The organism is Catellatospora tritici, assembly GCF_019083965.1.
GTDB classification, from domain to species: Bacteria; Actinomycetota; Actinomycetes; order Mycobacteriales; family Micromonosporaceae; genus Catellatospora; species Catellatospora tritici.
Map to the genome: position 1 here is coordinate 57,251 of NZ_JAHRCY010000024.1, position 55,052 is coordinate 112,302.

Below are 55,052 nucleotides of genomic sequence, written 5' to 3' on the forward strand. Positions count from 1 at the left end.
GAGCCGGTGCTGGCCGTGCTGGTGGTGACGGCGCACCTCGACGAGACGCTGCCCTACGGGGTGCCCGATCTGGGGATCACCCTGCTGGTCGGGCTGGTCTCCCTGCCCCTGACGCTGGTCGAGTTCAGCGGCATCCTGATCTCGTACGCCGAGGCTCGTGCGTTCGAGGACAACCGGGTGCGCACCGCACTGCTCGCCGCCGAACTCGGCTGACCGGTCCCGCCGCGCGGCGGGCGGTGAACGTGAACGGCTTTCGATGTGTCGGACGGGCGAACGCCTGTGATCATTCGACGGTTCGCTTGCACTCGGGGTGCGAGAGTGCTAAACAGGTGATTGGCACTCTCCTACGGTGAGTGCCAAAACGAAACCAAGAGTCGGACCGGCGGGGCTGCTGAATGGTGGCAGTCGGTCGTCGCGGGCCAGCCGTCCGACCTCGGATTTTGTCCAGGAGGACAACGCCGTTATGGCCAAGATTATCGCGTTCGACGAGGAGGCGCGCCGCGGCCTCGAGCGGGGCATGAACATCCTCGCTGACGCCGTGAAGGTGACGCTCGGCCCCAAGGGTCGCAATGTCGTGCTCGAGAAGAAGTGGGGCGCCCCCACCATCACCAACGATGGTGTGAGCATCGCCAAGGAGATCGAGCTCGAGGACCCGTACGAGAAGATCGGCGCTGAGCTGGTCAAGGAGGTCGCCAAGAAGACCGACGACGTGGCCGGTGACGGCACCACGACGGCGACCGTCCTGGCTCAGGCGCTGGTCCGCGAGGGTCTGCGCAACGTCGCCGCCGGTGCGAACCCGATGGCCCTGAAGCGGGGCATCGAGGCCGCCGTCGGCTCGGTGGCCGAGGAGCTGTCGAAGCTCGCCAAGGACGTCGAGACCAAGGAGCAGATCGCCTCCACCGCCTCGATCTCCGCCGCTGACACCACCGTCGGCGAGATCATCGCCGAGGCGATGGACAAGGTCGGCAAGGAAGGCGTCATCACCGTCGAGGAGAGCAACACCTTCGGCCTCGAGCTCGAGCTCACCGAGGGTATGCGCTTCGACAAGGGCTTCAACTCGGCGTACTTCATCACCGACCCCGAGCGCATGGAGGCGGTCCTGGAGGACCCCTACCTGCTGATCGTGAACGGCAAGATCTCCAACGTCAAGGACATGCTGCCGATCCTCGAGAAGGTCATGCAGAGCGGCAAGCCGCTGCTGATCATCGCCGAGGACGTCGAGGGTGAGGCGCTCGCCACCCTGATCGTCAACAAGATCCGTGGCACCTTCAAGTCCGTCGCCGTCAAGGCCCCGGGCTTCGGCGACCGCCGCAAGGCGATGCTGCAGGACATCGCGATCCTGGCCGGCGGCCAGGTCGTGTCCGAGGAGGTCGGCCTCAAGCTCGACAGCACCGGCCTCGACATGCTGGGCCGCGCCCGCAAGGTCGTGGTGACCAAGGACGAGACCACCATCGTCGACGGCGCCGGTGACGCCGAGCAGATCAACGGCCGGGTGAACCAGATCCGCGCCGAGATCGAGAAGTCGGACTCCGACTACGACCGCGAGAAGCTGCAGGAGCGCCTGGCCAAGCTGGCCGGCGGCGTCGCGGTGATCAAGGTCGGCGCGGCCACCGAGGTCGAGCTCAAGGAGCGCAAGCACCGCATCGAGGACGCCGTTCGCAACGCGAAGGCGGCCGTCGAGGAGGGCATCGTCGCCGGTGGCGGCGTGGCGCTCGTGCAGGCTGGCAAGACCGCGTTCGACAAGCTCGACCTGAGCGGCGACGAGGCCACCGGTGCCAACATCGTCCGGGTCGCGCTCGACGCCCCGCTGCGGCAGATCGCCGTCAACGCGGGCCTCGAGGGTGGCGTCGTGTCGGAGAAGGTGCGCAACATGGAGCCGGGCTGGGGCCTCAACGCCGCGACCGGTGAGTACGTCGACCTGCTCAAGGCCGGCATCATCGACCCCGCCAAGGTGACCCGCTCGGCGCTGCAGAACGCGGCCTCGATCGCGGCCCTGTTCCTCACCACCGAGGCTGTCGTGGCCGACAAGCCGGAGAAGGCCGCGGCCGCCCCGGCGGGCCCCGGCGGCGGCGAGATGGACTTCTGATCCCCTGAGGATCAGGTCCGTCACTGATGTGACGAGGGAGCCCCGGCCATCGGCCGGGGCTCCCTCCGTTTCGGCTCACATGGTCTCGAGCTCGCGGCCTCTGGTCTCGCGTACCGCTTTCCAGACGAAGATGAAGGCCAGCAGCGCGAACAGGCAGTAGAGGCCGTACGCGAAGCTCAGGCCGATGTTGGCCAGGGCCGGGAACGTGGTGCTGATGAGCCAGTTGGCGACCCACTGCGCGGCGGCGGCCACGGCCAGCGCGGTAGCGCGGATCGTGTTGTTGAACATCTCGCCGAGCAGCACCCAGACGACCGGGCCCCAGCTCATACCGAAGGCGACGACGTAGAGGTTGGCCGCCACCAGGGCGACCTTGCCGACGGCGGGGCTGAGCGTGGTCACCGACTCGCCCGCGGCGTTGAGCGTCTGCGTCGCGGTGGAGAAGCACCAGGCCATCGTGCCGAGCGTGACCACCATGCCCGCGGCGCCGACGAGCAGCAGCGGCTTGCGGCCGACCCGGTCGACCAGGGCGATCGCGATGAGGGTGGTCAGGATGTTGGTGATACTGGTGATCACTGTGATCAGCAGCGAGTTCGATTCGCTGAAGCCCACCGAGGCCCACAGCGCCGACGAGTAGTAGAAGATCACGTTGATGCCGACGAACTGCTGGAACACCGAGAGCAGGATGCCGACCCAGACGATCGGCAGCAGGCCCAGGCGCGGGCCCCTGAGATCGGACAGGTGCACCTTCTCCCCGGGCCGGCTCACGGTGCGCTGGATGTCGTCGATCCGCTGGTCGACGTCGCCGCCGATCAGCCGCTTGATGACCCTGCGTGCCTCCTCCAGGCGGCCGCGCCGTACCAGGTAGCGCGGGGACTCGGGGATCTGCAGCGCCAGCACGGCGTAGATCACCGCGGGGATGGCGGCGGAGGCGAACATCCACCGCCAGGCCGCGCCGCCCCACGGCACGGACTCCATCGCGCCGCCCGCGACGTCGGCGAGCAGGTAGTCGACGAGCAGGGCGACGAAGATGCCGCTGACGATGGCCAACTGCTGCAGCGAACCGAGCCGCCCGCGCATGTGCGCCGGGGACACCTCGGCGATGTACGCCGGTGCGATGACGCTGGCTGCGCCGACGCCGAGGCCGCCGATGATCCGCCAGAGGGTCAGGTCCCAGGCGGCGAAGGCGACCGCCGAGCCGATCGAGCTCACGATGAACAGCGCCGCGGCGATGAGCATGACCCGCACCCGGCCGAGCCGGTCGGCCAGCGGCCCGGCGAACCAGGCGCCGACCGCGCAGCCGAGCAGGGCCGCAGAGACGACCAGGCCCAGGACGACGGAGTTGAGCTGGAAGGTCTGGCGCAGCGCGTCCACGGTGCCATTGATGACCGCGGTGTCGTATCCGAAGAGGAAGCCGCCCACCGCTGCCGCTGTCGACACCAGGATCGCGGCGCCGTGCGACTGCTCGGCATTGCCTGGTACTGACGACGTGGCTGCCACGCCCTCATCGTCGCGCAGCGTTCCGCCGAACCATCACTGAACACGAAAAATAGTGCGAACCGCGCACCAGCTGGCCGTCGGGTTAAGAAGGTGCCCTTCTTCTACATAAAGCGAGCAGAGTATCCGCCCGGCTCGCCGACGCGAGCCGACGAAGGTGCCCTTCCTTTCCTCAGAGCGGCTTGGTGAGGAGGAAGAAGACTCGCTCGACCACGGCGTCTGCGGCGCTGGAGTAGAAGCTCACCGGCCCCACCCATCCGATCTGCACCCGCCGCAGCCCGCGGTCGGCCTGGTCGCGCAGGCAGCGCCGCAGCAGCATGCCGCCGATGCCCAGCCCGGCCGCGGCGGGCAGGGTGCCCATCGGGCCGAACCAGCTCGGACGGCAGCCGCCCCAGGCCGCGAAGCCGACCGGAGCTCCGTCGCGGATGGCCAGGTGGCAGCCGCCGTGCCCGGCCACCGCCCGTTCGACCTCGGCCACCCAGGCCGCGCCCCACTCGGCGGCGATCACCGGCAGCAGCTCGGGCAGGTCGGCGGGGGTCGCCTCGCGTACCACCACGTGCGACTCGGCCAGCCGCTCCTGCGCCGCCCGGGTCTCCCGCAGCGCGGGCGAGCCCTCGACCAGCTCGGCCGTCATGTTCCAGGCGGTGCGGTCGTGGACGTATCCGAGGGCGCCCAGCGCGCACAGGGCCGGGGTGTAGCGCACGTCGACACCGGGCCAGGCGTGCGTCGGGGCGTTGCCGCTGACCTGGACGGCGGTCAGTCCGCGCTCCCGCAGCAGCTCCTCCACCGCCGCGACCAGGGCGCGGGCGTGGCCGTGGCGGCGGTGGCCCGGGTCGACCGCGAGCAGGTCCAGGTGGCCGACCGTCGGATCGTGATGGCCGGGGCTGGCCAGCGCCACCCCGACGACCTCGCCGTCGGGGGCGTCGCCGTCGATCGCGACGAATCCGGTCGAGCCGGCCAGCAGGTCGACGATCTCGGCCGCCTCGGCCGCGTCCTCGGGCAGCAGCGACCGCTGCAGCAGGCCGGTGACGGCGGCGCGGTGATGCGGCTCGTACGGGCCGATCATGACGGTCAAGGCTACCCCGCTGCCGCGGTCACGGCGTCCGCCGCGTTGACGATGCCGGCACCGGCCCGGTCCGCCTCCGTTCCGCAGCCCGGCTGCGCGCCTGCCGCGGGCGGCTTGGCGGTGCTTCGCAGCAGCCGCTCCGTGGCGGCCAGGTCGCCGACCAGTTCGGGGTGCGCCGACCACAGCAGCGCGATCACGCCCGCGACGTGCGGGGTCGCCATCGACGTGCCGCTGAGCTTCGCGTACGTGTTGCCCGGCATCGCCGACAGCACCTCGTCGCCGGGTGCGGCCAGGTCGGGCTTGCCGTCGGCCGGGCCCCGGCTGGAGAACTCGGTGACCCGCCGCTGCTCGTCCGTCGCCGCGATGGTGATCGACTCCGGGTCGGTGGCGGGCGGGGTGTCCAGCGAGCCGCAGCGCGGGCCGGTGTTGCCCGCCGCGGCCACGAACGCGATCCCGGCCGCGGCCAGCGCGGACGTGGCCGGACGCAGCACCGTCTGGTCGCAGCCCTCGATCGGCGGGCAGCCCCAGGAGTTGGTCAGCACGTGCGGGGCGCGGGCCGGGCGGCCGTCCTTGAACGGGTCGCCGCCGTGCGGGAACGGCGCGAGCATGAACTGCATGCAGTCCAGGTAGAAGGACGGGCTGCTCATGTTGCGTTCCAGGTTCACGCAGCCGATCCACTGGGCGCCCGGCGCGACGCCGACGTTCTCCCGGCCGACGGCGGTCGCCATGGTGTGCGTGCCGTGGCCGTTGTGGTCGGTCGGGCTGGTGCTGCCCGACCACGGGTCGTACCAGGAGTCGTCGCCGCCGCGATACTGCGCGGCCAGCGCCGGGTGCGTGCCGTCCACCCCGGAGTCCGACCCGCCGACCACGATGCCCTCGCCGGTGACGCCGCGTTTCCACAGGTCGGGGGCGCCGATCTGGCGTAGGTTCCACTGGGCCTGGGCCGGGGGCTGGGACTGGGTGCCGTGGCTGACGCCGATCTGCTTGGGCAGCGGGCGCAGCCGCTGGTCGACCAGCACCCGGTCGACGTCGTCGCGCGTCTCCAGCCACGCCTTCAGCTCGGGTCCGCCGTTCACCCGGAGCGCGTTGACGAGGTAGTACGGCTGATAGTCGAGGTGCCAGCGGTCCAGCTCGGCCCGCAGCGGGGCCTGGGTGCGCTCGGCGTGCTCGACCAGCCGGTGGTAGACGGCGGCGACCCGGGCGTCGCGGCCCGGCCCGACGCCGGTGGTGGTGGGCAGACCCGTCAGCGGCGCCTGGTCCTTGAGCACCACGAACAGCTGGTCGCCGTAGAGACCGGGCTGCCCGCCGGCCAGGTAGAAGACGGCGGCGCCGAGGCCCAGGACGGTGGCCAGAGCGGCGGACAGCGCCCGGCCGCCGGTGCGCGGGAGCAGCGTGAGCCGGTCCACGAACGGGCGCGGCTGGGGATCCCACGGGGTGCCCGCGTCGGCACCCAGCGGGAGGCCGGCAGTCGGGTAGGCGGGCGGCGCGGTCGGCTGGTCCGGTACCCGGTCCGGCGGAGGCGGGGCGTACGGCGCCACGACGGTTCGGGTGCGGGTGGTGCGCAGCAGGCCCAGGCCGTACCCCAGGCCCAGGAGCAGGGCGATCACCCAGGCGATCGCGGCGGCGAGGAAGACGTAGTACGGGACGTCGTGGTCGTACAGGCTGAGGCTGAGCTCGTCGGGGTCGACGAAGGCGAGCGGGCTGAACGCGGCCAGCGCCACGGTGACCAGGGTGGCCCGACCGAACGGGCTGGCCGGGGCCAGCGCCGCCACCACGAAGCCCAGCGGCGGCAGCACCAGCAGGGTCAGCAATTGCACCCCGGTGGCGCCCACCCCGGCCGCGACCAGTGCCAGCACTACGCCCGCGACCAGCCCGCCGACCAGCGCCAGGGTCGGCTTGCCGCGGGTGGTGAAGTGCTGCCACAGGTCCCAGCCGAGCACCGTGGCGACGAACCAGCCCACGGCGGCCGCGGCCAGCACCGCGGCGACGGTCTCGGTGAAGCCGCCCAGCGCCCCCGCCCACAGGAACGGCACCAGCACCGCCAGGCCCGCGAACACGGCCCAGCCCAGCGCGCCCGGTGCCGCCGCGCCCGGGGCGGCCGCGCGGCGGCGGGACAGCAGCCAGGCCGCCACGGCCGCGACGACGGCCAGGGCCAGCAGGTACAGCTCGTTGGCCATGGCGGGGATCAGGCGCAGCAGGCAGCCGACGGCCAGCGCCGCGGCACCGGCGAGGAAGGCGCGGCCGGTGGCCCGTACGCCCTGGTGTCGGGGTAGGAACGCGAGCATGGCGGCGGGGGCGCCCACCAGGACCGCGGCGCAGACGGCCAGCACGAGCCAGGTCCAACCGGGGGTGTCCAGGCCGAGCTGTCCCAGCACCTGCTGGACGAAGACGACGCCGTACTGGCTGACGACGGCGAAGAAGGCCGCCCACAGACCGACCACGACCGCGCCGATCTTAGGGCCGGTGCCCGAGTCGGGGGCGGACGGTTGCGGCGGCTGCCACGTTCCCGCAGGCCAGCCGCCAGGCTGTCCCGCCTGGCCTGGTCCGGGTGCGGCCGAGTTGCGCGGAACACCCTCTCGATCACCGTATGAGGACACAGCCGCACGGTACCGTGATGGGATGCGTGACCGCAGCGTGTCCCGCTTTGCCGCCGGCGCCCTCTCGCCCGAGCGCCGCAGCGCTGATCTGCGCAGGCTTCGCGAGGAAGAATTCGATGTACTGATCGTCGGGGGTGGAGTGACCGGCGCCGGTGCGGCGCTGGACGCCGCCTCGCGTGGCCTGCGGGTCGCGCTCATCGAGGCGAGCGACCTCGCCGCCGGCACCTCGTCGCGCTCGTCCAAGCTGATCCACGGCGGGCTGCGCTACCTGGAGCAGCTGGAGTTTCCGCTGGTGCACGAGGCGCTGCGCGAGCGCGGCCTGCTGACCACCCGGCTGGCTCCGCATCTGGTGCGGCCGGTGCCGTTCCTGGTGCCGCTGCCTGCCGAGGAGCGCAGCGTGTCCGGAGTGGCCCGCCGGGCCTGGCACCGGCTCTACTACGGCGCCGGGGTGGCGCTCTACGACGCGTTCGCCGGGGTGGTCGGGCAGCGCGGCATGCCGCTGCACCGGCACCTGACCCAGGCCGGGGCGCGGCGGCTGTTCCCGTCGCTGCGCGAGCAGGGCCTGGCCGGGGCGATCCGCTACTACGACGGGCAGGTTGACGACGCCCGGTTCGTGGTGACGGTGGCCCGGACCGCGGCCAGCCTCGGCGCGGCCGTGGTGACCGGGGTGCGCGCGGTGGGCCTGCTGCGTCAGGCCCGCGAGGTCACGGGGGTACGGGTCAGTGACGGCACCGAGGAGTTCGACGTGCGCGCCCGCACCGTCGTCGCGGCGACCGGTGTCTGGAGCGGCGACGTGTCGTCGTGGCTGCCCGACGCGAAGATCGGGTTCCGGGTGCGGGCGTCCAAGGGCGTGCACCTGGTCGTGCCCCGCTCCGCGATCACGGGCGAGGTCGGGCTGATCCTGCGTACCGCGAGCAGCGTGCTGTTCGTGATCCCGTGGGGCGGGCACTGGATCATCGGCACCACCGACACCGACTGGGCCCTGGACCGGGCCCACCCGTCGGCCTCGGCCAAGGACATCGAGTACCTGCTCTCGCACGTCAACGCGGTGCTGGACCGCCCGATCGGGCAGTCCGACATCGAGGGCGTGTACGCCGGACTGCGGCCGCTGCTGTCCGGCGAGTCCGACTCCACCTCGTCGCTGTCGCGCGAGCACGCCGTGGTCGAGCCGCTGCTGGGGCTGCTGCTGGTGGCGGGCGGGAAGTTCACCACGTACCGGGTGATGGCTCAGGACGTGATCGACCGCGCGGCCCGGCGCCTGCGGCCGGTGCGCGGCAGCGGCACGGCCGACCTGCCGCTGCTCGGCGCCGACGGCTGGCAGGCGATGTGGCGGGACCGGGCCGACCTGGCCCGGCGGCACGGACTCAGCGCCGGGGCGATCGAGCACCTGCTGGAGCGCTACGGCACGCTGACCACCGAACTGCTCGCCCTGATCGACGCCGACCCGACGCTGCGGGCGCCGCTGCCCGGCGCGCCGGAGCACCTGGGCGCCGAGGTGGTGTACGCGGTCGGCCACGAGGGTGCCCGGCGCCTGGTCGACGTGCTGTCCCGGCGTACCCGGATCTCGTTCGAGACCGCCCACCGGGGCGTCGAGACCGCCCGCCGCGCCGCCGAGCTGATGGCCCCCGTCCTCGGCTGGGACGAAGCCGCCACCGAAGCCGAGATCGCGGCGTACCTGTCCCGCGTCGAAGCGGAGCGCGAGTCCCAGCGCATGCCGGACGACGCCGCCGCCGACGCCGCGCGGCTGTCCGCAAGCGTCTAGCCGAACGAAGGCGAGGGCACTCCGCCGACGCGCCAGCGCGCTCGACCGCCTAGCATCGACGCTGGCCTATCCGGGAGACGGCTCGACGGAATTCGTCCCCTGGATAGGCCAGCGTCAATGCTAAGTGGGGTGGGTCGGCCGCCGGATCAGTCGGCGAGGACCTTGCCGGGGTTGAGGAGGTTGGCGGGGTCCAGGGCGGCCTTGATGGCGCGGTGTACGTCCACGCCGACCTCGCCCAGTTCGGTCGCGAGCCAGTCGCGTTTGAGCAGGCCGACGCCGTGCTCGCCGGTGCAGGTGCCGCCCAGGGCCAGGCCGCGCTCCATGATCTCGTCGAAGACGCGGCGGCCCGCGGCGACGCTGGCCGGATCGGCCCGGTCGACCACGATGTTGGGGTGCATGTTGCCGTCCCCGGCATGCCCGACCACGCCGACCGGCACGCCGTGGCGGGCGGAGATCTCGGCGACGTCGTCGAGCAGCTCGGCCAGCCGGGTGCGCGGCACCGCCACGTCGTCGATGATCAGCCCGCCGTGCTCGTACAGCGACAGGGCCAGCCGCTCCATTGCCGGGTGCGCCAGCCGCCGCGCCAGCAGCAGCTGCGCCGCCTCCTCGGCGTCGGTGGCCTGCCACACCTCGATCGCCCCGGCCTCGTTCGCGGCGGCCGCGATCCGGTCCAGGTCGGCGGCGGCGCGTGCGCCGGTGTCCGCCGAGGCCAGCAGCAGGGCCGCCGCCTTTGTGTCCAGCCCCATCGGCCGGTACGCCTCGATCGCCGCCAGGTGCACCCGGTCCAGCAGCTCCAGCAGGCTCGGCGACAGTCCGGCCGAGAAGATCCGGTTCACCGCGTCCCCGGCGGCGGCCGTGGTCGGGAAGACGGCGACCAGGGTCAGCGACTCCTCGGCGGCCGGGCGCAGCGCGACGGTGATCTCGGTGATGATGCCGAGGGTGCCCTCGGAGCCGACGAACAGCCTGGTCAGGTCATACCCGGCGACGCCCTTGGGGGTGCGGCGGCCGGTGCGCAGGATCCGCCCGTCGGCGAGCACGACCTCCAGGCCGAGCACGTACTCGGTGGTGACGCCGTACTTCACGCAGCACATGCCGCCCGCGTTGGTGGCGACGTTGCCGCCGATGGTGCTGGACTCCCACGAGCCCGGGTCCGGCGGGTAGCGCAGGCCCTCGGCGGCGACCGCGCGGGCCAGGGCGGCGTTGACGACCCCGGGCTGGACGACGGCGATCCGGTTGGCCGGGTCGAGGTGCAGGATGCGGTCCATGCCCAGCATGGAGACCACCAGGCAGCCGTCGACGGCGTTGGCGCCGCCCGCCAGGCCGGTGCGGGCGCCCTGGACCACGACCGGCACGCCGTGGCGCGCGGCGGCGGTGACGGCGGCGGCGACCTCGGCGGTGGACTGCGGGCGTACGACCGCCAGCGGCACTCCCGCCTCGACCAGATCCGCCTCGTCCCGCCGGTACGACGTGAGCAGGTCGGGGTCGGTGATCACCCGGTCGGGCCCCAGCACGTCGCGCAGTTCATCGAGCAAGGTCACCTGAGCACGCTAGCGTGAACGGGTGATCTACGTCGACAGCCCGGTCTGGCCCGCCCACGGCCGCCTCTGGGCGCATCTGGTCAGCGACGTCTCCCGCACCGAACTGCATACCTTCGCCGAGCTGCTGGGCGCCCCCCGCCGCGGCTTCGACCGTGACCACTACGACATCCCGTCGGAACTCGTCCCGGTCGCCGTCTGGCTCGGCGCCACCAGGGTCACCGCCCGCGACATTGCCCGCCTCCTGCGCGCCGCCAACCTCCGCCTCCCCAAACACCTGGCCACCGCCAGGTCCACCCCCACCTCCAGTTGATCATGAACTTATGGTCGCCGGTGGGGAGTCGATGCTGCGCCGCCGTTCAGCGGATCAGCGACGAAACCACTGCCGCAAGGCTCGACGGGCGCGCACCTGCAGAGCCTGCTCGGCGTGGGTGTCCTGTGCACGGCTTCCTGATCAACCGGCTGGAAACGAGGGCTGGGTGAGAGCGGGTCAGTCGGGGGCGTGCAGGGCGGACAGCTCGCGGGTGAGGTTGGCGCGGGCGGGGGACTCCCAGTCCGGGTGGTGGTGGTACAGGCTGGGCAGGGCGAGCAGGTTGCGCAGGACGGTGGCGCGGCCGACCTGCCACAGCTCGTCGGGGACGTGGGCATATTCAGCCCGCACCCCGGCCACGTAGGTGCAGTAGTCGGGCCACGGGACGGCCAGGATCGCCAGGTCGGCGTCGGCAAGCCGGGTGCCGGTGTGGTCGTCGGGGGCGACGGAGTGGCCCGCGGTGAGCCGTACCAGCCGAACCGCCTCCTCGACCACCGGCGTCGGCAGGCCGCACTCGGACAGCAGGCCCGCGGTCAGCTCGGCGCTGCGCTCCTCGTTGTCGGCGGCCGTCGGGTCGTAGATCGCGTCGTGGCCCCACAGCGCCAGCTCGACCACCGGGTCGTCGACCAGGTCCAGGGTCGCGGCCAGGTGGGACAGGTCGTGGTAGTAGCGGTGCGGCTCCGACCAGCGGTTGACCAGCTCGGTGCCGACCGCGGTCAGGACGTCGTCGGGCGCGGTGGCCCCGGCGGCGCGGGCGGTGGCGACGAATCGGGCTACCTCGACCATGGCGCAATCTTGACGCATCGGCCCGGCCCGCGATGCGGTCTGCGCCACAGTTGTCTCATGGACGCCGCCGAGCTGCGCCGACGTACGCAGGTCACACTGCGCGACCGGGTGCACCGGGTGCGGACGGGCTGGCTGCTGGCGGCGCAGGCGGCGGTGGCCGCCGGTGGCGCGTGGTACGTGGCGCACGACCTGCTCGGCCACCGGCAGCCGTACTTCGCGCCCATCGCGGCCGTGGTCACCCTGGCCATCTCGATGGGGCAGCGGATGCGGCGCGCGTTCGAGATCGTCGCGGGCAACGCGGTCGGCATCCTGCTCGGCGAGCTGCTGGTCCTCTACATCGGCCGGGGCGTATGGCAACTGGCCCTGGTCGTGTTCCTGGCGATGTCGCTGGCCGTCTTCCTCGGCGGCTCGGCGGCCCTGGTCAGCCAGTCCGCGTCGTCCGGCATCCTGGTCGCCACCCTGCTCCCGACCAGCTCCGACTACTTCCTGAGCCGGTTCGTGGACGCGGTGGTGGGCGGCAGTGTGGCGCTGGTGGTGATGGGCCTGCTGCTGCCGCTCAACCCGCTGACCGTGGTGAGCCGGGCGGTGACGCCGCTGTTGGACAGCCTGTCGCGCGGGCTGCACGAGGGCGCCGACGCGCTGGAGCATCGCGACGCCGACGCGGCGCAGGCCGCGCTGGTGGACATGCGCGAGGCTGAGGGGCAGCTGCGCGCGTTCGGCGAGTCGCTGAGCGCGGGGCGGGAGCTGTCCACGATCGCGCCGGTGCACTGGCGCAAGCGGGCGGCGCTGACCGAGTACGTCGACGCCGCCGACCACCTGGCGCGGGCGCTGCGCAACAGCCGGGTGCTGGTCCGCCGGATCACGTCCATCCTGCACGACGGTGAGCGGGTGCCGCCGCCGTTGGTGGACGCGGTGCACCAGCTCGCCGACTCGGTCGACCTGCTGCGCCGGGACCTGGCCGCCGCGCGGGAGCCCGAGGACAGCCGCGACGCCGTGACGCGCGCGCTGCAGGCGTCCCGGCAGGCTCACGTTGAGGGCCTGGACTTCTCCGGACAAGTCGTGTTTGCCCAGGTCAGATCTACTGCGACCGACCTGTTGCGGGCCTGCGGCCTGCCCCGCGAGGACGCCGAACGCCTGGTCCGCCGGGCCGGAGGGCGAGCTGGAAGGTAGCTGGGAGTCAGCCGTTCGGCTGTTGATCGGCTGAGCGCGAACTCAGTAACGTCCGAACGTTTCACCTTTCACAACCCTCGGGGGAAGCACAAATGAAGATTCGCACCGCACTCGCGGCGGGCGCTTCGGCGCTGCTGTGCGCGGGTATCGCGGCGGCCGGGTCGCCGGCCTTCGCCGCGGACGGCTCCGATCTGTCTGTGAAGATCGCGTCGAGCAACATCACCGTCGACACTCCGGTCAAGTGGTTCCGGCTCGACCTGAGCAACATCGGCTCGGCCAGCGCCGACTCGGTTCAGCTCAAGCTCGACTTCTCCGGTCTGGACACCACCCGGGTCGCCGTCGACATGGACCAGTTCGTCCCCGGCTGCGACGTCACCGGCAAGGTGGCCTTCTGCGCCGACGGGCCGGAGTTCCTGCCCAACGAGTCGCTGACCCAGTTCGTGCTGCTGGAGAGCAAGGGCGCGACCGGCGCGGCGGGCTCGTTCACGGCCGAGTTCACCTCCGCCGCGGGCGGCGACGTCAACCCCGCCAACAACACCGCCACGGTCAACGTCTCGGTCACCGACCACGCCGTCGACCTGCAGTCGGTCGCGCTGGACCTCGTCGCCGACTACACCGACGCGGGCAAGGCCGTGGGCCTGACTCCCGGCGACACCGCGCCGCTGGCGTGGTGGATCAGCAACGAGGGCGACACCTTCGTGAAGGGCGTGAACTTCACCATCACGCTGCCGCCGTACGTGCGCTTCACCGACGTGTACGACATCTGCCAGGTCAACGACGACTGGATCCAGGTCCTCACCTGCTCCGACCCGGATGCGATCATCCCGCCCGGCGGCGGTGTCTACCTGCCCGGTGAGCCGCTGATCGTCGAGGCCGACCAGTACTTCTTCGACGGCCCGGCCATCCTGCCCGGTGGTCTGGTGAGCGCCCAGGCCATCCAGATGGTCGGCGACGTGCCGAACTGGGACGACATCCTGCCCGCCGACGGCTTCGAGACCGTGGACGAGCTGACCGACGAGCAGCTGCAGCAGCTCATCGAGGACATGCTGGACAAGGTGCTGGACAACGCCGACGAGGCCGTGGAGGCGATCGAGGCCGACAGCGGCGACAACGACGCCTCGTTCGCCGCGCACATCGCCGCGCCGCCGCCGGCCGACCAGGTCGTCACCGCGACGCCCGCGCAGGGCAAGGTCGGCGACGTGGTGTCGGTGACCATCAAGGTCAGCAACATCGGCAAGTCGAGCACCGGTCCGATGATCGACGTGCACGCCCCGGCGGGCACCTCGTTCGTGGTGCCGGACCCCGCGGACCGGCCCCAGGTCGGTAGCTGCATCGACCTGTCCGGTGGCGAGCCGTGGGCCTTCGACGGCTGGACCGACATCCGCTGTGGCTGGGAGAGCGAGCTGCAGGCCGGCCGGTCGCTCAGCATGAAGGTGCTGCTGCGTATCGAGGAGGACAAGGTCGGCAACGACGGCCTGGTCACCGCGTCGACCGTGGTCGGCAAGGACGTCAACCCGGCCAACGACAAGGCCAAGCTGGTCATCAAGGTGCTGGCCGGCGGCACCGGCGGTGGCCTGCCGGTCACCGGCACCAACGTCACGGTGATCGCGGCCTCCGGCCTCGCCGCCGTCGCGCTGGGCGTGGTCCTGTTCCTGGTGGCCCGTCGTCGCCGGGCGACGCTGGTCGAGGACACCCGCGCCTGATAACGGAGTGAAGCCGGTGTCCCGGAGGTGGAAGCCTCCGGGACACCGGCTTCTTCGTGTCAGGCGGCGGCCAGGGCGGCGACCAGCGCGTCCACGTCGGACTCGGTGGTGCCGAGACCGATGCTGGCGCGCAGCGCCGTGGTGGGGGTGGTGGTCCAGCAGTTGCGGTCGGCGGCCTCGCGGAGCAGGCGGCGGGCCAGCGGGTGGGCGCAGAACAGGCCATCGCGTACGCCGATGTTGTGTTCCCGGGCCAGGAGACCCGCCACCTCCGACGAGTCGCGGCCGTGCAGCGCGAACGACACCACGCCGATGCGCGGCGCGGTCGGCTCGAAGGTCCGCAACTCGGCGATGCCCGGGATGGTCGACAGCCCGGCCCGCAGCCGGGCCAGCAGCAGCTGCTCGCGCCGGTGCAGCGCGTCGCGGTCGGCCGCCTCCAGCGTGGCGCAGACGGCCGCCAGTGCCACCGCGCCGAGCAGGTTGGGCGTGCCCGCCTCGTGCCGGGCCGGGCCGGTGTTCCAGCGCACGTCGTGCGTGGCGTCGCCGACCCCGCTGGTCGCCCCGCCCCCGGCCAGGTACGGCTCGGCCGCGTCGAGCCAGTCGGCGCGGCCGACCAGCGCCCCGGCCCCGAACGGGGCGTAGAGCTTGTGCCCGGACAGGGCCAGATAGTCGACGTCCAGCGTGGCCAGATCGACCGGCACGTGCGGGGCGAGCTGCGCGGCGTCGACGGCGACGCGGGCGCCGAAGCGACGCGCGATCACGGCCAGCTCACGCACCGGCCACAGCTCGCCGGTGACGTTGCTGGCGCCGGTGACCGCCACCAGCACCGGGCCGTCCGGGTCGTCGCGGCGGACCTGGGCCAGGGCCGCGGCCAGGTAGCGCACGGCGGCACCGGCCGAGTCGGGCACGGGCAGGCGCACCGCGCGGTGCCAGGGCAGCAGGTTGGCGTGGTGTTCACCGGCGAAGGTGACCACGGTGGTGCCCTCCGGCAGCGCGGCGGCGAGCAGGTTGAGCGCGTCGGTGGTGTTGCGGGTGAAGATCACGTAATCGTCGGCGCGGGCGCCGACGAAGTCGCCGACGGTCTGCCGGGCGCGCTCGTAGGCCAGGGTGCAGCGCTGGGACAGGGCGCCCGCGCCGCGGTGCACCGAGGCGTACCAGGGCAGTAGCTCGGTGACAGCGTCGGCGGCGGCCTTGAGACAGGGCGCGGTGGCGGCGTAGTCGAGGTTGATCTGGCCCGGCACACCCAGCACGGTGAGGTCGGCTTCGGCGACACGTACGGGCTCGATCGGCCCGAGCGGCTCGGTGTCGGCGGGGGAACACGAACGGGTGGCGACAGCGGTCATGGGGGCACCTCCGAGGTCAGGGACCCCGGCTGCGATGACAGGCAGGAGGTCCGCGCTTGCCCAGCACGACCATCGGGCTGGACCTGGTCTTCACCCGGGGCACCCCACCGCGAACACAGAGGGTTGCCGGCCAGCGAGCCGGGGCTTTGCCCGCACCATGACGACGCGAGCGGCTGACACTCGTAACCTGAGCGTCAGTATAGCGATCAGAACACGCCCCGTTGCCAGCCCTTACTCCTCGATTGCGCAATCGGTGGGCGCACCGCCCCTTCACGTTCCTGGGTAGGCTGCGGGTCATGGCCGATCTCGCCCCGTCCGGCGCCAGCCCGTATGCCGCGCTGCCGTCCTACCTGGCCGACGGTGAGCCGACACCGCCGCCGCCCCGGCCCACCGGCGGCTGGCGCCGGTGGCTGCCGCTGGCCCTGGTCATCGTGGTGGTGGCCGGGTCGGCTATCGGCATGCTCGGCTACCTGGGGTGGGGGCTCGGTCCGAAGGCGTTCTTCATCGGCCTGGGCGCCGCGGTGCTGCCGGTGCCGGTGCTGGTCAGCATCTTCCTCTGGCTGGACCGGTACGAGCCGGAGCCGCCGTGGCTGCTCGCGGGCGCGTTCGCCTGGGGTGCGTTCCCGGCGACCCTGCTGGCGCTGGGAGTCAACAAGTTCTTCTTCGACGTCGTCGGCCTGCCCGAAACGGTGGTGGCCACCGTGGTCGCTCCGGTGATCGAGGAGAGCGGCAAGGCGCTCGGCCCGCTGCTGATCTTCTGGTTCATGCGCCGGGAGCTGTCCGGCGTCACCGACGGCCTGGTCTACTGCGGACTGTCCGGGGTCGGCTTCGCGATGGTGGAGAACATCCTCTACCTGGGCGGGCACGGCTTCGCCGACGCCAACGCGCAGTACGGGCCGTACTCGGGCGCGCAGTTGGTGTTCGCCATGTTCCTGATGCGCATCCTGCTGTCGGGCTTCGCGCACCCGCTGTTCACGTCGATGACCGGGGTGGGCATCGGCATCGCCGCCCGCACACCCCGGCGGGTGGTGCGCTGGTGCGCGCCGATCTGCGGGCTGCTGCTGGCGATGATCATGCACGGCTCGTGGAACCTGATGGCGATCCTCTCGGCCGAGTACAGCCCGCTGTTCTTCCTCTACGGCTACATCGCCGTGATGATGCCCGTGTTCCTGGCCATGGTCGGCGTCGCGCTCTGGGTCCGGGCCCGGGAGGGGCGGCTGGCACTGCAGGTGCTGCCCGCGTACGCGGCGGCGGGGTGGCTGACCCCGCCGGAGGTGGCGTCGCTGGGCACGCTGGGCCGCCGCCACGCGGCCCGGGTCTGGGCCAGGCGGGTCGCGGGTGACGCGGGGCGCAAGGCGATGCGCGACTTCCAGTTCGCGGCGACCCGGCTGGCGCTGGTGCGCGATGGCATGAACCGTGGCCTGGACACCACCCTCGCCCAGCGCGACCGCAGCGCGGCGGAGGAGTCGCAGCAGCTGTCACGGCTCTTCGCGGCGCGTCAGGTGTACACCGGCCGGGACCCGCAGATGCCCCCGGCGTACTGGGACGGCACCGCGTATCAGGTGGTCTTCCCGGACGGGGTGGCCCGCCCGGTGCCCGCGCCGCCGGAGCCGGTGGTGCCGCTGCCGATGCTGCTGCCGCCGCCCCCGCCGGTCTACCCGCACTACCCGCCGCAGCCCTACGTCGGTGGGTTCTCCGGCCCCGCCGCGGGTTGAACCGCGACCGCGGCGACCTCACCACTGGTCGGCACCCGGTCGCCGGCGAGCTGACGGATCGCGGTGTTGAACACCGCGATCAACGGCACCGCGATCAGCGCGCCGATGATCCCGGCCAGCGACACGCCCGCCGCGATGCCGATGATCACCGCGAGCGGGTGGATGGCCACCGCCCGGCCCATGATCAGCGGCTGGAGCAGGTGGCCCTCGATCTGCTGCACCGCGATCACCGCGGCCAGCACCAGCAGCGCCTTCACCCAGCCGTTGGCGACCAGCGCGACCAGGACGGCGACCGCGCCGGACAGCGTGGCACCGACGATCGGGATGAACGCGCCGAGGAACACCAGCGCGGCCAGCGGCAGCGCGAGCGGCACGCCGAGCACGAACAGGGCGATGCCGATGCCGACCGCGTCGATGAACGCGACGAGCACCGTCGCCCGCACATACGACCCGAGCGAGCTCCACCCGGCCACACCGGCGCGGTCCAGCGGCTCCCGGGCGTTCTTGGGCAGCAGCCGGAGCAGGAAGCGCCAGATCGAGCGGCCGTCGCGCAGGAAGAAGAAGAGCGAGAACATCACCAGGAACAGGCCGCTGAGCACCTCGATCAGCGTGGTCGCGGTGGTCAGCACCCCGGTGGTCAGCGCGTCCTTGTTCGCGTTGATCATGTCGGTGAACTGCTTGATCAGGTTGTCCAGCTGCTGGTCGGTCAGGTGCAGCGGGCCGGTCTTCAGCCAGGCCGGGATCTGCTTGACCCCGGCCGTGCCCTGGTCGATGAGCTTGGGCAGGCCGTCCAGGAACTGGCTGATCACCAGCCACAGCGTGCCGACAACGGCACCGAGACCGGTCACCACCACGATCGCGGTCGCCAGCGAGCTGTGCACGTTCCAGCGCTTGAGCAGGCGCACCGCCGGGCCCAGCAGGGCCGCCAGCAGCAGCGCGATCAGCAGCGGCACGATGACCAGGCTGACCCGGCCCAGCAGCTGCAGCAGGTAGTAGAGGGCGAAGCCGAGCACCAGGAAGCGCCAGCCCCACGCCGCGCCGATACGCAGGCCGTACGGCACGTCGGCGTCGTCGCGGCTGCTGGTCGAGTGGTGGACGTGCTCCGGCTCCGCGACGGGCAGGGGCTGCTCGGCCAGGCGGCGTTCGCGCTCCTCCTGCTCCCGGCGGGCGCGCACGCTCGCCCGGCTCGCCTCGTACGCGCGCCGGACGTTCGCCTTGAAGTTCTCCAACCGACCCACAGCGGCCCTCCTTAAGACGATTGGCTCAGGTTAGTCGCCTGGCGCCCACCGCACGTCGGGGAAGTACCCTGACCGGCGTGACTGTGAACTCGTCGACCACCGACACCGGACTGCCGATCCGATTGCTGCACGACCGGGTCCTGGTCAAGCAGGAGGCCAGCGAAGGGGAGCGGCGCTCCTCGGCCGGCCTGGTGATCCCCGCCACGGCCTCGGTGGGGACCCGACTGTCCTGGGCCACCGTGGTCGGCGTCGGCCCGCACGTGCGCGCGATCCAGGTCGGCGACCGGGTGCTGTTCGATCCGGACGAGCGCTCCGAGGTGGAGCTGCACGGCGAGTCGTACGTACTGCTGCGCGAGCGGGATGTGCACGCCGTGGCCGCCTCCCGGGTGGAACCCGACGCTACCGGCCTGTACCTGTAGCGCTAGCTCGCGCTCAGTCGCCGCAACGAGTTGAGCACGACCTCCTGCTTGGTGGTGTACCAGAACGGCGGCAGACTCGCCCGCAGGAAGGCGCCGTAGCCGCGCGCCGTCTCCAGCCGGGAGTCGAGCACCGCGACCACGCCCTTGTCGGAGCTGGTCCGGATGAGCCGCCCGACGCCCTGCGCCAGCCGGATCGCCGCGATCGGCACGCTGACCGCGGCGAAGCCGGAGCCGCCCGTGGCGTCCACGGCCGCCGAGCGGGCCGCGGCCAGCGGCTCGTCCGGGCGCGGGAACGGCAGCCGGTCGATGACGACCAGCTGGCACGCGTCGCCGGGCACGTCCACGCCCTGCCACAGGGACATGACGCCGAGCAGGCAGCTGTTGCGGTCCTCGCGGAACTTGCGCACCAGCAGCGGCAGTGTCTCGTCGCCCTGCAGCAGCACGGTCAGGTCGGTCTTGGCCCGCAGCAGCTCCGCGGCCTGGGTCGCGGCCTTGCGTGAGGAGAACAGCCCGAGCGTACGGCCGCCCAGCGCCTGCACCAGCGCCAGCAGCTCGGCCCCGGCCGCGTCCGGCAGCCCCGAGGCGGCCGGGCGGGGCAGGTGCGAGGCGACGTAGAGGATGCCCTGCTTCGGATAGTCGAACGGGGAGCCGACATCCAGTGAGGTCCAGCCGTCGGCGCCCTGGCCGGGCTTGTCGGAGACCGGCAGGCCCAGCGAGCGGGCCACCGTCTCGAACTTGCCGCCGAGGGTGAGCGTGGCCGAGGTGGCCACGACGGTGCGTTCGTCGTAGAGATTCTCGCTGAGCAGACCGGCGACCGACAGCGGCGCGACGACCAGCGCCCGGCGCGGCTCCTGCTCGATCCAGGCCACGTCGTGGTCGGCGTCCTCCAGCAGCCGCTGCGAGGTCTTGGAGATCTCGTCGAGCAGCGCCTTGGCCTGCTGCTTGCGCACCGGGTCGGGGTCGTCGGCCTTGATCTCGCCGATGCGGCTCAGCGCCCGCCGGGTGGCGCCGTCGAGCAGCGTGCACGCCTCGACGATGGCCTGCGGCAGCGGGCCGGTGATCCGCCCGGCCGGGGTCTCGGCCAGCCCGACCGTCAGCGCGTCGGCCCCTTCGACCAGGGCCTGGTACTCCTCACCCTCCAGGAAGGTGCGGGCGGCCCGCGCGGTGCGGTCGATGCCGTCGGGGGTCAGCTCGGCCTGGGCCGCGCTGGAGACCCGGTCGGCCAGCTCGTGCGCCTCGTCGATGATCAGCAGCTTGTGCTCGGGCACGATGTGCCGCCCGGCCATCATGTCGACCGACAGCAGCGAGTGGTTGGTGACCACGATGTCGGCCTCACGGGCGCGGGCGCGCGACAGTTCGGCGAAGCAGTCCGGTCCGTACGCGCAGCGCGCCGCGCCGACGCACTCGCGGGCCGGGGTGGAGACCATCCGCCAGGCGGTGTCGTCGACGCCCGGGTCCAGCTCGTCGCGGTCGCCGGTGTCGGTCTCCATCGCCCAGTCGCGGATGCGGGCGATCTGCTTGCCCAGCCGTCCGGCCTCGCCGAGCCACTTCGTGCCGCCGCCGCCCCCGCCGGTGTCGAACAGCGAGTCCTGCGGGTCGGCCTCGTCGGAGTGCTCCAGCTTGGCCAGGCAGACATAGTGGTGCCGCCCCTTGAGCAACGCGAACGTCGGCTCGCGGCCGAGCAGCGGGGCGACGGCCTTCCCGACGCGGGGCAGGTCCTTGTCGACCAGCTGCGCCTGTAGCGCGAGCGTGGCTGTCGAGATGACGACGGGGCCGTCCACGACCAGCGCGGGGGCGAGGTAGGCCAGGGACTTGCCGGTGCCGGTGCCCGCCTGCACGAGCAGGTGGTCACCGGACTCGACGGCGTCGGCGATGGCCTGCGCCATCGCCTGCTGGCCCGGCCTGGTGGCGCCGCCGGGGACGGAGCCCACCGCGGCGGCGAGCAGTTCCAGCGCGCTGTGGCTGGGGGTTCGGGTCTTCTTCGGCGGCACCGATTGACCGTACCGGCACGCACCGACGCTCTTCCAACGCGGCGCCGGATTTGGGAGTATGGCGCATTGTGGGCTCAGCCACGAGGTGAGGTTGTGATGGGCGTCGTACGGGTGGAGATCCGGAAATTCGACGGGAGCGCGCACCGGGCCTACCCGGCGGTCCTGCTCGGTCGCGACGAGTACGGCACCTGGCTGGGCATCCCGAGCGGCACGGTCAGCGACAGCGGCAAGGTGTACGAGATCCCCGGCGTGGTGCTCGTCCCGCACACCGGCTGGTGGACCGCGATGTTCAACGCCGCCCCCCGCAACACCTCGGTCTACTGCGACATCACCACCCCCGCGACCTGGCACGACAGCACCGTGGTGGTGACCGACCTCGACCTCGACGTACGCAAGATCCGCGAGACCGGCGAGGTGCAGCTGGTGGACGAGGACGAGTTCGCCGCCCACCGCGCCAAGTTCAACTACCCGGACGAGGTGGTGCACGAGGCCCGCGCCGCCGCCCAGTGGCTCCTGGACGCGGTGACCTCCGCCCGTGAACCCTTTGCCACCCACTACCACCCCTGGCTCGCCCACGTCTGCCCCACCGCACCCACCCCCACCTCCTCCTCGCGTTGATCATGAGCCTGTGGGCGCCGGTGGGGAGTCGGCGACGTCGCGCCGTTCGGGCGGAGCGCCGAGGCGAGCCATCGGCGAAGCGGTCGACGGCGTGTCGCGGGCACGACTTCTTGATCAACTAGAACCGGATTGGCCGTAGCGGAGGCGGGCACGGGCAAGCTGCGCAATGATCGGGATGTGGCGCAGCTGTCCGAATTGTTGCGGGCGGGGTCCGGGGTGGACCTCAGCTCGATCGATTCGGCGGGCACGCCGGGGCTGCCCGAAACCAAGCAGGTGCGCCGCGACCCGAAGGCCTGGGCCCGAACCGAGCTGGCCGCGCTCGGCACGCAGTTGGCCCACCGCCAGGAGATGCTCTACGCCTGCGCGAAGAAGGACCGGTCCGAGCGTCGCCGGGTGCTGCTGGTGCTCCAGGCGATGGACTGCGGGGGCAAGGACGGCACCGTACGCCGCGTCGCGGGCACCATGAACCCGCAGGGCCTGCACATCGTCGGCTTCGGCCCGCCCACGCCCAAGGAGCTGGAGCACGACTTCCTGTGGCGCATCCGCCGCGCCCTGCCCGAGCCCGGGTACGTCGGCATCTTCAACCGCTCCCACTACGAGGACGTGCTGGTGGCGCGGGTGCGCGACCTGGTGCCGCCGAAGACGTGGCAGGCGCGGTACGACAAGATCAATGCTTTCGAACGGGAACTGGCCGACTCCGGCTGCGCGCTGGTCAAGGTCATGCTGCACATCTCGTACGACGAGCAGCGCCGCCGCCTGCTCCAGCGCCTGCGCGACCCCACCAAGTACTGGAAGTACAACCCCGAGGACGTCGAGAACCGGGCCTACTGGGACGCCTACCAGCGCGCCTATGGTGACGCGATCGCCCGGTGTGGCACTGGTCACGCCCCCTGGCACGTCGTTCCGGCCGACCGCAAGTGGTACCGCGACTGGGCGGTGGCACACCTGCTGCTGGCTGCCCTGGACGGCCTCGAACTGACCTATCCGCCGCCTGATTTCGACCCGGAAACCGAGATAAAACGACTGGAGCGGGATGGATCGGGCTAGGTTTCGCCGGTCACTCCGAAGGTGAACAAGAGGTGAACAGGTCATGAATCCCGCATGGCAATGGGTGACCGGCGCGCCAACGGAATGTGAGGCTGCTTAGCATTCCCCCGACCGACCGTCCCTGAGAAACCACCGACCCAAAGGTGCAAGCGGTGAAGTTTTCGCTCCGCCCCCAAGAGGGCGCCTTCTACGAGATGTTCTCCCGTGCCGCGCAGAACCTGGTTCGCGGCACCGAGCTGCTGAGCGAGCTGGCGCTGCCCGGCGCCGACGTGCAGTCGGTGAGTGAGCGCCTGGCCGATGTCGAGCACGACAGCGACCAGATCACGCACGAGCTGTACAACAAGATCAACTCTACCTTCATCACCCCGTTCGACCGGGAGGACATCTACCGCCTCGGCTCCGGCCTGGACGACGTGATGGACCACCTGGAGGCGGTCGGCAACCTGGTCTACCTGTACGGCCTGACCAAGCTCCCGGCCCTGCCCCGCGAGATGGTCGAGCTGATCGACATCCTCGACCAGCAGGCCAAGGTCACCGCCCTGGCCATGCCGCGCCTGAAGCAGATGAAGGGCCTCAAGGACTACTGGGTCGAGTGCAACCGCCTGGAGAACGACGGCGACCGCACCTACCGCATGCTGCTGGTCCGTCTGTTCAGCGGCGAGTACGACGCGCTGACCGTGCTCAAGATGAAGGAGGTCGCCGACGAGCTCGAGGCGGCCTGCGACGCCTTCGAGCACGTGGCCAACACGGTCGAGACCATCGCGGTCAAGGAGTCCTAGTGGCCCCGGGCAACGCGCACCTGCGGGGGTCGGCATGAACGATCTGCTCATCCCCGTCATCGCGGTCATCGTGGCGGCCATGGTGTTCGACTACACCAACGGCTTCCACGACGCCGCCAACGCCATCGCGACCAGCGTCTCCACCCGGGCGCTGACCCCCCGCATCGCGCTGGGCATCGCCGCGCTGGGCAACTTCTTCGGCGCCCACTGGGGCGGCCAGGTGGCCGCGACCGTCGGCAGCGGCATCGTCACCCTGCCCCAGGGGGCGGCCAGCCTCGGCGTGGTGCTCGCCGGTGTCCTGGGTGCCATCACCTGGAACCTGCTCACCTGGTGGTTCGGCATCCCGTCGTCGTCCTCGCACGCCCTGATCGGCGGCCTGGTCGGCTCGACGCTGTGCTCGACGCTGTTCGGCATCGACGGCACGGTGCTGTGGGGCGGCATCGTGGACAAGGTCGTCATCCCGATGGTCCTCTCTCCGGTCACCGGCTTCGTCCTCGGCGCACTGCTGATGCTGGCGCTGCTGTGGGGCGTGTACGCGCTGTCCAAGGCCTGGGCCGGCACCAAGGCGGCCAGCCTCACCCACCCGTCGCCGCTCAACCGGTTCTTCCGGTTCATGCAGTCGCTGTCGGCCATCGCGATGTCGTTCGGCCACGGTATGCAGGACGCCGCCAAGACCATGGGTATCGTCGTGCTCGCCCTCTACGTCGGCGGCTTCCAGTCCAGCCCCACGCACATCCCGGGCTGGGTCTACTACACCTCGGCGACGGTGCTGGCGGCGGGTACCTACGCCGGTGGCTGGCGGATCATCCGCACCCTGGGCCGCCGGGTGATCCACCTGGACCCGATGGCCGGTTTCGCGGCCGAGACGGTGGCCAGCACCGTGCTGTTCACCGCGGCGGCGCACGGCTGGCCGATCTCGACCACGCACACCATCACCTCGTCGATCATGGGTGTTGGTGCGACGAAGAAGTTCTCGGCCGTCCGCTGGGGCGTGGCGGGCAACATCGTGATGGCCTGGATCCTGACGTTCCCGGGCGCGGCCCTGGCCGCCGTCATCGCATACGTCCTGGTCCGCCCCATCTTCTAGTGCAGTGAAGTAAGGAAGGGCAAGATCCACTAAGTTGCCGGGCAGTCGGGCGAATCATGGACCCGCTTTCGCCCGGTTGCCCGGCAACTTGAACGATCTTGGGCTTACTCTTGGTTCACGCGTAGACGACGCCGATTTGGGCGCGGACGGAGTCCAGGGTGCTCATGACGGCCAGCGTCGACGACAGTGGCACCAGGTCCGACTCCAGCTTGCCCGCGCGCAGGCAGCGGGTCGCCTCCTCGGCCTCGTAGTTCAGGCCGGTCGGGTCGAAGTCGAACTGCTGTGGCTCGGCGCCGTCGCGGTGCAGCACGAACTTGTCCGGCGCGTGGAAGCCCCACGGGAAGTCGATCTTCCCGGTCGAGCCGGTGATCGTCGCCATCCGGACGTCGCCGCCGATGCCGCAGTACAGCGTCGCCAGCGCGCCGGACGGGAAGCCCAGCACCATGCCGGTGCGCGCGTCGGTGCCCTCCGGGTGCAGCGTCGCCCACGCCCGCACCTGCGTCGGCTCGCCCAGCAGGAACTGCGCGAAACTCACCGGGTACACACCGAGGTCCAGCAGCGCGCCACCGCCGAGCTTCGGGTCGCGCAGCCGGTGCTCGGGGCCGGGGTCCAAGCCGATGCCGAACGAGGCCTGGACGCCGACGACCTCACCGATCGCCCCGTCGGCGATCAGCTCCTTGGCCTTGAGGATCGCGGGCAGCGTACGCGTCCACATCGCCTCCATCAGGAAGAGCTCGCGCTCGCGGGCCACCGACACCAGGTCCTGCGCGGTGGCCAGGTCGAGCGTGAACGCCTTCTCCACCAGCAGCGGCTTGCCCGCGCGCAGGCACAACAGCGCCGTCTCGTGGTGGTGTGAGTGCGGCGTGGCCACGTAGATGATGTCGATGTCGGGGTCGGCGGCCAGCGCCTCCCACGAGCCGTGGGCGCGCGCGACGCCGTACCGCTGCGCGAAGGTCTCGGCGGACGACGCCGTCCGCGAGCCGACGGCGGCGAGCACCGTGCCCGGCACCTTCGTCAGGTCCTGCGCGAAGCGCGCGGCGATCCCGCCGGTGGCGAGGATGCCCCAGCGGATCACGCGGTCGCTGTTCTGATCAGTCACGAGGCGAAGCTACACCGGTTAAGACGCGGCGCTGCACCGGTGGCGGGGTCAGCCGCCGACGCGGATCAGCTTGGCGCTCAGGTGCGGCGTCAGCCCCTGGCCCATCGCCGCCATGTCCTGCGCGTACAGCAGCGCCCGGTCGACGATGCCGTAGAGCCGCTGGCCCGCGGTGACCTCCTTGGCCGTGGCCGTGCGCGCGACGAAGTCGGTGGCCATCTCGATCTGCGGCGGGTTGGCCTTCACCTTGCCGACGTACAGCTCCATGATCCCGGTGGGGGTGGTCAGCAGCGCCTCGACCTCGTCGCCCTGCTCGCCCGAGGGACGCCACCAGCCGACCTCGCGGCCGCCCGGCCGCACCGGCTTGTCGTCGTCGCCCAGGATCCAGGCCCGCGCCTCGTAGAACAGGAACGGGCGGCCGTCGTGGCTGATCCGGATCTCCTGCGCGAAGTGGAAGTTCTCGATGGTCGGGTAGCTGCCCTCGCCACGGCCGCGCCACAGGCCGACGAACGGCAGCAGGTCCAGCAGTTTCGGGTGCAGGTCCGGGCCCTGCCGCAGGTCGTGCGTGTCCTCGAAGGGGGACGGGTCGACCGGCGGCGCGTTGAGCCAGGCGGGCGGCTGGATCGGGTTGTCCTCAGTGGTCACGGCACACACCTATCGTCGCGACGCCGGGAGTACGTCTCACCAGCGTCCTCGGGAGATTTTGACGGCGAGGTACGCCAGGCCACCGGCGAGCGCGCCGAAGCCGGCGACCAGCAGGCTGACGAACCCGATCTCGGTGACCACGCTTAGATCCTAGAAGCCCGCTCCGGCGGCGCGCATAAGCTGTCCGCGTGGCACGAAAACTCATCGTCAAGACCACCGCCGGAGCCGATGCCCCCGAGCGTTGCGCGCAGGCCTTCACCGTCGCCGCCACGGCCGTCGCGGCCGGGGCCGAGGTGTCGCTGTGGCTCACCGGCGAGTCGAGCTGGTTCGCCCTGCCCGGCCGCGCCGCCGAGTTCGAGCTGCCGCACTCGGCGCCGCTGCCCGACCTGCTGGCCGCGGTGCTGGCCGGGGGTTCGGTGACCCTGTGCACCCAGTGCGCGGCTCGCCGCGGGATCACCCCGGACGACGTGATCGAGGGCGTACGCATCGCGGGCGCCGCCGTCTTCGTCGAGGAGTGCCTCGCGGACGGCACCCAAGCGCTCGTCTACTGACGGGGCCTTCCTTACGAGCGGGTGCGGCAGCCGGTGCTGAGGTCGAGGGCGAGGGTGCCGTCGCCGGTGATCTTTCCGCGTACGGCGACGAAGTTGCCCGCGTCGAAGAAGAACGACTCGGCGGGGCCCTCACCGGGGCGCATGCTCACGTCGGGAGTGCCCGCCACCAGGGCGGTGAGGGTGCGCGACTCGTCGCCGACCGGGCCGGACAGGGTGATCGTGCGGACCGTGCTGGTGCCCGTGCGGGCGGCGGTCAGGTCGCAGGTGCTGTCGGCGTAGCCCTGGTCGTCGACGACCCAGCCGGGCGGCACCTGCCGCAGCAGCCGCTCGGCGGTCTGGTCGACGGTGGCGCGTGCCGAGGCGATTGTGGTCTGGTCCTGCACGGTCGGCCGGTCGTGGACGGCCGACCACACCGCCAGGGCCAGCAGCAGCACCGCCCAGGCGCCCACGAGCCAGCTCCACAGCCGCCGACGGGCGGGCCGGGCCGGGGGCGCGGGCGACTCGTACGGGGCCGGGGCTTCGATCGTCACGCCGTTCATATTGTCACGTCGTCGCAGCCCCCAGACGCGGCGAGGGCGCCGTCCCGGCAGAACCGGGCGGCGCCCACGCGCACGCGGTCGGTCAGGCGACCGTGAGGCTGAGCTGGTTGACGCCACGCTCGGCGGTGACAGTGGCGTCGCCGTTGCCGAAGCGGGACAGGGCGCGCAGCTGCCAGGTGCCCGGCGCGGCGAAGAAGCGGAACTGGCCCGCGGGCGAGGTCACGACCTCGGCGGTGAACTCACCGCTGCGGTCCAGCAGCCGCACGTACGCCCCGGCGACCGGGTCGCCGCCGGCGGCCTGCACGACGCCGGTGATGACGGTCTCCTTCTCCAGGTCGACGCTCAGCGGGAGCGGGGCGGCCTGGTCGGGAGCGGCGCAACCGGCCGCGGTGGTGGAAGCAGCAGTCTGAGTCGGGGTCGTCATCTCTGTTCACGCCTTCCCGGGCTCGTCGCCCAGCGCCACCGGCACGCCGACCAGCGAGCCGTACTCGGTCCAGGAACCGTCGTAGTTCTTCACGTTCTTCTTGCCGAGGATCTCCTGCAGCACGAACCAGGTGTGCGAGGAACGCTCGCCGATGCGGCAGTAGGCGATGGTGTCCAGGCTGTCGTCGATGCCGGCGGCCGCGTACAGCTCGGTCAGCTCGGCGTCGGACTTGAAGGTGCCGTCCTCGTTGGCGGCCTTCGACCACGGCACGCTGATCGCGGTGGGGATGTGACCCGCGCGCTGCGCCTGCTCCTGCGGCAGGTGGGCGGGGGCGAGCAGGCGCCCCGCGTACTCGTCGGGCGAGCGCACGTCGACCAGGTTCTGCACGCCGATGGCCTTCACCACGTCGTCGCGGAACGCGCGGATGGTGAGGTCCTGCTCCTGCGCCTGGTAGGAGGTCGCCGGGCGGGCCACCACGTCCTTGGTCAGCGGGCGGGCGTCGAGCTCCCACTTCTTGCGGCCGCCGTCGAGCAGCTTCACGTCGCCGTGGCCGTAGAGCTTGAAGTACCAGTACGCGTACGCCGCGAACCAGTTGTTGTTGCCGCCGTAGAGCACCACGGTGTCGTCGTTGCCGATGCCGCGCGAGGACAGCAGCGCCTCGAACTGCTCGCGGTTGACGAAGTCCCGCCGCACCGGGTCCTGCAGGTCCTGGCGCCAGTCGAGCCGGACGGCCCCGGCGATGTGTCCGCCTTCGTAAGCGGTGGTGTCCTCGTCGACCTCGACGAACACCACACCGGGCGTGTTCAGGTTCTTCTCGGCCCAGTCGGCCGAGACGAGGGCGGATTCGCGACTCATGGAGGATCTCCCTTGAGAGTTGACGGTTTGGTAGACGTCTATATCTTGGGTGACAGTCCACGTAACGCATGCGGGAGACCGGGGAGCGTCGCCGCGCACGGGTCCACGAGGGAATCACCGGGCACTTGGCGACGGCGGCAAGCTGACGGCGCGACTCGATCCGCTCAGCGATGAGCGTCGGTCACGGGGTCAGGAGGCAGAGCTGCTGATCGATCTAGATGATCGAGTGCGAAAACTGTGCCGCCGTCAGAGGACGGCGCAACACAGGCACGTGGCCACGCGGCACAGGTCGACCGCGCGCCGTTTGGTAAGCAGCGGGCTCATAATCCAGAACCCTACCAGCCGCGGCCGCTATCCGGGAATGTGCCGTCCATCATCCGGGATCGCGATACCAGCCCTTGATCAGGTCGAGTCGGTGGTCAGGCCAGTTCGACGTCCGCCGCGGTGAACGAGACCAGCAGGCCCGTCTCGGCGGTGCGCAGGTCGGTCAGCTCCAGATCGAACGGCAGCTTCGGCAGGCTCAGCGTCACCGCCAGCTTCTCCCGGTACGTGTCGAGCAGCGTCTGGCTGACCCCGCCCAGCGAGCTGCGCAGCTCCGTGGCGCGCAGCCGCACCTTTCCGTCGACCACGGTCACCTCCGCCGCGCCGGTCACCTCGCCCAGCAGCGGCAGTTTGCCGCTGACCTGCACCTCGCGCTCGCCCTTGGCGCGCAGCGTCAGGTTGGCCAGGCCGCTGGCCTTGACCAGGTCCGCGTAGGAGACGGTGGCGGTGCCGGTGACCCGCTGGGCGACCGGGTGGACGGTGCCGTCGAGCACCCCGGCGGTCGGCGCCACCACGTCGTGCGCCTGCACGGTGAGCAGCGGCAGCGGCAGGGTGCCGCCCTTCAGGTCGCGCAGGGTCAGGTCGATCTCGTCGTATCGCCCGGCGGCGACCTGGGTCAGGAACGGGACCCCGGTGATCGACACCTTCGGCGGTGAGGAGGTGATGCCGCGCTCCTCCAGCCGGGTGGCCACCCGCTCGGCGATCTGCCCCTCGGCCACGTGCGCGCCGACCCGGTCGGCGACGACGAGCAGCACGCCCAGCACCACCGCAATCACGGCGGTGACGCGCAGCGCCCGCCTCACGCGGGCACCAGGAAGACCACACTGATGACGTACGCGACCGGGGCCGCCAGCGCGAATCCGGCCAGCGGGCCCTGCATGTGCCGGGCCAGCCACATCGTCGGCGCGTCGCCGGCCAGCTCCCGGCCCGCCTCGGCGAAGCCGATGGTCAGGTCGGCCAGCACCGCGGCGCCCGCGGCGGCCATGCCGACCAGCGCCGCCTCGTGCGGCGTGAACGGCACCATGTACCGCCCGATGAGGGCGGCGGCGGCGGTACCCAGCATGGCGCCCAGCACGATGCCGGCCGAGCCGCGGGGCACCTGGTCGGCCAGGCGCGGCCACGGCGCGATCACGTCGGTCAACCGAGCGACGCCCAGTGCGATGCCGCTGGCAATGAGGCACACCACGATGGCCTGGGTACCCGCGGGCACCCGGGTCAAAACGATGAGTGTGGCGAAGGACACCACGCCCAGGACGATCACGACGGTCGAGGCCAGCGACTCCGACACGCGCATCCGGCCCTGGGGGCGGAACATCTGGCCCAGCACGCCCGCGACCAGGCCACCGGCGGCGACCAGGCCCAGCGGGGTGATGGAGGGGGCGTCCGGCAGGATCGCGCCGACGTCGGCGGCCAGCGCCGCCAGCACGCCGACCGTGGCGACCACCCGCAGCGCGGGCGGGCGCATCGCCATGGTGGTGGCGAACATGTAGAGCAGCTGCGCGCCGAAGATCACCACCGCGTACGGCACCCGGCCGAAGCCCACTCCGGCCGTCTGCGCGCCCATGACCAGGCCCACCGCCATCAGTAGCGCGAAACCGGCCACGGCCAGCGCCAGCATCCGGCGCACCGGCACGATCGGCAGCTCCGGTCCGTCGTCGGTGATGTCGAGGTCGTCGTCGGGCTCGGGGGCGCTCCCGCCGCGCAGCGCGCGCCGACCGCCGCGGGTCGGCTCCTCACGCCGCGAGCGGGTGGCGGTGTCCGTCCCGCCGCGCGGGTCCCGCGCGGCCGGCGCCGGGGCGGGTCCGGGCATGGGGCCTCGCCCGGCCGGGCCGGGGGCAGGACGGAACTGGCCACCATCGAACTGGGGGCCGGCCTGTGGGCCTGCCTGGGGGCTTGTCGACCTGCGGTTGCGGACGCTGTCGTCGGGAGGGGAACCGAGCACGCACCGATCGTGCCACCTTCACCCCCGCTCGCGCACCTCACCGGGGAGGTACTGCCCACAAAACACGCCGGAAACATGTTCGAAACGCGCGTGCGCGAACAACGACGGTGAGTGACAAATGCGTCAGGCGCTGGTATTTCTTGTGTTCTCAACTATGCTCATGCTTTACCCGCCCGTCAGCGACGCCGGGACCGACGTGAGGCCACGCCCCCTCAGTGCGACCGCCATCCCCCATGGCGATCAACTGTGGTGACAACCCGCGCGGCCTGCGCGCGAAGGACGGAGGCGATCCGTGGAAATTCTGCTCCTGGTCACCGCACGCGCTGGTGAGCCCTCTGCTGTGCTCCCGGCTCTCGATCTGCTCCCACACACCGTGCGCACCGCGCCCCGCGATGTGCGTACGCTCGTGTCCACCCCCAGCCCAGACGCGGTGCTGGTCGACGCGCGCAGCGAGCTGTCGGAGGCCCGCGCCACCTGCCGCATGCTGCACGCGACGGGCATCGGTGTGCCGCTGCTCGCCGTCGTCACCGAGGCCGGCCTGGTCGCCATCAACGCCGACTGGGGCGTCGACGACGTCATCCTCGCCGGGGCCGGTCCGGCCGAGGTCGAGGCGCGACTGCGGCTGGCCGTCGGGCGCCTCAACTCCGCCACCGCGGCGGCGGGCGGCCTGATCCGGGGCGGCGAGCTCACCATCGACCCCGACACGTACGCGGCGAAGCTCAAGGGACGGCCGCTCGACCTCACGTACAAGGAGTTCGAGCTGCTGAAGTTCCTGGCGCAGCACCCGGGCCGGGTCTTCACCCGCGACCAGTTGCTGCGCGAGGTGTGGGGCTACGACTACTTCGGCGGCACCCGCACCGTCGACGTGCACGTGCGGCGCCTGCGCGCCAAGCTCGGCTCCGAGTACGAGGCCATGATCGGCACCGTGCGCCAGGTCGGCTACAAGTTCGTCGTCCCGTCGTCGCGCCAGTCCCTGGCCGACCGCGAGCACGCCCTCGCCGACCAGCTCCTCGCCGACCTCCCCTCGTTCTGAGAGCCTGCGCCCCGGCGGCCGTTCGCGCTACGCGATCGGCCGCCGACCGCATCGGTAAAGGAGCGTGACATCGCGCAGCGATGTAGCGACGCGCCGATGCGGTCGGCCTCAAAGGCCGATCGCCGCGCCCGCGAAGGCGGGCGCCAACAGCACAGCCGATCGCCGCGCCCGCGGCGGCGGGCGCCAACAGCACAGCCGATCGCCGCGCCCGCGGCGGCGGGCGCAAACAGCACAGCCGATCGCCGCGCCCGCGGCGGCGGGCGCCAACAGCAAGCCGATCGCCGCGCTCGCGGCGGCGGGCGCCGACCGCAGAGCTAGGCTGACGGGCATGTCCAGCGAGTCCTGCCAGGTGGAGCGGCTTTCCAGGCTCAGCGCCGACGAGGTGGGGACCGTGTTGGCGCTGGCGAGCGCCGCCGGGGACACCGACGGCGCGTATCCGCTGTCCGAGCACACCGTGCTGCACCTGCGGCACGGCGGCGACATCCCCTCGGTGCACCTGATCGCCCGCGATCCGGCGGGGCGGCTCGCCGGGTACGCCCATGTCGACACCACCGACGTGGTGGACGGGCCGTCGGCGGAGCTGGTGGTGCATCCGATGGGCCGACGGCACGGGCTGGGGCGCGCCCTGGTGCTCGCGGCGCTGGAGGCCGCGGCCGAGGCCGACCCGGGCGGGCGGTTGCGACTGTGGGCGCACGGCGACCATCCGTCGGCCAGCGCGCTGGCGCTGTCGCTGAACTTCCGGCGGGCGCGGGTGCTCTGGCAGCTGCGCCGCTCGCTCTACGCCGAGATGCCGGCGCCGGAGCTGCCCGACGGGGTGGTGCTGCGGCCGTTCCGGCCGGGCGCCGACGACGAGCAGTGGCTCGCGCTCAACGCCCGTGCCTTCGCCGACCATCCCGAGCAGGGCCGGTGGACCCCGGCGGACCTGCGGGTGCGCATGGCCGAGCCGTGGTTCGACCCGGCCGGGTTCCTGCTGGCCGAACGCGCGGGCAGGCTGGTCGGCTTCCACTGGACCAAGGTGCACGGCCAACTGCGCGGCGAGGCGGGCGAGCACGCCCACCACCACGACCCCCTCGGCGAGGTGTACGTGCTGGGCGTGGATCCGGCCGAGCACGGCGGCGGGCTGGGGCGGGCGCTGACCTCGGCCGGGCTGCGGCACCTGCGGGCGCACGGATTGGACCAGGTCATGCTGTACGTGGACGAGTCCAATCACGCAGCGGTCGCGCTGTACACCCGGCTCGGCTTCGCCCGGTGGTCGACAGACGTTCTGTTCCAACGAATCTGAGGGTTCCGCACGGCTGTGACACGGGCCACTATCTAGGACGTGGCAGACACCGAAGTTCGGGACCCGTGGGCCGTGCCCGCCGACTTCACCGCCTGGGTGGAGCGCCGGTTGCGGCCGCTGGAGCGGGGCACGCGCCTGCTGGAGGGCGAGGACCAGGCCGCCCAGAGCATGGCGCGCGAACTGCTGACCGTGGTCGCCTCGCGCTGGTCGGGGCTGCGCCGGGCCGACACCCGGCACGGCGACCCGGCGGGCACCGCCGCGGACCGGTACCTGCAGCGGCTGTTCGGCCGGGAGGCCGCCGACGCGGGACTGCGCGACGCGATCCGGCTCGACCTCGACCGGCCGGTGCTCCAGGCGCGGCAACCGTCGTACGCCAAGACGCTGACCGTGGCCGACGAGGCCGCGCTGCTGTGGGAGCGGGCCAAGTCGACCTCGCGGCGGCGCGTGCTGATCGGCGCCGGGCTGGGCGGATTCGCGCTGGTCGCCGCCGCCTGCCGGATGATCTACGCCGATCCGCCGGCGGAGCTGCCCACGCCGGGGCGCACGGCGGCCGGGGCGTCGCGCGCGGCCGTGGACACCCTGCCCGCCGCCGCGGCGCAGGTACGGCTGACCACGTTGCGGGTGCCGGCCCTGCCCGCCGAGCCGGCGCCGGGCGAGGTGACCAAGCTGCCCAGGCTGACCGCCGAGCCGATCGGCCGGGCACTGGTGCTGCTCACGCCGTCTGAGACGAGCGGTACGCCGGTCGTGGTGCTGGGCGACGACGGGCGCTGGCGGCAGGTCGACCAGGCAGGTGACGAGGTTCAGCTGGCCATGCGGCTCGGACTGGACGCGGAGGAGACGGCGCTGTCACCCGACGGGCTGCGCGCGGCGTTCGCGCTGCCCAACGGCGTACGGGTGGTGGACCTGACGACGGGGGCGGGACGGACGTACGCGACCCCGCAGCAGCCGTATGCCGTGGTCTGGCTCGGTCCGGGCCACCTGCTGCTGGGTGTCGACGCGCTGCTCGACCTGCGCTCGGGGCAGCTGCTGGGGTGCCCGACGGGGCCGGTGGACGCGGTCACCTATCGCGGTGTTCCGCCGCTGGCGGGGCCGGGGCCGCTGACCGAGCTGCTGTCGGTGGGTGAGCCCGCGGCGGCCGGGCCCCGGGTGCGGCGCTGGGTGCTGGACGCGGCGAAGCCGAGCGAGACCACGGTGGCGCTGACCGGCGAGCGGGCCGACCTGATCGGGCCGTTCCAGGGTCCGGGGTTCGGCCATGGGGACGGACTGCTGGCCCGGGTGTGCAGCGCGCGGTCCGGGCAGCAGGGCCAGGCGGTCGGGGTGTTCACCACCTCGGGCCAGGTACGGCGGGTGCTGCTGGCCGACGAGTCGGTGACCGGCGCGGTACGGGTGACCGGCTGGCTGGACCCGAACCGGGTGCTGCTGCGCTGCGTGGGACCGGTGGGATCGGGGCGGCCGTGGCAGCGGCTGCTGGCCTGGGACCTGCGCGACGGCCACCTGGCGCTGATGGCGACCGTGGAGGTCGAGGGCGGTTTGTCGCTGCCCGACCTCACCGGGACGGTGTGAGCCCGTTCACTTCCCGGCTACACCGTGCTGAGTCGCGCGACACCGGTGTTGTTTTGCCTGTTCACCCTAAGTTCACCTGGGACCGACCACCCGTCCACCTCGGGCGTGCATCGTCGGGATCGGGCCGGCGACGGCCTGCATCCCGACTAGGAAGGCACCCCTGAAGTGAACCGTAACGTGCTCTCCCGGCGCGTCCTTGCTGGCGTCGCGGTCGCTGCGCTCGCTCTTGCCGGTTGCTCGTCGAAGGACGACCCCGCGACCGACCCGTCCGCCAGCGCCAACGCCGGTGGAATCGCATCCCTCACTGGTGAGCTGAAGGGTTCGGGCGCAAGCTTCCCGAACTCCTACTACCAGGAGGTCATCACGCAGCTCAAGGACGAGGCCAAGGGCCTGACGGTCACCTATAACTCGATTGGCTCGGGCGCCGGCAAGAAGGAGTTCGGGCAGGGCCTGACCGACTTCGCGGGCACGGACAGCTCGGTCAAGGACACCGACGGCGTGGCCGCCGGCTCGTTCCTGTACGTCCCGACCGTGGCGGCGCCGATCACGGTGTCGTTCAACCTGAAGGGCGTCGACAAGCTGCAGCTGTCGGCCGACACCCTGGCCAAGATCTTCCAGCGTCAGATCAAGGTGTGGAACGCGCCGGAGATCGCCACGGACAACCCGGGCGTGACCCTGCCGGCCACCGCGATCACCGTCGCGCACCGCGGCGACGCCTCGGGCACCACCAGCAACTTCACCAAGTACCTGGCCGCCGCGGCGCCGACCGTGTGGACCCTGGGCAGCGGTGACACCGTGGCGTGGGCCGCCGACACCCAGGCCGGTCAGAAGAACACCGGTGTGGCGCAGCTGATCAAGGCCGCCGACGGTGGCATCGGCTACGTCGACCTGGCCGACGCGGCCGACTCGGGCCTGAAGTTCGCCTCGATCAAGAACAAGGACGGCCAGTTCGTCGCCCCGACCCTGGAGGGCGCCACCGCCGCGCTCGCCGGTGCCGAGGTCAAGGACGACCTGTCCTACAACCCGCTGAACGCCGCCGGTGCGACCGCTTACCCGATCACCGCGCCGACCTACATCCTGGTCAAGCCGAAGTACGACGACCCGAAGAAGGCCGCGCTGGTCAAGGCGTTCGTCAAGTACATCCTGACCGACGGCAAGGACCTGGCCGCCGAGCTGCACTACTCGGTCCTCCCGGCTGAGCTGCAGGCCAAGGCGCTCGCCCAGCTGGACAAGATCAGCTGAAGCTGATCCGAGCGTCGATGGGAGCGGGTTCCCCCGCGGAGCCCGCTCCCATCGGCCACGGCCACCCCTCGGAGAAGAGATGACAGTCGTAGACAACCCCGCCAGCCTGACCCGGAAGGACCCCGGCCGCCACGCCGACCGGCTCTTCTGGGCTTTGTGCGTCTCCGCCGGACTCGCGGTCCTGCTGGTCCTCGGGCTGATCCTGGCGAGCATGCTGCAGCAGTCGCTGCCCGCGCTGACCAAGGAGTTCTTCACCAGCTCGGCCTGGGTCCCGAACGACCCGGACGAGGCCGGCCCGCTGCACCCGCAGTACGGCTCCCTGACTTTCCTCTACGGCACCGTCATCGTCTCGGTGATCGCGCTCGTGGTGGCCGTGCCGGTGTCGCTCGGCATCGCGCTGTTCCTGACCGAGCTGGCGCCCCGCCGGGTCCGCAGCTCCGTGGTCCTGCTGATCGACATGCTGGCGGCGGTGCCGTCGGTGGTCTTCGGTCTGTGGGGCATCATCGTGGTCGCCCCGGCCCTGGTGCCGGTGTACGAGTGGCTGCACGACACCCTCGGCGGGGTCCCGGTGATCGGCTCCCTGTTCGGCGAGACGGTCAGCAGCGGCCGAAACTTCATGACCGCCGGCCTGATCGTGGCCGTGATGATCATCCCGATCATCACCTCGATCAGTCGGGAGGTCTTCGCCACCGTCCCGAACTCGGACAAGCAGGCCGCGTACGCGCTCGGCGCCACCCGTTGGGAAATGATCAAGGGTGCCGTGCTGCCGCACAGTTTCGGCGGCGTGGTCGGCGCGGTCATCCTCGGCCTGGGCCGGGCCATGGGCGAGACCATCGCGGTCGCCCTGGTCATCGGCAGCGCCGTGCAGATCACCCCGAACCTGCTGGCCAGCGGGTACGCGCTGCCCGCCGTCATCGTCAACACCTTCGGCGAGGCCTCCGGCGACCTGCGCGCGGCCCTGATCGGCATGGGCGTGGTCCTGTTCATCCTCACCGTCGGGGTGAACCTGCTCGCCCGGTTCGTCGTCCGGCGCGCCGAGATCCGCATGAAGGGAGCTCCGGCATGAGCGTCTCGACCGCGAGCCGTCCCACGGCGGCGGCTCCCGCCCCGCTGGACCTGCGTCGCTCCTCGCTGCCGCTGCGCCGCCGGCTGGTCGACAACCTCAGCAAGGTGCTGATGTCGCTGACCCTGCTGGTGGCCCTGGTGCCGCTCGGCCTGGTCGTGTACTACGTCATCGCCAAGGGCGGCAGCATCATCAGCTGGGACTTCCTGGTCGACGACATCCCGCGCTCGGCCCGCCGGGCTGGCGGCGGCATGGGTCCGGCCGTGGTGGGCACGCTGGTCACCACCGGCACCGCGGCGCTGATGGCGGTCCCGCTGGGCGTGCTCGGCGCCATCTATCTGAACGAGTACGGCAAGCAGCGGCCGCTGGCGAAGTTCATCCGCACCATGGCCGACGTGATGACCGGGGTGCCCTCGATCGTGATGGGTCTGTTCATCCTGGTCGTGTGGGTGCTCACGGTGAAGGAGAAGTCCGCCTTCGCGGGTGCGCTCGCCCTGGCCTGCCTGATGCTCCCGGTGATCATTCGTAGCACCGAGGAGATGCTGCGCCTGGTCCCCGACGAGCTGCGCCAGGCCAGTGCGGCGCTGGGTGCCCGGCGTTGGAAGACCACCGTCTCGGTGGTGCTGCCCGCCGCGATCTCCGGCATCGTCAGCGGCGTGATGCTCGCCATCGCCCGCGCCGCCGGTGAGACCGCGCCGATCGTCGTGGTCGTGGGCATCACGTACGAGACGAACTGGAGCCTGTTCGGCCTGAACACCGCCCTGCCCGCGCAGATCTTCAACAACGCGACCGAGCCCTATCCGGCCGCGGAGTTGCGCGCGTGGGGCGCCGCGCTCACGCTGATGGTGATCGTCCTGCTGTTCACGGTGATCGCCCGTCTGATCTCCAGCCGCTTTGCGATCAAGGAACGTTGAGGTACCCCCCGATGACCAGCAGCACTGACTTCACCACTCTGTCCACCCTTCTCCCGGGAGCCGTGCCAGCCATGCCGACCGCATCCGCCAAGCCGGTGATGCAACTGGAGGACGTGAGCGTCTTCTACGGCAACTACGAGGCCGTCCGCAACACCACGATGGCCGTCCGCGAGCACCAGATCACCGCGCTCATCGGCCCCTCAGGCTGTGGCAAGAGCACGGTGCTGCGCTCGCTGAACCGGATGAACGACCTGGTGCCCGGTGCTCGGGTGGCGGGCAAGGTGACCTTCCACGGTCAGGACCTCTACGCCTCCGACGTCGACCCGATCCAGGTGCGCCGCCGGATCGGCATGGTGTTCCAGAAGCCCAACCCGTTCCCGAAGTCGATCTACGACAACGTCGCGTACGGGATGAAGATCAACGGGATCAAGGACAACCTCGACGACCGGGTCGAGCAGGCCCTGCGCGGTGCCGCCCTGTGGGACGAGGTCAAGGACAAGCTCAAGGCGAGCGGCCTGGCCCTGTCCGGCGGGCAGCAGCAGCGGCTGTGCATCGCCCGCGCCATCGCGGTGCGCCCCGAGGTGATCCTGATGGACGAGCCGTGCTCCGCGCTCGACCCGATCGCCACCGGCAAGATCGAGGACCTGATGCACGACCTCGCCGGGACGTACACGATCGTGATCGTCACGCACAACATGCAGCAGGCCGCCCGCGTCAGCCACCACACCGCGTTCTTCACCGCGGAACTGGACGAGGCGGGGGTGCGCCACGGTCGCCTGGTCGAGTTCAACGAGACCGGCCGGATCTTCACCAACCCGGCCGACAAGCGCACCGAGGACTACATCACGGGCCGCTTCGGCTGACCCTCGGCTGACCCGCAACATGGCTTCGCCCCGGCGGCGGTGGGAACTCCCCACCGCCGCTTTGCTCTGCACCCAAGTCCTTGCTCTGCACCCGTCGACGCGACATCTACGGGATCTGACCGCACCGCCGGGGCTCTCGCGCACCGATGGGTGCAGAGCTCGCGTCGGTGGGTGCAGAGCAAGTGGGTGGGTGCAGAGCAAGTGGGTGGGTGCAGAGCAAGCGGGTGGGTGCAGAGCTTGCGTCGGTGGGTGCAGAGCAAGCGGGTGGGTGCAGAGCAAAGGCGGCCGCAGGCACACTTGCCGCGGCCGGGACTGCCGGGGTCAGAGGGTCGGCATGTAAGCCAAGGAGACGTCGCGGGGGTTGGCGAGCATGTCGGCCACGGCTGCGTGCGCGGTCAGGCTGCGCAGGGTGACCAGGGTCGGTGGGATCATCGGCAGCTCACCGGCCGCGAACTCGGCCAGGGCCTGTTCGGGGGTGAGCCAGCGGACCCGGTCGGCCTCGAACTCCGGCAGCGCCGCCTCCTGGTCGTCAGGCATCGCGGCAAGGAAGAACCAGGTGTCGTAGCGGCGGGGCTCGAACAGGGGAGTGAGCCAGCGATCCCAGGCGACCAGAGCGGACGGCTCCAGCCGTACCCCCGTCTCTTCGAGGATCTCGCGGACCGCCGCCTCGGCCGGGGTCTCGCCCGGTTCCAGCGCGCCGCCGGGAAAGGTCCATAGGCCGCCGAAGGCCAGGTTGCGCATCCGGCGCATCAGGAACACCGTGCGGTCGGGGCGGATCAGGACCACGGTCGAGGCGTCACGGGGTGCGGCGGGTTCACGACCGGAGGCGGCGAACTCCTGCGACAGGGTCACGAAGCGTTCCCGGTGCTCGGGCGGGAGCAGCGAGAACGGGTCCTCCGGCCGGGCCGGGCCGGTCGGCGCGTCACTCGACATGGACCAGCACCGCCTGTCCCTGGCCGACGCCGATGCAGGCGGCGGCGATGCCGTAGCCGCCACCGCGCCGCCGCAGGCTGTGGCACAGGTCGATCAGCACGCGCGGGGCGGAGGCGCCGAGTGGGTGGCCGTACGCGATGGCGCCGCCGTCGATGTTGACCAGCTCCCGGTCCAGCTCGGGGAACTCGTGCAGGCAGCTCAGCACCATCGCGGCGAACGCCTCGTTGAGTTCCCACAGCGCGATGTCGCCGACGGACAGGCCGGTCTTGGCCAGCAGCGCGCGGATCGCGGGCACCGGGCCGACCGAGAAACGCTCGGGCGAGACGCCGACCACGGCGCTGGCGACGATGCGGCCGAGCGGCTGGACACCGAGGCGGCGCGCGGCGGCCTCGGAGCCGACCAGGGCGGCGCTCGCGCCGTCGTTGACGGGCGAGGAGTTGCCCGCCGTCACCGCGCCGTCGCGGCTGAACGCGGGCTTGAGCTTCGCCAGCGCCTCCAGCGAGGTGTCCGGGCGGACCGACTCGTCCCGGGTCACCCCGGCGACCTCGACGATCCGGCCGTCGAAGGTGCCCTTGTCCCAGGCGGCGGTGGCGCGCTGGTGCGAGCGCAGCGCCCAGGCGTCCTGCTGCTCACGGCCGATGCCCAGTGAGTTGGCGACCTGCTCGGCGGCGACGCCCAGGGGCACGGTCCAGGTGTCGGAGAACTTCGGGTTGACCATGCGCCAGCCGAGCTGGGTGTTCCACAGCTTCGCCTCGGCGGGCAGCGCCCCTGCCACCATTTCGGTGGGTGGCACGTCGGGCTTGGGCATGACGAACGGCGCCCGGCTCATGCTCTCCACGCCACCGGCCATGATCAGGTCGGCGTCGCCGGAGCGTACGGCTCGCGACGCCTGCACGATCGCCTCGGCCCCGGCCGCGCACAGCCGGTTGACGGTCACCCCCGGCACCGTGACCGGCAGGCCCGCCAGCAGCGCCGCCATCCGGGCCACGTTGCGGTTGTCCTCGCCCGCGCCGTTGGCGTCGCCGAGGATCACGTCCTCAACGAGCGCCGGATCCAGCTCCGGATGGCGTTTGAGCAGCGCGATCAGGGGCGCCGCGGCCAGGTCGTCGGCGCGTACGCCGGACAGCCCGCCCTTGTGGCGGCCGAACGGGGTCCGGACCGCGTCGAGGAGGTACGCGTGCGAGGTCATGCCCCGAACCCTACGTCACCTGATCGATCGTTCAGTAGTCCGGACCGCCGGTCGATTCAGACCACGAAACCCAGGTGCTCGCGCAGCTTGCCGGTCAGCGCCGACGGGGGCAGGGTGTCGTCGTCGATACTGCGGATCTCGGCGATGCCGCGCACGCTCGACAGCAGCCACACACCGTCGGTGCCGCGCAGCTCCGACGGGGTGACCATCCGCTCGGCGGAGGAGAACCCCAGCTCACCGGCGGTGGCCAGCAGGTGTGCGGCGGTGGTGCCGGGCAGGATGCCGGTGGCCGCGACGGGCACCGTGAACAGCGTGTCGCCCTCCAGCCAGACCAGCGTGGACGTCGGCGCCTCCAGGGCGAACCCGTCCTCCGACACCCACAGCACGTCGTCGACACCGTGCGCGGCGGCCCAGCGCAGTGAGGCCATGTTCACCGCGTACGACAGCGACTTGACCCCGCCGAGCAGCCAGGGCGCCGGAGTGCGCGCGGCGGCCGGGAAGCCCAGCGTCAGGGCCGCGATCGCGACCCCGTCGCGGCGCGCGGCCAGCGACGACGGTCCGAGTGGGTTGACCGTGGCGAAGCACGTCACCGGGCCGCCCGTGGCGGCGGCCGACTCGGCGCCGCGCGTGCAGACCAGCCGCACCGCACCCTCGGTTCCGGTGGGCCACTGCGCGCAGGCCTGCTCGGCCAGCTCCCGTAGGACCGCCGCCTCGGGCAGGGCCAGGTCCATCCGTGCGGCCGAACGAGCCATGCGGGCCAGGTGCTCGTCGAGCAGCCACGGGTGTGGCCGCCCGTCGGCGCCGTCGCGTACGTGCATCGTCTCGAAGATGCCGTCACCGCGCAGCACTCCGAGATCATCGGCGCGTAGGACGGGGGTGTCGGCCGGCACCACGCCCCGGCCCAGCACTACCAACACAGGCTCTGCCACAGGCCGGAATGCTACGCCCACCCGCGAACTATGATCGGACGATGCCGGACCGTGGCTCCGCCGAACTCGCGAACCTGTTGCGCGATCGCGGCCTGCGCCTCACCCCTCAGCGCCAGCTCGTCCTCGACGCGGTGCGCCAGCTCGAGCACGCCACCCCCGAGCAGGTGCACGCCGCCGTCAACGAGGTCAACGCGGGCGTCAACATCACCACCGTGTACCGCACGCTGGAGCTGCTGGAGGAGCTGGGCCTGGTCACGCACGTGCACCTGTCGCACGGCGCCCCGACGTACCACGACGCGGCGACCAGCAGGCACGTGCATCTGGTGTGCCGCAACTGCGAGACCGTGACCGAGCTGGAGCAGTCCGAGCTGGCCCCGCTGGCCGAGCGACTGCTGGCCCAGCGCGGCTTCCGGATGGACCTGGGACACGTGGCCCTGTTCGGGCTGTGCGGAGGATGTGCGTGATGGGCACCCCGACCACCGTCGGTCAGCTCGACCCGACCTCGCCCGACGCGCCCGTCGCGGCGCACCACGGCGACCCGCTGCGCGAGCAGCGCACCCTGCTCACCGGCGCGGCGATCGTGGACCGCTCGCACCGCGGCGTGCTGGCGCTGACCGGCCCGGAGCGGCTGACCTTCCTGCACAACCTGACCACGCAGCACCTGACCTCGCTGGCCGACGGGCAGGGCACCCGCACCCTGGTGCTGTCGCCGCACGGCCACATCGAGCACGAGCTGTGGCTGGCCGAGCTCGACGGCACGCTCTGGGTCGACGTGGAGCCGGGCACGGTCGACGATCTGGTCGCGTTCCTCACCAAGATGCGCTTCTTCACCCAGGTGGAGATCAAACCCGCCGACCTGGTGCTGTACAGCGTGGTCGGGCCCGGGGCCCTCGCGGCCGTGGGCAGGCTCGGCGTGGCGGTCCCGGCCGAGCCGGACGTGCTGCCGGTGCCCGAGGCCAAGTTCCACACCGGGTCCGTCCCACCCCGCCCCACCAGCGTGTACGGCCTGTGCCCGCTGCCAGGCGGCGGTTTTCTGCGGCGCCACGCCCTCGGCGACATCCCGGTTGTGGACCTGCTGCTGCCCGCCGCCACCGCCGAGCAGACCCTGGCGGAACTGGACCTGCCCCGGGCCGGGCTCTGGGCGTACGAGGCGGTGCGGGCGGCGGCGAAGCAGGCTCGGGTCGGCGTCGACACCGACCATCGGACGCTGCCGTCGGAGGTCGACCTGACCGCCGTCGCGGTGCACCTGGAGAAGGGCTGCTACCGGGGCCAGGAGACGGTGGCCCGGGTGCACCACCTGGGGCGGCCGCCCCGGGCGCTGCGGCTGCTGCACCTGGACGGCATCGGCACCGACGAACTGCCCGCGAAGGGGACCGAGGTGACCGCCGACGGGCGTACCGTCGGATTCGTCGGCACGGCCGCCCGCCACGGCGAACTCGGGCCGATCGCGCTGGCGGTCATGAAACGCAATATCTCCGGTGAGACCCCCCTGTCGGCCGGAGAATCTACGGCGGCTATTGACCCTGACTGAAGGTCTTGTGGAAAGATGCGCCCATGAGCAACGGCACCCTGATCACCGTGGCGCCCACGGGCGCCGAGTCCGCCAAGGCTGACGTCCCCGCGCTGCCGGTGACGCTGGACGAACTGGTCGCCACCGCCAAGGAGTGCGAGGCGGTCGGGGCGAGCGTGGTGCACGTGCACATCCGTGACGAGAACGCCCAGCCCAGCCTCGACCCCGCTCGCCTGCGGGACACCGTCGCCGCGCTGCGCGCGAGCACCGACCTGATCGTGCAGCTGTCCAGCGGCGGCTCGGTGCACGACCCCGAGTCCGCGCGCCTGGCCGTGCTCGACGCGGCCCCGGACATGGCCAGCTGCACCATGGGCACGGTCAACTTCGGCGAGGACGTGTTCCTCAACCGCTGGGAGTTCATCGTCGACCTGCACACCCGCATGCAGGAACGCGGCATCGTCCCCGAGTACGAGATCTTCGACCTGGGTCACCTGTGGTCGCTGTCCCGCCTGCTCGACAAGTACGGCCTGCCCGCCGGCGGCCACGTCCACGTCGACTTCGTCATGGGCGTCCCCGGTGGCATGCCCGGCACCGCCGCCGCCCTGGTCGCCTGCCAGCAGGCCCTGCGCGAGCTGCCCGAGGGCACCACCTTCTCGGCCACCGGCATCGGCCGGGCCACCCTGCCGGTGCTGCTCACCTCGCTCGGCGCGGGCGGCCACCTGCGCGTCGGCATGGAGGACACCGTCACGTACGCCAAGGGCCAGCCGGTGGAGTCCAACGCCCAGCTCGTCGCCCGTGCCGCGGCATTCGCCCGGCTTGCCCAGCGGCCGCCGCTGACCTCGGGTGAGGCACGCAACCTCCTGGGCATCCGCGTGAGCTGAAATGTGAAAGCCCGGTACCGTTCCTTACCATGGGCAAGCTTTATGAGGGCGGCGTGGCCCTCGTCGAGGTCGAACGCAGCGGATTCGTCGAGGGGAGCCACCGCGGCTCCGTGATCGTGCTGGACGCGTCCGGCACCCCGGTCGCCACGGCGGGTGATGTCACCGGGCCGATCTTCGCGCGCTCGTCCAACAAGCCCATGCAGGCCATCGGCATGCTGCGGGCCGGGCTGCGCCTGGCCGACCAGGCCGACCTGGCGCTGGTCTGCGCCAGCCACTACGGCGAGGACTTCCACATCGCCCGGGTACGGGCGCTGCTGCGCAGCGGCGGGCTCACCGAGGCGGCCCTGCGCTGCCCGCCCGACCTGCCCCTGGACGACGACGCCAAGCTCGCCGTCGCCGGCGTCAAGCAGCGGATCTTCATGAACTGCTCCGGCAAGCACTCCGGCATGCTGCTCACCTGCGTCGCCGCCGGCTGGAACACCGAGGACTACTACCAGGCCGACCACCCGCTGCAGCAGCGCCTGTCGGCCACCATCGAGGAGTTCGCCGGTGAGTCGGCCGCCGCGACCGGTGTCGACGGCTGCGGCGCGCCGGTGCTCGCCACCTCGCTGACCGGCCTGGCCACCGCGTTCCACCGCATCGCCGAGGGCGTGCCCGGCTCGCTGGAGCGGACCGTCGCCGACGCCATGCGCGCCTACCCGGAACTGGTCAGCGGCACCAACCGCGAGGACGCCCAGCTCATGCGCGCCGTCCCGGGCTTGCTCTGCAAGGTGGGCGCCGAGGGCGTCTGGGCGGCGGCGATCCCGGGCGTCGGTGCGGTCGCCCTGAAGATCGACGACGGCGCGGCCCGCGCCCGCGGCCCCGTCATGCTGTCGGCCCTGCGTCGCCTCGCCATCACGCCCGACCTGCCCACCCTCGCCGAGCCCACCCTCCTGGGCGGCGGCCGCCGCGTCGGCGCCCTCCACGCGACCTGGTAACCCAAACCCCTCACGGGTTGTCGCACTTTCGGGGAAACTGCACGAATTCGAGCCAAGATTCCGGCACTTTCCCCGAAAATGGACCCGGTGTGGCGTGAGTCGCTAACACTTGCAAGCATTATGCTTGCAAGTGTTAGCACCGCTGGGTAGGTTGGGGTGCGTGCAGAGTCCCGACATCGGCGCCTTCATCAAGGACTTGCGGGAGAACGCCCGCATCTCCCTGCGCCAGCTCGCCGAGCAGGCGAACATCAGCAACCCGTACCTGAGCCAGATCGAACGCGGCCTGCGCAAGCCGTCCGCCGAGGTCCTGGCCCAGCTCGCGGCGGCGCTGCGGGTCTCCACCCCGGTCATGTACCTCAAAGCCGGGCTGCTCGGCTCCGACCATGACGGGCACAGCGTGCCGACCGCGATCGCGGCCGACCCGCTGCTGACCGTCGCCCAGAAGCAGTCGCTGACGCAGATCTACGACACGTTCGTACGCGAGAACGCCCGCACCGACGACCCCGCGCCCGAGACCACGCCGCCCGCCGAGGCCACGGCGAAGCAGCCTGCATCGCAGCAGCCTGCACCGCCACAGGAACCGGCACCGCCGGCGGCGAAGAAGGCGGTCGGGAAGAAGTCCGGGCGCAAGAAGGCACAGGAGGAGCAGTGACCATGACCCAGACGACGAGCAAGAAGGACGAGCGCAGCTACCCGAGCGCGTTCTACGCCGCCGCCGGCGTCGGCGACATCGCCTACGAGCAGCTGCGCAAGCTGCCCGAGGTGGCCGACCGGCTGCGCGACAAGGCTGCCGAGCTCGCCGACCGCGCCGCCAACACCTCCGGCCCGCAGTGGAAGGCCAAGGCCAACGAGTACGGTGCGCTGGCCACCAGCAAGGCCGCCGAGCTGACCGGCAAGGTCGACCCGGTCGTGATCCGCGACAGCATCGTCTCGGGCACCCAGCAGGCCGCCGAGAAGGCCACCAAGTTCTACGACACCCTGGTCGCCCGGGGCGAGCAGGCGTTCACCCAGCAGCCGACCGCGCCGAAGGCCGCCGAGGCGGACGCGGGCGAGACCGTCGCCGAGGACGTGCCGCCGGCCGCCAAGCCCGCCGCCAAGCGCACCACGCCCAAGGCGAAGTGACGCGCGGACATGGCGCCCGCGGGTGCGGGCGCCATGTCTCAGGTGGGCTGCACGGCCCGCGCGTTCTAAGCTGTGACCCATGGTCGCTGCCATGCCCTTCGCCTTCGCGGCGGAATACGTGATCGACAAAGTCCTCGTCTACGCGGTCACACTGCTGCTGATCTGGGCGTTCGTGGACTGTGCGTTTCGCCGCGCCGACGCGTTCGTCGCCATCGGCACCCTGCAGAAGGCGATCTGGCTGCTGATCGTCGGCTTCGCTGCGCTGATCATGGTCTGGCAGTCGTTGCTGGCGAGGCCGCAGATGGGCTTTCTCTCCTGGATAGCCGCCTTCGTGGCCGCCTTCTATCTGCTCGAGATCCGGCGCGGACTGCGGGAAGCGATAGAAGGACCATGGTGACCATCGGTGATAAATGATCTGCGCTGGCCGCCTCCGCCGGACGGATTCCCCCGTCGTCTGGGCAAGCCGCGCAACTCTGCCCCGAACACCGGCCGTCCGGCTCCGCCCGCGTTGCCGACCGAGATCGTCGACACCCCGCACGGCGTGCAGCTGGAGCGGCTGATCACCGGCGTCGGCACGCCGGTGACGGTGTTCGCGCACGGCCTGGGCCACGGCATCGCCGAGACCCGCCCGCTGGGCAGCGCCGTCGGCGGCAAGCGCGTCTTCTTCCAGTTCCGCGGCCACGGCGAGTCCAGCTCCCCGCGCGGTGCCTGGGACTACGGCGACCTGGCCCGTGATCTGCGCGCGATCTCCGACATGACGGGCGCCACCCGGGCGCTGGGGGTCAGCCTCGGCGCCGGCGCGCTGTGCCGCCTGCTCGCCGAGACCCCCGACCGGTTCGAGAAGGTCGTCTTCTTCCTGCCCGCGGTGCTCGACCGGCCCCGGCCAGACGCGGCCCGCAAGCGGCTGATCAACCTGCTGGAAGCGATCAACAGCGGTGACCTGCCGACCGTCGCCAATGCCGTGGTCGAGGAGATCCCGCCGTCGGCCCGCAACGGCGCCTCCGGCTGGGCGTATGTGCGGCAGCGGCTCAGCACCCTGATGAACACCGGGCTGAGCAGTGGCCTGCTCACCCTGCCCGACCAGGTCGCGGTGCCCGACGTCAACCTGCTGCGTGACGTCAGCGCCCAGGCGCTGGTCATCGGCTGCATCGGCGACGACCTGCATCCGGCCTCGGTCGCCGAGGAACTGGCCGCCGTGCTGCCCGACGTTTCGCTGCACATCTACAATCGACCGGCCGTGCTCTGGCACGAACGTGCTGACCTGCGCGAACGAATCTCGTCCTTCCTCAACGGGTGACGCTGCCACTAGGCTCGCCAGGCGTGGCAGGTCAGAGCATCTCGAACTTCTTCACCGGCATCCGCCTCTACGGACGCGGCCTCGCCCGGTATGCCCGCAGCCCCCGGCTCATCCTGCTGGGACTCATTCCGGCGGTGCTGAGCCTGCTGCTGTTCACGGGTCTGTTCGCGCTGCTGTTCTACTTCATGGGCGAGATCACCGACACCGTCACCTGGTTCGCCCGTGACTGGTCCGAGGCCGGGCGCGAGACGGCACGGCTCTTCGCCGGTATCGCGGTCGTCGGGGCGTCCGGACTGGTCGCGGTGCTGTCGTACACGGCGGTGACGTTGCTGATCGGCGACCCGTTCTACGAGAAGATCGCCGCATCGATCGAGGACAGCCTCGGTGGCGTGCCCAACGCCGTCGACCTGCCCTGGTACCTGGAGCTGCGGCGCAGCCTGGTGGACGCGCTGCGGCTGCTGCTGGTGTCGGTGCTGATCGCCATCCCGCTGTTCGCGGGCGGGTTCATCCCGTTCGTGGGGCAGACCGTGGTGCCGGTGATCGGCGCGTTCGTGGGTGGCTGGTTCCTGGCGCTGGAACTGGTCGGGGTGGCGTACAACCGGCGTGGCCTGCGCCTGCCCGACCGGCGCCGCGCGCTGCGCCAGGACCGGGCCGCGGCGCTCGGGTTCGGGGTGGCGGTGTTCTGCACGTTCCTGATTCCGCTGGGCGCGGTGCTGCTGATGCCCGCCGCCGTGGCCGGCGGCACCCTGCTGGCCCGCCGCTCCCTCAACCTCCCCACCCAGTAGGTCAAGGAAGGGCCCCTTCTTATCGCATTCCGAGGTGGAAGGGGCCCCTCTTAACGCCTGGCGGCGGGGGTGTGGGGGTTGACTGGCCGGGTTCGGCGGAGGTTCGGCCGGGTGCCCGGTGTCGGGGCGGCGGGGGTAGGCGCTAGCCTCTGCGGCCATGCGCCGTACCACGATCGCTGTCGTCGCGCTGCTGTTCGCCGTGACAGTGCAGCTGCTACGGGCCAGCGGCCCCCTGCTCGACCAGGTCGCGGGCCCGGTCGGCATCGTGAACGCCGCCCTGATCGCCTTGGGCGTCTTCGCCGTGCCCGGGATCATCCTGCACGTATTGGGCCGCAGGTACCGGCGCGAACCAGCCCCCGCGTTGGTCCAGCGGGTGCTGGCCCGCCTGCGCCGCCGCTCCTCCGCCTCGGCCATCGCCGCCTCGGATGTGGCCGCCTCGGATGTGGCCGCCTCGGATGTGGCCGCCTCGGACGGCACCGCGCTGGACAGCGCGCAGTCGGACGCCGCCGGGCCGAAATCCGCCGCCAGTCGGGACGTCGACGGTCTCGCCGGTCAGGAAGTGGCGCTCCCACACCAGCGCCGCGCGCAGAACCCGGCGACCGCCGCCACCGAAACCGCCGACCAGGCAGCCGACCAGGCCGACAGTCGGGCGGCCGAACGGGCCGACGAGACGCCGCCGGAAGCCCAACCCTTCGAGACGCACACCGTCTTCGGGGCCGCCCGAAGCACCACGCCGCGTATCGACGCCCGCATCGCCGACGCCACAGCGCACGACGATCGGAACAAGTCCGCCGAGCCGGATTCCGCGCGGGATCGTGGACCCTCGGACGAACCGGCTGGAAGCACCGGTAGTGAGCAGCTGACGAACGAAGAGCCAGGCGCCGACCCCGCAGGCAGGCGGGACGAAGCACCGGGTGCCGACCGCACGGGCGGGCGTGACAAAGCACCGGGTGCCGACCCCGCAGGCAGGCGGGACGAAGCACCGGGCGCCGACCTCTCGGACGAGCGAGCATCGGGTGCCGACGCGGGGGACACGCCGGAGGAAGAGCGGTCCCGGGGTGGCGCCGCGGACGAACCGGTCGGGGACGGTGCCGGGCAGGGGCGACCTCAGCTCGCAGGCGGGTACGCGCTCGCCACGTCCACCTCGCTGTTCGCGCTGCTGTGGGCGCTGGCACTGTGGGCCGACCGGCCCGGCCTGCTGGTCGTCGCGGCGGCCGCCGTGTTCGGGCTGGCCTCGCTCGGGCTGGCGGCCCGCTGCTTCGGCGACCCCGTGGGCGTCACCATCGGACTACTCGCCGGTGGCGGCCTGGACCTGATGGTTCGCTCCGCCACGGTCACCCTCGACCCGATCTGGAGCCCCGAGGACGCGGGCTGGATCCCGACGACGGCGCTGGTGGTGCTGACCGTGGGGCTGGCCGTCGTGGTCCTGCTGTCGTTCGTGGTCCGGGACCGGCTCGCCCCCATGGACGGCACCGGCCGCACCTGGGTCCTGGGCGGCTACCTGGCGGTCTGGACGACTACCGTCGGCAACCCGGCGTTCGTGGCGTCGCAGTCGGGCGTGGCGCTGCAGCTGTGCGTCGCCATCTCGCTGTTTCTGCTGCTCAACGCGGTCGAGCTGGTACGCCGACTGACCCTGGCGGGCGGCACGGACGCCATCCCCGAACCCGATCACTGGATCGCCGGGTCGGCCGCGCTGGCCGGTCTGACCGGCGGTCTTGCGCTGGCGTGGTGGACCACCGGGTGGCTGGCGCTGGTCGGCGTGGTGCTGGCGCAGTTGTCGGCCACGGTCGCCGTCGCGCGCGGGCTGGCGTCGCCCTCGACCCGTTTCACCTGGGCGTACGGCCTGATCTGGGTGCTGCCCGTGCTGCTGTTCCAGGTGCACTACGACATGCCGCTGCCGTTCGACAACCGGTGGCTGCTGCTCGGGCTGGGCGTGCTGGTCGGCCTCGGCGGGATGGGGCGGCGACCGGGCCACCCCGGCGGCCCCTGGCGCGTCGACGTGCGCGGCATCGTCGCGCCGCCGTCCCTGATCGGGTTGTCGATGGCGCTGGCGATGGCCGTACCGGCGCTGATGCACATCACCCAGCCGCCGCCGCCCCAGCAGGCCCGGCCTGCGCTCGGCCTGCGTGTCATGAGCTGGAACATCAAGTACGGCCGGGACGACGCCAGCGGCGCGGCCGACCCCCGGCAGCTCGCCGCCGCGATCCGCGCCTCCTACCCGGACGTGGTGCTGCTGCAGGAGGTGAGCCGTGGCTGGGCCATCGGCGGCGGGGTGGACGTGGCCGAATACCTGTCCCGCGAGCTCAACATGCGCTACTACTGGTCCCCGGCGGCCGACGGCCAGTTCGGCAACCTGCTACTGACGCGGCTACCGGTGCGCGACGTCCGCTACGCGCGCCTGCCGTACGGCCAGGGGCCGATGTGGCGTTCCGTGCTCAAGGCGTCGGTGACCCTGGACAGCGGGCTCAGCCTGGACGTGTTCACCGCGCACCTGACGCACCGCAAGCCGAACACGCCGACCCGGCTGGCCCAGATCGACGCGATCCTGAGTCGCGTCGACCCGTCCCGACCCACGGTGATCGCGGGCGACTTCAACTTCTGGCCGAGCTGGTCCGAGCGGGACAGGTTCGTGGGGTCGGGTTGGGTGTCGGCGCAGGACGCCACCGGGCACAGCGACGAGTGGACCTCGCCGACCGACGTGCCGACCAACCGGGTCGACTGGCTCTTCGGCTCGCCGCAGGTCGCGTTCCTCGACTTCGCGGTACTGAACCAGGTGACGGCGTCGGACCACTTCCCGATCCTCGCCGTCATCCGTCTGCGTTAGGACCGCGCCCACAGACCGGCTTCAGGGACGGAAGCCCGCGCCCGTGGAGGCGGGCGCCGGCTACGCCGTGCCGCGGATGACCAGTTCGGTGGGGAGGATGACGCTGTCGGCGATGGTCTCGCCCGCCGCCAGGCGCAGCAGCTGGCGGGCCATCTCCCGGCCCTGGCCGACGATCGGCTGGCGGACCGTGGTCAGCGGCGGCTCGGTGTACCGGGCCAGCGCGATGTCGTCGAACCCGATCACCGCCACGTCTTCGGGCACCCGCCGCCCCGCCGCCTGCAGCGCCTGCAACGCCCCGTGCGCCATCAGGTCGGAGGCGACGAAGACCGCGTCCAGATCCGGGTCGTCCTCCAGCAGCTGCCGCATGGCGACGGTCCCCGAGTCGCGGGTGAAGTCGCCGACGGCCACGATCGAGCGCCGGTCGGAGCCGCGCAGCTCCTCGCGGTACCCGGTGAGCCGGTCGATGCCCGCGACCATGTCCTGCGGGCCGGCGATGGTGGCGATCCGGTTGCGACCGGTCTCCAGCAGGTGCCGCACCGCCAGCCGGGCCCCGTTGACGTTGTCGACCTCGACGTACGGCACCCGCACCTGACCCAGCGGTCGACCGCCGCACAGCACCGGGATGCCCATCCGGGCCAGCTGCCCCGGCAGCGGGTCGGCGCCGTGCATCGACGCGATCAGCACGCCGTCGATGTGGCGGGCCATGGCGTAGCGCTCGATCCGGTCGTGGCTGGCCGCCGACCCGGCCACCATCAGCACCAGCTGCTTGTCGGCGGCGTCGAGTTCCTGGCTGACGCCCCGGATGATGCCGGGGAAGAACTGGTCGTCGGAGAAGACGCGCGACGGGCTCTCCGGCAGCACCAGCGCGTACGAGTCGGTGCGCTGGGTGACCAGGCTGCGGGCGGCCTGGTTGGGCACGTAGCCGAGTTCGTCGACGGCGCGCTGGACGGCGGCGCGGATCGACTCGGCGACGGTCGGCGAACCGTTCACCACGCGCGACACCGTCGCGCGGGAAACCCCTGCCCGCTGGGCCACCTGTTCGAGGGTCGGTCTGGGCATATGACCGCCGCCGCTCAGCCGACTCGCAGCGCGGCCAGCAGCGACTCGTCGCCGCTGACGTCCAGGCTGTCGAAGCCGATCCGGCCCCACAGCGCCAGCTGCAGGTCGCTGGCCGGGCCGACGGCGACCACGCGGGTGTCGGGGCCGTCGGCGTCGAGCAGGGTGTCGGTGTCGAGCAGGGCGATGCCCTCGCCGCGCAGCCGGACGAACCACTCCTGGCGGTGCTCGTCGTCGGCGACGAGCTGGACCACGCCGTACCGGTCGGTGGGGCCGGTGCGGCGCCCCGCCGGGATGAGGCTGTCCAGCACCTCGGTGACGCCGTCGGCGGCCAGGCGGTCCTCGATCGGCTCGGCCAGGCCCTGCGACATCTGGATGTCCCAGCGGTGCACGGCGGTCTCCTGGGCCATCCGGCGGTGCCAGAAGCCCGCGACCTTCGGCTGCGGCGCCCAGTTGTACGCCGGCATCTGCGGGTCGATCGCCTCCAGCAGCTCCAGCAGCGCCTTGAACTCGTCGTCGAACCACGCCAGGGTGGCCTCGGCGCCCGGGTAGTCGTGGCGGCGCGACGCCTGGTCGGGGGCGGTGGTGACACCCCGCCCGGCGAAGCCGCGGACCCAGCGGTAGACGCCGCCGAGGTGGTGCACCAGGTCCAGTACGGTCCAGTCCGGACAGGTGGGCACGATCGCGGTCAGGTCGGCCTCGGCCGCCACCGTACGGAAAGCCGCCGCGTCCGCGCGCAGCGAGTCGAGCCAGAACTCCTTGGTGCCGTGCGCCCTCATGCCGCCGTCCTCATCCTGTCCGCTTCCGCCGGGTCCAGCGCACCGCACCAGGTCGCCGCACGACGTCGTAGGTGACGTTGGGCGCTCTCGCGACCTCGGCGTCCGTGGCCGCACTAATGTGGTGACGTGTCTGACAATAGTCTCGCCCGCCACGCCCTCGCCGACCTGACCACCCTGGGACTGGGCGGTCCGGCCGACAAGCTGGTCACGGCAGGTAGCTCGGACGACATCGTGGCGGCTGTACGCGACGCGGGCCGCGCCGGCGAGCCGGTGCTGCTGCTGGCCGGGGGCAGCAACGTGGTCGTCAGTGACGCCGGGTTCCCGGGCACCGTGGTGTTGATCCGCTCGTCCGGGGTGAGCGTGACCGGCCGCGACGGCGACAGCGTGTCGGTGCGGATGGCGGCCGGTCATCCGTGGGACGACGCGGTGGCGCAGACGGTCGCCGCGGGCTGGTCCGGCATCGAGGCGATGTCGGGCGTGCCCGGCGCCGCTGGCTCCACGCCGATCCAGAACGTCGGCGCGTACGGGCAGGACGTGTCGCAGACCGTCGAGTCGGTGACGGTCTACGACCGTACCGAGGGCGAGATCCGGCAGTTCACGCCCGAGGAGTGCCGGTTCGAGTTCCGCAACAGCGTGTTCAAGTACACCGACCGCTGGGTGGTGCTGGACGTGGTGTTCCGGCTGCGCCAGGACGGCCTGTCCGGGCCGGTGGCGTACGCGGAGCTGGCCCGGGTGCTCGGGGTGGAGCTGGGCGAGCGGGCGCCGCTGGACAAGGTGCGCGAGGCGGTGCTGGAGCTGCGTCGGAGCAAGGGCATGGTGCTCGACCCGACCGACCCGGACACCCGCTCGGTAGGGTCGTTCTTCGTCAACCCGATCCTCAGCGCGGAGGCGTACGAGCGGCTGCGCGAACGCGCCGGTGAGCTGGAGCCGCCGGCCTGGCCCGGGGCTGACGGGGTGGTGAAGCTCAGCGCCGCGTGGCTGATCGAGCAGGCCGGGTTCGGCAAGGGGTACCGGCGCGGGCCGGTGGCGATCTCGTCGAAGCACGCGCTCGCGCTGACCCACCCGGGCGGTGGTCTCACCGCGGACCTGCTCGCGCTGGCGGCGGAGATCCGGGACGGGGTGCACGACCGGTTCGGTGTGACGCTGCGGCCAGAACCGGTGCTGGTGGGCTGCGAGTTCTGATGATCCCTATCGGGCGTAACGGTCGTTACGTCCGATATGAGCCACATTGCGGAGCTGCCTGGACTGCTGGACTACTACCAGCAGCTCGATGTCCCAATGAGCGTGTCCATGTTCCTCGGCATGGGCCTGGTCCTGCTGGGCCTCGCCCTGCTCGTGGCCGCCATCGTGATGGGCTGGGGCGAACGCCGCCGCGAGCCCTCCAATGACTGACCCGCTGGCCATCGCCCCCGGCACGGACCTCGTCCCACCACCGAAGGCGATCCTCCTCTTCCTCGTCTGCGCCGCCCTCGGCTGGTACCTCGCCGGCCGCCACGGCGCCGATCGCTGATCGCGCATAGCGCATAGCGCATAGCGCATAGCGCATCGAGCATCGCGCTCGCTGATCGCGCAGTTTCAGGGAAAGTGCGCGAATCTTGGCGCGCTTTCGTGCAGTTTCCCCGAAACTGCACGTTCCCGCCCGCCCGCCCGCGCAGCGGGGCGCGGCCCGGCCCGGCCCGGCGCGGCCCGGCCCG

55 protein-coding genes and 1 riboswitch (1 of these 56 cut by a window edge) are annotated in these 55,052 nt (G+C 71.7%); of the genes, 33 read left to right on the plus strand and 22 right to left on the minus strand.

The annotated features are described in order from the left end of the window. Both KUA19_RS35175 and groL read left to right on the plus strand, forming a co-directional pair. Window positions 1-213: the end of a hypothetical protein gene (locus KUA19_RS35175; RefSeq protein ID WP_217403173.1), read on the plus strand. The gene continues 765 nt to the left of window position 1, outside the view; the window shows 213 of its 978 coding nt (coding positions 766-978); its start codon lies off the left edge, out of view; it ends in the stop codon at window positions 211-213. A gap of 250 nt (window positions 214-463) precedes the next feature. Next, window positions 464-2,086 carry a chaperonin GroEL gene (gene groL / locus KUA19_RS35180; RefSeq protein WP_217403175.1) on the plus strand — a complete coding sequence of 541 codons (1,623 nt, stop codon included), beginning with the start codon at window positions 464-466 and terminating at the stop codon, window positions 2,084-2,086. A 75-nt stretch (window positions 2,087-2,161) separates the two neighbouring features. On the opposite strand, the gene KUA19_RS35185 is transcribed toward groL, so the two are convergent. The 3 genes from KUA19_RS35185 to KUA19_RS35195 form a co-directional block, all read right to left on the minus strand. After that, on the minus strand, window positions 2,162-3,583 hold the full coding sequence (locus tag KUA19_RS35185; protein WP_217403177.1) for a sugar porter family MFS transporter: 1,422 nt from the start codon (window positions 3,581-3,583) through the stop codon (window positions 2,162-2,164). Window positions 3,584-3,752: 169 nt separating this feature from the next. Continuing rightward, window positions 3,753-4,655 carry a GNAT family N-acetyltransferase gene (locus KUA19_RS35190; RefSeq protein WP_372451964.1) on the minus strand — a complete coding sequence of 301 codons (903 nt, stop codon included), beginning with the start codon at window positions 4,653-4,655 and terminating at the stop codon, window positions 3,753-3,755. 2 nt (window positions 4,656-4,657) lie between these two features. Next, window positions 4,658-7,087, minus strand: coding sequence for a S8 family serine peptidase (locus tag KUA19_RS35195; protein WP_308167826.1), 2,430 nt, complete (start codon window positions 7,085-7,087; stop codon window positions 4,658-4,660). A 178-nt stretch (window positions 7,088-7,265) separates the two neighbouring features. Between KUA19_RS35195 and KUA19_RS35200 the strand changes: the two genes are divergently transcribed. Further along, a complete protein-coding gene (locus KUA19_RS35200) occupies window positions 7,266-9,005 on the plus strand; it encodes a glycerol-3-phosphate dehydrogenase/oxidase (protein WP_217403179.1) in 1,740 nt (579 codons plus the stop codon). 146 nt (window positions 9,006-9,151) lie between these two features. Here the strand turns inward: KUA19_RS35200 and KUA19_RS35205 are convergent, their stop codons facing one another. After that, a complete protein-coding gene (locus KUA19_RS35205) occupies window positions 9,152-10,543 on the minus strand; it encodes an FAD-binding oxidoreductase (protein WP_217403180.1) in 1,392 nt (463 codons plus the stop codon). Window positions 10,544-10,565: 22 nt separating this feature from the next. On the opposite strand from KUA19_RS35205, the gene KUA19_RS35210 reads away from it, so the two are divergent. Then, a complete protein-coding gene (locus KUA19_RS35210) occupies window positions 10,566-10,853 on the plus strand; it encodes a DUF4031 domain-containing protein (protein ID WP_217403181.1) in 288 nt (95 codons plus the stop codon). A gap of 177 nt (window positions 10,854-11,030) precedes the next feature. Here KUA19_RS35210 and KUA19_RS35215 read toward each other — a convergent pair whose 3' ends face one another. After that, on the minus strand, window positions 11,031-11,636 hold the full coding sequence (locus KUA19_RS35215) for an HD domain-containing protein (protein WP_217403182.1): 606 nt from the start codon (window positions 11,634-11,636) through the stop codon (window positions 11,031-11,033). Between the two features lie 57 nt (window positions 11,637-11,693). On the opposite strand from KUA19_RS35215, the gene KUA19_RS35220 reads away from it, so the two are divergent. Then, on the plus strand, window positions 11,694-12,806 hold the full coding sequence (locus tag KUA19_RS35220; protein WP_217403184.1) for an FUSC family protein: 1,113 nt from the start codon (window positions 11,694-11,696) through the stop codon (window positions 12,804-12,806). Between the two features lie 92 nt (window positions 12,807-12,898). Beyond that, window positions 12,899-14,509 (plus strand): LPXTG cell wall anchor domain-containing protein, encoded by a 1,611-nt coding sequence (locus KUA19_RS35225; protein ID WP_217403186.1) that lies wholly within the window; start codon window positions 12,899-12,901, stop codon window positions 14,507-14,509. A gap of 59 nt (window positions 14,510-14,568) precedes the next feature. Here the strand turns inward: KUA19_RS35225 and KUA19_RS35230 are convergent, their stop codons facing one another. After that, entirely contained in the window at window positions 14,569-15,849 is a 1,281-nt protein-coding gene (locus KUA19_RS35230) for an aminotransferase class V-fold PLP-dependent enzyme (protein WP_217403188.1), read from the minus strand. 47 nt (window positions 15,850-15,896) lie between these two features. Beyond that, a riboswitch (SAM riboswitch) is annotated at window positions 15,897-16,012 on the minus strand. A 133-nt stretch (window positions 16,013-16,145) separates the two neighbouring features. Here KUA19_RS35230 and KUA19_RS35235 point away from each other — a divergent pair. Continuing rightward, a complete protein-coding gene (locus KUA19_RS35235; protein ID WP_217403190.1) occupies window positions 16,146-17,564 on the plus strand; it encodes a PrsW family intramembrane metalloprotease in 1,419 nt (472 codons plus the stop codon). Here the strand turns inward: KUA19_RS35235 and KUA19_RS35240 are convergent. Then, window positions 17,528-18,802, minus strand: coding sequence for an AI-2E family transporter (locus tag KUA19_RS35240; protein ID WP_217403191.1), 1,275 nt, complete (start codon window positions 18,800-18,802; stop codon window positions 17,528-17,530). The genes KUA19_RS35235 and KUA19_RS35240 overlap by 37 nt on opposite strands. 83 nt (window positions 18,803-18,885) lie before the next feature. On the opposite strand from KUA19_RS35240, the gene KUA19_RS35245 reads away from it, so the two are divergent. Next, complete coding sequence (locus tag KUA19_RS35245; RefSeq protein WP_372451969.1) at window positions 18,886-19,221, plus strand: GroES family chaperonin; 336 nt, start codon at window positions 18,886-18,888, stop codon at window positions 19,219-19,221. A gap of 2 nt (window positions 19,222-19,223) precedes the next feature. On the opposite strand, the gene KUA19_RS35250 is transcribed toward KUA19_RS35245, so the two are convergent. Beyond that, window positions 19,224-21,107: an ATP-dependent DNA helicase gene (locus tag KUA19_RS35250; protein ID WP_254550616.1), complete on the minus strand. Its 1,884-nt coding sequence runs from the start codon at window positions 21,105-21,107 to the stop codon at window positions 19,224-19,226. Between the two features lie 201 nt (window positions 21,108-21,308). Here KUA19_RS35250 and KUA19_RS35255 point away from each other — a divergent pair, with 201 nt between their 5' ends. The 4 genes from KUA19_RS35255 (at window position 21,309) to KUA19_RS35270 (ending at window position 24,743) form a co-directional block, all read left to right on the plus strand. Beyond that, window positions 21,309-21,830, plus strand: a complete 522-nt coding sequence (locus KUA19_RS35255) for a DUF402 domain-containing protein (protein WP_217403194.1) — start codon at window positions 21,309-21,311, stop codon at window positions 21,828-21,830. Window positions 21,831-22,007: 177 nt separating this feature from the next. Further along, window positions 22,008-22,877 (plus strand): PPK2 family polyphosphate kinase, encoded by an 870-nt coding sequence (locus KUA19_RS35260; protein WP_217403195.1) that lies wholly within the window; start codon window positions 22,008-22,010, stop codon window positions 22,875-22,877. A gap of 152 nt (window positions 22,878-23,029) precedes the next feature. Beyond that, complete coding sequence (locus KUA19_RS35265) at window positions 23,030-23,656, plus strand: DUF47 domain-containing protein (RefSeq protein WP_217403196.1); 627 nt, start codon at window positions 23,030-23,032, stop codon at window positions 23,654-23,656. Between the two features lie 34 nt (window positions 23,657-23,690). After that, window positions 23,691-24,743, plus strand: coding sequence for an inorganic phosphate transporter (locus tag KUA19_RS35270; RefSeq protein ID WP_217403197.1), 1,053 nt, complete (start codon window positions 23,691-23,693; stop codon window positions 24,741-24,743). A gap of 115 nt (window positions 24,744-24,858) precedes the next feature. Here KUA19_RS35270 and KUA19_RS35275 read toward each other — a convergent pair whose 3' ends face one another. The 3 genes from KUA19_RS35275 to mtfM all read right to left on the minus strand — a co-directional run bounded on the left by KUA19_RS35275 (window position 24,859) and on the right by mtfM (window position 26,625). Continuing rightward, window positions 24,859-25,818: a Gfo/Idh/MocA family protein gene (locus KUA19_RS35275; protein WP_217403252.1), complete on the minus strand. Its 960-nt coding sequence runs from the start codon at window positions 25,816-25,818 to the stop codon at window positions 24,859-24,861. A gap of 72 nt (window positions 25,819-25,890) precedes the next feature. After that, window positions 25,891-26,484, minus strand: a complete 594-nt coding sequence (locus KUA19_RS35280; RefSeq protein WP_308167827.1) for a heme-binding beta-barrel domain-containing protein — start codon at window positions 26,482-26,484, stop codon at window positions 25,891-25,893. A 36-nt stretch (window positions 26,485-26,520) separates the two neighbouring features. Continuing rightward, complete coding sequence (gene mtfM / locus KUA19_RS44220; RefSeq protein WP_275411636.1) at window positions 26,521-26,625, minus strand: small membrane protein MtfM; 105 nt, start codon at window positions 26,623-26,625, stop codon at window positions 26,521-26,523. A 47-nt stretch (window positions 26,626-26,672) separates the two neighbouring features. On the opposite strand from mtfM, the gene KUA19_RS35285 reads away from it, so the two are divergent. Beyond that, window positions 26,673-27,035 carry a DsrE family protein gene (locus tag KUA19_RS35285; RefSeq protein WP_217403198.1) on the plus strand — a complete coding sequence of 121 codons (363 nt, stop codon included), beginning with the start codon at window positions 26,673-26,675 and terminating at the stop codon, window positions 27,033-27,035. Window positions 27,036-27,046: 11 nt separating this feature from the next. On the opposite strand, the gene KUA19_RS35290 is transcribed toward KUA19_RS35285, so the two are convergent. From KUA19_RS35290 to KUA19_RS35310, 6 genes are all read right to left on the minus strand, one after another. Next, window positions 27,047-27,565, minus strand: a complete 519-nt coding sequence (locus KUA19_RS35290) for a hypothetical protein (protein ID WP_217403199.1) — start codon at window positions 27,563-27,565, stop codon at window positions 27,047-27,049. Window positions 27,566-27,656: 91 nt separating this feature from the next. Continuing rightward, on the minus strand, window positions 27,657-27,998 hold the full coding sequence (locus KUA19_RS35295; protein ID WP_217403200.1) for a DUF1416 domain-containing protein: 342 nt from the start codon (window positions 27,996-27,998) through the stop codon (window positions 27,657-27,659). Window positions 27,999-28,004: 6 nt separating this feature from the next. Continuing rightward, entirely contained in the window at window positions 28,005-28,853 is an 849-nt protein-coding gene (locus KUA19_RS35300) for a sulfurtransferase (RefSeq protein ID WP_217403201.1), read from the minus strand. 246 nt (window positions 28,854-29,099) lie between these two features. Then, entirely contained in the window at window positions 29,100-29,177 is a 78-nt protein-coding gene (locus KUA19_RS45110) for an Ms5788A family Cys-rich leader peptide (RefSeq protein ID WP_372451971.1), read from the minus strand. Between the two features lie 95 nt (window positions 29,178-29,272). After that, the gene (locus tag KUA19_RS35305) at window positions 29,273-29,977 is read right to left on the minus strand and encodes an LmeA family phospholipid-binding protein (protein WP_217403202.1); all 705 of its coding nucleotides are present in this window, start codon (window positions 29,975-29,977) and stop codon (window positions 29,273-29,275) included. Beyond that, a complete protein-coding gene (locus KUA19_RS35310; protein ID WP_254550593.1) occupies window positions 29,974-30,984 on the minus strand; it encodes a hypothetical protein in 1,011 nt (336 codons plus the stop codon). Before KUA19_RS35310 ends, KUA19_RS35305 begins: the two co-directional genes overlap by 4 nt. A 424-nt stretch (window positions 30,985-31,408) precedes the next feature. Here KUA19_RS35310 and KUA19_RS35315 point away from each other — a divergent pair, with 424 nt between their 5' ends. The 7 genes from KUA19_RS35315 to pstB all read left to right on the plus strand — a co-directional run bounded on the left by KUA19_RS35315 (window position 31,409) and on the right by pstB (window position 39,076). Continuing rightward, window positions 31,409-32,149, plus strand: a complete 741-nt coding sequence (locus KUA19_RS35315; protein WP_217403203.1) for a winged helix-turn-helix transcriptional regulator — start codon at window positions 31,409-31,411, stop codon at window positions 32,147-32,149. 319 nt (window positions 32,150-32,468) lie between these two features. Further along, the gene (gene mshD / locus KUA19_RS35320) at window positions 32,469-33,431 is read left to right on the plus strand and encodes a mycothiol synthase (protein WP_372451972.1); all 963 of its coding nucleotides are present in this window, start codon (window positions 32,469-32,471) and stop codon (window positions 33,429-33,431) included. A gap of 39 nt (window positions 33,432-33,470) precedes the next feature. Continuing rightward, window positions 33,471-34,994 (plus strand): hypothetical protein, encoded by a 1,524-nt coding sequence (locus tag KUA19_RS35325; RefSeq protein WP_217403207.1) that lies wholly within the window; start codon window positions 33,471-33,473, stop codon window positions 34,992-34,994. A 165-nt stretch (window positions 34,995-35,159) separates the two neighbouring features. Beyond that, complete coding sequence (gene pstS, locus KUA19_RS35330; protein WP_217403209.1) at window positions 35,160-36,236, plus strand: phosphate ABC transporter substrate-binding protein PstS; 1,077 nt, start codon at window positions 35,160-35,162, stop codon at window positions 36,234-36,236. A gap of 79 nt (window positions 36,237-36,315) precedes the next feature. Then, window positions 36,316-37,302: a phosphate ABC transporter permease subunit PstC gene (gene pstC / locus KUA19_RS35335; RefSeq protein WP_217403211.1), complete on the plus strand. Its 987-nt coding sequence runs from the start codon at window positions 36,316-36,318 to the stop codon at window positions 37,300-37,302. Beyond that, complete coding sequence (pstA, locus tag KUA19_RS35340; protein WP_217403213.1) at window positions 37,299-38,213, plus strand: phosphate ABC transporter permease PstA; 915 nt, start codon at window positions 37,299-37,301, stop codon at window positions 38,211-38,213. Before pstC ends, pstA begins: the two co-directional genes overlap by 4 nt. A gap of 71 nt (window positions 38,214-38,284) precedes the next feature. After that, window positions 38,285-39,076, plus strand: coding sequence for a phosphate ABC transporter ATP-binding protein PstB (gene pstB / locus KUA19_RS35345; RefSeq protein WP_254550594.1), 792 nt, complete (start codon window positions 38,285-38,287; stop codon window positions 39,074-39,076). Between the two features lie 321 nt (window positions 39,077-39,397). Here the strand turns inward: pstB and KUA19_RS35350 are convergent, their stop codons facing one another. From KUA19_RS35350 to KUA19_RS35360, 3 genes are read right to left on the minus strand one after another with little or no spacing between them, the layout of a single operon-like run. After that, entirely contained in the window at window positions 39,398-40,009 is a 612-nt protein-coding gene (locus KUA19_RS35350) for an NUDIX hydrolase (RefSeq protein ID WP_217403217.1), read from the minus strand. Then, window positions 39,999-41,198, minus strand: a complete 1,200-nt coding sequence (locus tag KUA19_RS35355; protein WP_217403219.1) for a thiolase family protein — start codon at window positions 41,196-41,198, stop codon at window positions 39,999-40,001. Before KUA19_RS35355 ends, KUA19_RS35350 begins: the two co-directional genes overlap by 11 nt. Window positions 41,199-41,254: 56 nt before the next feature. Next, on the minus strand, window positions 41,255-42,127 hold the full coding sequence (locus KUA19_RS35360) for an aminotransferase class IV (protein WP_308167828.1): 873 nt from the start codon (window positions 42,125-42,127) through the stop codon (window positions 41,255-41,257). 41 nt (window positions 42,128-42,168) lie between these two features. On the opposite strand from KUA19_RS35360, the gene KUA19_RS35365 reads away from it, so the two are divergent. The 10 genes from KUA19_RS35365 (at window position 42,169) to KUA19_RS35410 (ending at window position 51,523) form a co-directional block, all read left to right on the plus strand. Beyond that, complete coding sequence (locus tag KUA19_RS35365) at window positions 42,169-42,591, plus strand: Fur family transcriptional regulator (RefSeq protein ID WP_217403221.1); 423 nt, start codon at window positions 42,169-42,171, stop codon at window positions 42,589-42,591. After that, on the plus strand, window positions 42,591-43,658 hold the full coding sequence (gene ygfZ / locus KUA19_RS35370) for a CAF17-like 4Fe-4S cluster assembly/insertion protein YgfZ (RefSeq protein ID WP_254550595.1): 1,068 nt from the start codon (window positions 42,591-42,593) through the stop codon (window positions 43,656-43,658). The genes KUA19_RS35365 and ygfZ overlap by 1 nt, the downstream gene beginning before the upstream one ends. A 23-nt stretch (window positions 43,659-43,681) precedes the next feature. After that, window positions 43,682-44,518, plus strand: coding sequence for a beta-keto acid cleavage family enzyme (locus KUA19_RS35375; protein ID WP_217403225.1), 837 nt, complete (start codon window positions 43,682-43,684; stop codon window positions 44,516-44,518). Between the two features lie 29 nt (window positions 44,519-44,547). After that, the gene (locus KUA19_RS35380; RefSeq protein ID WP_217403226.1) at window positions 44,548-45,495 is read left to right on the plus strand and encodes an asparaginase; all 948 of its coding nucleotides are present in this window, start codon (window positions 44,548-44,550) and stop codon (window positions 45,493-45,495) included. A gap of 151 nt (window positions 45,496-45,646) precedes the next feature. Further along, the gene (locus tag KUA19_RS35385; RefSeq protein ID WP_372451973.1) at window positions 45,647-46,147 is read left to right on the plus strand and encodes a helix-turn-helix domain-containing protein; all 501 of its coding nucleotides are present in this window, start codon (window positions 45,647-45,649) and stop codon (window positions 46,145-46,147) included. A gap of 2 nt (window positions 46,148-46,149) precedes the next feature. Continuing rightward, window positions 46,150-46,617, plus strand: a complete 468-nt coding sequence (locus KUA19_RS35390; RefSeq protein WP_217403228.1) for a hypothetical protein — start codon at window positions 46,150-46,152, stop codon at window positions 46,615-46,617. Between the two features lie 79 nt (window positions 46,618-46,696). Beyond that, window positions 46,697-47,014 carry a DUF2516 family protein gene (locus KUA19_RS35395; RefSeq protein ID WP_217403229.1) on the plus strand — a complete coding sequence of 106 codons (318 nt, stop codon included), beginning with the start codon at window positions 46,697-46,699 and terminating at the stop codon, window positions 47,012-47,014. 9 nt (window positions 47,015-47,023) lie between these two features. Further along, window positions 47,024-47,914 (plus strand): alpha/beta fold hydrolase, encoded by an 891-nt coding sequence (locus tag KUA19_RS35400; protein WP_217403258.1) that lies wholly within the window; start codon window positions 47,024-47,026, stop codon window positions 47,912-47,914. A gap of 23 nt (window positions 47,915-47,937) precedes the next feature. After that, entirely contained in the window at window positions 47,938-48,699 is a 762-nt protein-coding gene (locus KUA19_RS35405; RefSeq protein WP_308167830.1) for an EI24 domain-containing protein, read from the plus strand. Window positions 48,700-48,856: 157 nt separating this feature from the next. Continuing rightward, window positions 48,857-51,523: an endonuclease/exonuclease/phosphatase family protein gene (locus tag KUA19_RS35410; RefSeq protein WP_217403231.1), complete on the plus strand. Its 2,667-nt coding sequence runs from the start codon at window positions 48,857-48,859 to the stop codon at window positions 51,521-51,523. A gap of 60 nt (window positions 51,524-51,583) precedes the next feature. On the opposite strand, the gene KUA19_RS35415 is transcribed toward KUA19_RS35410, so the two are convergent. After that, window positions 51,584-52,582, minus strand: a complete 999-nt coding sequence (locus KUA19_RS35415) for a LacI family DNA-binding transcriptional regulator (RefSeq protein WP_217403233.1) — start codon at window positions 52,580-52,582, stop codon at window positions 51,584-51,586. A 14-nt stretch (window positions 52,583-52,596) separates the two neighbouring features. Beyond that, on the minus strand, window positions 52,597-53,358 hold the full coding sequence (locus tag KUA19_RS35420) for a maleylpyruvate isomerase family mycothiol-dependent enzyme (protein ID WP_217403235.1): 762 nt from the start codon (window positions 53,356-53,358) through the stop codon (window positions 52,597-52,599). 126 nt (window positions 53,359-53,484) lie between these two features. Between KUA19_RS35420 and KUA19_RS35425 the strand changes: the two genes are divergently transcribed. The 3 genes from KUA19_RS35425 to KUA19_RS44225 are packed head-to-tail and all read left to right on the plus strand — an operon-like array spanning window position 53,485 to window position 54,868. Next, window positions 53,485-54,540, plus strand: coding sequence for a UDP-N-acetylmuramate dehydrogenase (locus KUA19_RS35425; protein WP_217403237.1), 1,056 nt, complete (start codon window positions 53,485-53,487; stop codon window positions 54,538-54,540). Window positions 54,541-54,576: 36 nt separating this feature from the next. Then, window positions 54,577-54,750: a hypothetical protein gene (locus tag KUA19_RS35430; protein ID WP_217403239.1), complete on the plus strand. Its 174-nt coding sequence runs from the start codon at window positions 54,577-54,579 to the stop codon at window positions 54,748-54,750. After that, window positions 54,743-54,868: a hypothetical protein gene (locus tag KUA19_RS44225; protein ID WP_302563470.1), complete on the plus strand. Its 126-nt coding sequence runs from the start codon at window positions 54,743-54,745 to the stop codon at window positions 54,866-54,868. The genes KUA19_RS35430 and KUA19_RS44225 overlap by 8 nt, the downstream gene beginning before the upstream one ends. The last annotated feature ends 184 nt before the right edge of the window (window positions 54,869-55,052 follow it).

Coding starts and splice junctions, on each gene's coding strand:
- ygfZ (WP_254550595.1), top strand. CDS start 42,591: ATGGGCACCCCGACCACCGTCGGTCAGCTCGACCCGACCTCGCCCGAC.
- KUA19_RS45110 (WP_372451971.1), bottom strand. CDS start 29,177: ATGAGCCCGCTGCTTACCAAACGGCGCGCGGTCGACCTGTGCCGCGTG.
- KUA19_RS35235 (WP_217403190.1), top strand. CDS start 16,146: ATGGCCGATCTCGCCCCGTCCGGCGCCAGCCCGTATGCCGCGCTGCCG.
- KUA19_RS35200 (WP_217403179.1), top strand. CDS start 7,266: ATGCGTGACCGCAGCGTGTCCCGCTTTGCCGCCGGCGCCCTCTCGCCC.
- KUA19_RS35420 (WP_217403235.1), bottom strand. CDS start 53,358: ATGAGGGCGCACGGCACCAAGGAGTTCTGGCTCGACTCGCTGCGCGCG.
- KUA19_RS35225 (WP_217403186.1), top strand. CDS start 12,899: ATGAAGATTCGCACCGCACTCGCGGCGGGCGCTTCGGCGCTGCTGTGC.
- pstB (WP_254550594.1), top strand. CDS start 38,285: ATGCCGACCGCATCCGCCAAGCCGGTGATGCAACTGGAGGACGTGAGC.
- KUA19_RS35350 (WP_217403217.1), bottom strand. CDS start 40,009: ATGTCGAGTGACGCGCCGACCGGCCCGGCCCGGCCGGAGGACCCGTTC.
- KUA19_RS35410 (WP_217403231.1), top strand. CDS start 48,857: ATGCGCCGTACCACGATCGCTGTCGTCGCGCTGCTGTTCGCCGTGACA.
- KUA19_RS44225 (WP_302563470.1), top strand. CDS start 54,743: ATGACTGACCCGCTGGCCATCGCCCCCGGCACGGACCTCGTCCCACCA.
- groL (WP_217403175.1), top strand. CDS start 464: ATGGCCAAGATTATCGCGTTCGACGAGGAGGCGCGCCGCGGCCTCGAG.
- KUA19_RS35300 (WP_217403201.1), bottom strand. CDS start 28,853: ATGAGTCGCGAATCCGCCCTCGTCTCGGCCGACTGGGCCGAGAAGAAC.
- KUA19_RS35230 (WP_217403188.1), bottom strand. CDS start 15,849: ATGACCGCTGTCGCCACCCGTTCGTGTTCCCCCGCCGACACCGAGCCG.
- KUA19_RS35395 (WP_217403229.1), top strand. CDS start 46,697: ATGGTCGCTGCCATGCCCTTCGCCTTCGCGGCGGAATACGTGATCGAC.
- KUA19_RS35390 (WP_217403228.1), top strand. CDS start 46,150: ATGACCCAGACGACGAGCAAGAAGGACGAGCGCAGCTACCCGAGCGCG.
- KUA19_RS35415 (WP_217403233.1), bottom strand. CDS start 52,582: ATGCCCAGACCGACCCTCGAACAGGTGGCCCAGCGGGCAGGGGTTTCC.
- KUA19_RS35255 (WP_217403194.1), top strand. CDS start 21,309: ATGGGCGTCGTACGGGTGGAGATCCGGAAATTCGACGGGAGCGCGCAC.
- pstA (WP_217403213.1), top strand. CDS start 37,299: ATGAGCGTCTCGACCGCGAGCCGTCCCACGGCGGCGGCTCCCGCCCCG.
- KUA19_RS35250 (WP_254550616.1), bottom strand. CDS start 21,107: ATGGCGCAGGCCATCGCCGACGCCGTCGAGTCCGGTGACCACCTGCTC.
- KUA19_RS35365 (WP_217403221.1), top strand. CDS start 42,169: ATGCCGGACCGTGGCTCCGCCGAACTCGCGAACCTGTTGCGCGATCGC.
- KUA19_RS35375 (WP_217403225.1), top strand. CDS start 43,682: ATGAGCAACGGCACCCTGATCACCGTGGCGCCCACGGGCGCCGAGTCC.
- KUA19_RS35295 (WP_217403200.1), bottom strand. CDS start 27,998: ATGACGACCCCGACTCAGACTGCTGCTTCCACCACCGCGGCCGGTTGC.
- KUA19_RS35215 (WP_217403182.1), bottom strand. CDS start 11,636: ATGGTCGAGGTAGCCCGATTCGTCGCCACCGCCCGCGCCGCCGGGGCC.
- pstC (WP_217403211.1), top strand. CDS start 36,316: ATGACAGTCGTAGACAACCCCGCCAGCCTGACCCGGAAGGACCCCGGC.
- KUA19_RS35310 (WP_254550593.1), bottom strand. CDS start 30,984: ATGCCCGGACCCGCCCCGGCGCCGGCCGCGCGGGACCCGCGCGGCGGG.
- KUA19_RS35220 (WP_217403184.1), top strand. CDS start 11,694: ATGGACGCCGCCGAGCTGCGCCGACGTACGCAGGTCACACTGCGCGAC.
- KUA19_RS35380 (WP_217403226.1), top strand. CDS start 44,548: ATGGGCAAGCTTTATGAGGGCGGCGTGGCCCTCGTCGAGGTCGAACGC.
- KUA19_RS35430 (WP_217403239.1), top strand. CDS start 54,577: ATGAGCCACATTGCGGAGCTGCCTGGACTGCTGGACTACTACCAGCAG.
- KUA19_RS35270 (WP_217403197.1), top strand. CDS start 23,691: ATGAACGATCTGCTCATCCCCGTCATCGCGGTCATCGTGGCGGCCATG.
- KUA19_RS35355 (WP_217403219.1), bottom strand. CDS start 41,198: ATGACCTCGCACGCGTACCTCCTCGACGCGGTCCGGACCCCGTTCGGC.